Origin of the sequence: Pontibacter cellulosilyticus (genome assembly GCF_014306105.1) — a bacterium.
Classification (GTDB): Bacteria; Bacteroidota; Bacteroidia; order Cytophagales; family Hymenobacteraceae; genus Pontibacter; species Pontibacter cellulosilyticus.
In genome coordinates, this window is record NZ_JACRVF010000004.1 from 364,060 (window position 1) to 421,730 (window position 57,671).

Annotated in this window: 50 protein-coding genes (2 of these 50 only partly in view); 38 read left to right on the plus strand and 12 right to left on the minus strand. The window is 45.8% G+C overall.

What is annotated here, in order from left to right; genetic code table 11:
- The 3 genes from H8S84_RS14930 to H8S84_RS14940 all read left to right on the plus strand — a co-directional run.
- Positions 1-382: the 3' portion of a cation:proton antiporter gene (locus H8S84_RS14930; protein ID WP_187068160.1), read on the plus strand. Its footprint begins 1,682 nt before the window's first position; only the last 382 of its 2,064 coding nucleotides appear in the window; its start codon lies off the left edge, out of view; the stop codon is at positions 380-382.
- Positions 360-860, plus strand: coding sequence for a DUF4385 domain-containing protein (locus H8S84_RS14935; protein WP_187068161.1), 501 nt, complete (start codon positions 360-362; stop codon positions 858-860). The genes H8S84_RS14930 and H8S84_RS14935 overlap by 23 nt, the downstream gene beginning before the upstream one ends.
- A 76-nt stretch (positions 861-936) precedes the next feature.
- A complete protein-coding gene (locus H8S84_RS14940) occupies positions 937-1,395 on the plus strand; it encodes a hypothetical protein (protein ID WP_187068162.1) in 459 nt (152 codons plus the stop codon).
- Between the two features lie 229 nt (positions 1,396-1,624).
- Here H8S84_RS14940 and H8S84_RS14945 read toward each other — a convergent pair whose 3' ends face one another.
- Positions 1,625-2,761, minus strand: coding sequence for a hypothetical protein (locus H8S84_RS14945; RefSeq protein WP_187068163.1), 1,137 nt, complete (start codon positions 2,759-2,761; stop codon positions 1,625-1,627).
- 212 nt (positions 2,762-2,973) lie between these two features.
- On the opposite strand from H8S84_RS14945, the gene H8S84_RS14950 reads away from it, so the two are divergent.
- The 12 genes from H8S84_RS14950 to H8S84_RS15005 all read left to right on the plus strand — a co-directional run bounded on the left by H8S84_RS14950 (position 2,974) and on the right by H8S84_RS15005 (position 23,072).
- Entirely contained in the window at positions 2,974-4,476 is a 1,503-nt protein-coding gene (locus tag H8S84_RS14950) for a glycine--tRNA ligase (protein ID WP_187068164.1), read from the plus strand.
- A gap of 270 nt (positions 4,477-4,746) precedes the next feature.
- Complete coding sequence (locus H8S84_RS14955; protein WP_187068165.1) at positions 4,747-6,396, plus strand: mechanosensitive ion channel family protein; 1,650 nt, start codon at positions 4,747-4,749, stop codon at positions 6,394-6,396.
- Positions 6,397-7,159: 763 nt separating this feature from the next.
- On the plus strand, positions 7,160-9,679 hold the full coding sequence (locus H8S84_RS14960; protein ID WP_187068166.1) for an efflux RND transporter permease subunit: 2,520 nt from the start codon (positions 7,160-7,162) through the stop codon (positions 9,677-9,679).
- A complete protein-coding gene (gene ileS, locus H8S84_RS14965; RefSeq protein ID WP_187068167.1) occupies positions 9,660-13,013 on the plus strand; it encodes an isoleucine--tRNA ligase in 3,354 nt (1,117 codons plus the stop codon). Before H8S84_RS14960 ends, ileS begins: the two co-directional genes overlap by 20 nt.
- A gap of 146 nt (positions 13,014-13,159) precedes the next feature.
- Positions 13,160-13,780 carry a lipoprotein signal peptidase gene (locus H8S84_RS14970; RefSeq protein WP_187068168.1) on the plus strand — a complete coding sequence of 207 codons (621 nt, stop codon included), beginning with the start codon at positions 13,160-13,162 and terminating at the stop codon, positions 13,778-13,780.
- A gap of 138 nt (positions 13,781-13,918) precedes the next feature.
- Complete coding sequence (locus H8S84_RS14975) at positions 13,919-15,748, plus strand: ABC transporter ATP-binding protein (RefSeq protein WP_187068169.1); 1,830 nt, start codon at positions 13,919-13,921, stop codon at positions 15,746-15,748.
- A gap of 284 nt (positions 15,749-16,032) precedes the next feature.
- Positions 16,033-18,315, plus strand: coding sequence for a ribonuclease R (gene rnr / locus H8S84_RS14980; RefSeq protein ID WP_187068291.1), 2,283 nt, complete (start codon positions 16,033-16,035; stop codon positions 18,313-18,315).
- A gap of 7 nt (positions 18,316-18,322) precedes the next feature.
- Entirely contained in the window at positions 18,323-19,297 is a 975-nt protein-coding gene (locus tag H8S84_RS14985; protein WP_187068170.1) for a polyprenyl synthetase family protein, read from the plus strand.
- 111 nt (positions 19,298-19,408) lie between these two features.
- Positions 19,409-20,032, plus strand: coding sequence for a rhomboid family intramembrane serine protease (locus tag H8S84_RS14990; protein WP_187068171.1), 624 nt, complete (start codon positions 19,409-19,411; stop codon positions 20,030-20,032).
- 85 nt (positions 20,033-20,117) lie between these two features.
- Positions 20,118-20,603, plus strand: coding sequence for a fasciclin domain-containing protein (locus H8S84_RS14995; RefSeq protein ID WP_187068172.1), 486 nt, complete (start codon positions 20,118-20,120; stop codon positions 20,601-20,603).
- A 105-nt stretch (positions 20,604-20,708) separates the two neighbouring features.
- Positions 20,709-21,143, plus strand: coding sequence for a hypothetical protein (locus tag H8S84_RS15000; protein ID WP_187068173.1), 435 nt, complete (start codon positions 20,709-20,711; stop codon positions 21,141-21,143).
- Between the two features lie 150 nt (positions 21,144-21,293).
- Positions 21,294-23,072 (plus strand): SLC13 family permease, encoded by a 1,779-nt coding sequence (locus tag H8S84_RS15005; protein ID WP_187068174.1) that lies wholly within the window; start codon positions 21,294-21,296, stop codon positions 23,070-23,072.
- Positions 23,073-23,235: 163 nt separating this feature from the next.
- Here the strand turns inward: H8S84_RS15005 and H8S84_RS15010 are convergent, their stop codons facing one another.
- Positions 23,236-25,089 (minus strand): ABC transporter ATP-binding protein, encoded by a 1,854-nt coding sequence (locus H8S84_RS15010; RefSeq protein ID WP_187068175.1) that lies wholly within the window; start codon positions 25,087-25,089, stop codon positions 23,236-23,238.
- A gap of 163 nt (positions 25,090-25,252) precedes the next feature.
- Here H8S84_RS15010 and H8S84_RS15015 point away from each other — a divergent pair, with 163 nt between their 5' ends.
- The 4 genes from H8S84_RS15015 to H8S84_RS15030 are packed head-to-tail and all read left to right on the plus strand — an operon-like array spanning position 25,253 to position 27,964.
- Complete coding sequence (locus tag H8S84_RS15015; RefSeq protein ID WP_187068176.1) at positions 25,253-26,086, plus strand: energy transducer TonB; 834 nt, start codon at positions 25,253-25,255, stop codon at positions 26,084-26,086.
- Between the two features lie 5 nt (positions 26,087-26,091).
- Complete coding sequence (locus tag H8S84_RS15020; protein ID WP_187068177.1) at positions 26,092-26,943, plus strand: energy transducer TonB; 852 nt, start codon at positions 26,092-26,094, stop codon at positions 26,941-26,943.
- A gap of 19 nt (positions 26,944-26,962) precedes the next feature.
- Positions 26,963-27,481, plus strand: a complete 519-nt coding sequence (locus tag H8S84_RS15025) for a hypothetical protein (RefSeq protein WP_187068178.1) — start codon at positions 26,963-26,965, stop codon at positions 27,479-27,481.
- A gap of 21 nt (positions 27,482-27,502) precedes the next feature.
- Positions 27,503-27,964 carry a hypothetical protein gene (locus H8S84_RS15030; protein WP_187068179.1) on the plus strand — a complete coding sequence of 154 codons (462 nt, stop codon included), beginning with the start codon at positions 27,503-27,505 and terminating at the stop codon, positions 27,962-27,964.
- 654 nt (positions 27,965-28,618) lie between these two features.
- On the opposite strand, the gene H8S84_RS15035 is transcribed toward H8S84_RS15030, so the two are convergent.
- Genes H8S84_RS15035 through H8S84_RS15045 form a run of 3 tightly spaced genes read right to left on the minus strand, consistent with a single transcriptional unit; the run spans position 28,619 to position 32,374 of the window.
- Complete coding sequence (locus H8S84_RS15035; RefSeq protein WP_187068180.1) at positions 28,619-29,668, minus strand: glutathione synthetase; 1,050 nt, start codon at positions 29,666-29,668, stop codon at positions 28,619-28,621.
- A 35-nt stretch (positions 29,669-29,703) separates the two neighbouring features.
- Positions 29,704-31,545 (minus strand): flavohemoglobin expression-modulating QEGLA motif protein, encoded by a 1,842-nt coding sequence (locus H8S84_RS15040; RefSeq protein ID WP_187068181.1) that lies wholly within the window; start codon positions 31,543-31,545, stop codon positions 29,704-29,706.
- 19 nt (positions 31,546-31,564) lie between these two features.
- Positions 31,565-32,374 carry an N-formylglutamate amidohydrolase gene (locus H8S84_RS15045; RefSeq protein WP_187068182.1) on the minus strand — a complete coding sequence of 270 codons (810 nt, stop codon included), beginning with the start codon at positions 32,372-32,374 and terminating at the stop codon, positions 31,565-31,567.
- Between the two features lie 217 nt (positions 32,375-32,591).
- Here H8S84_RS15045 and H8S84_RS15050 point away from each other — a divergent pair, with 217 nt between their 5' ends.
- The 3 genes from H8S84_RS15050 to H8S84_RS15060 all read left to right on the plus strand — a co-directional run bounded on the left by H8S84_RS15050 (position 32,592) and on the right by H8S84_RS15060 (position 33,636).
- Positions 32,592-32,768, plus strand: a complete 177-nt coding sequence (locus H8S84_RS15050; RefSeq protein WP_187068183.1) for a zinc-ribbon domain-containing protein — start codon at positions 32,592-32,594, stop codon at positions 32,766-32,768.
- Between the two features lie 151 nt (positions 32,769-32,919).
- Positions 32,920-33,096, plus strand: coding sequence for a hypothetical protein (locus H8S84_RS15055; RefSeq protein WP_187068184.1), 177 nt, complete (start codon positions 32,920-32,922; stop codon positions 33,094-33,096).
- A 147-nt stretch (positions 33,097-33,243) separates the two neighbouring features.
- Positions 33,244-33,636: a hypothetical protein gene (locus H8S84_RS15060; protein WP_187068185.1), complete on the plus strand. Its 393-nt coding sequence runs from the start codon at positions 33,244-33,246 to the stop codon at positions 33,634-33,636.
- A gap of 29 nt (positions 33,637-33,665) precedes the next feature.
- On the opposite strand, the gene H8S84_RS15065 is transcribed toward H8S84_RS15060, so the two are convergent.
- Entirely contained in the window at positions 33,666-34,694 is a 1,029-nt protein-coding gene (locus H8S84_RS15065) for a S41 family peptidase (protein WP_187068186.1), read from the minus strand.
- Between the two features lie 338 nt (positions 34,695-35,032).
- Here H8S84_RS15065 and H8S84_RS15070 point away from each other — a divergent pair, with 338 nt between their 5' ends.
- Positions 35,033-35,752, plus strand: coding sequence for a head GIN domain-containing protein (locus H8S84_RS15070; RefSeq protein ID WP_187068187.1), 720 nt, complete (start codon positions 35,033-35,035; stop codon positions 35,750-35,752).
- 99 nt (positions 35,753-35,851) lie between these two features.
- Positions 35,852-36,928, plus strand: a complete 1,077-nt coding sequence (locus tag H8S84_RS15075) for a hypothetical protein (RefSeq protein ID WP_187068188.1) — start codon at positions 35,852-35,854, stop codon at positions 36,926-36,928.
- 117 nt (positions 36,929-37,045) lie between these two features.
- Here the strand turns inward: H8S84_RS15075 and H8S84_RS15080 are convergent, their stop codons facing one another.
- The 5 genes from H8S84_RS15080 to recF all read right to left on the minus strand — a co-directional run bounded on the left by H8S84_RS15080 (position 37,046) and on the right by recF (position 41,701).
- The gene (locus H8S84_RS15080) at positions 37,046-38,428 is read right to left on the minus strand and encodes a M28 family metallopeptidase (RefSeq protein ID WP_187068189.1); all 1,383 of its coding nucleotides are present in this window, start codon (positions 38,426-38,428) and stop codon (positions 37,046-37,048) included.
- Positions 38,429-38,714: 286 nt separating this feature from the next.
- The gene (locus H8S84_RS15085; RefSeq protein ID WP_187068190.1) at positions 38,715-39,269 is read right to left on the minus strand and encodes an acyl-CoA thioesterase; all 555 of its coding nucleotides are present in this window, start codon (positions 39,267-39,269) and stop codon (positions 38,715-38,717) included.
- Positions 39,270-39,326: 57 nt separating this feature from the next.
- Entirely contained in the window at positions 39,327-39,650 is a 324-nt protein-coding gene (locus H8S84_RS15090; RefSeq protein ID WP_187068191.1) for a DUF721 domain-containing protein, read from the minus strand.
- Between the two features lie 211 nt (positions 39,651-39,861).
- A complete protein-coding gene (locus tag H8S84_RS15095) occupies positions 39,862-40,509 on the minus strand; it encodes a hypothetical protein (protein ID WP_187068192.1) in 648 nt (215 codons plus the stop codon).
- Positions 40,510-40,594: 85 nt separating this feature from the next.
- Entirely contained in the window at positions 40,595-41,701 is a 1,107-nt protein-coding gene (recF, locus tag H8S84_RS15100) for a DNA replication/repair protein RecF (protein ID WP_187068193.1), read from the minus strand.
- Positions 41,702-41,829: 128 nt separating this feature from the next.
- Here recF and pdhA point away from each other — a divergent pair, with 128 nt between their 5' ends.
- From pdhA to ribH, 3 genes are all read left to right on the plus strand, one after another.
- Positions 41,830-42,876: a pyruvate dehydrogenase (acetyl-transferring) E1 component subunit alpha gene (pdhA, locus tag H8S84_RS15105; RefSeq protein WP_187068194.1), complete on the plus strand. Its 1,047-nt coding sequence runs from the start codon at positions 41,830-41,832 to the stop codon at positions 42,874-42,876.
- Between the two features lie 117 nt (positions 42,877-42,993).
- The gene (locus H8S84_RS15110; RefSeq protein ID WP_187068195.1) at positions 42,994-43,710 is read left to right on the plus strand and encodes a tetratricopeptide repeat protein; all 717 of its coding nucleotides are present in this window, start codon (positions 42,994-42,996) and stop codon (positions 43,708-43,710) included.
- A 174-nt stretch (positions 43,711-43,884) separates the two neighbouring features.
- Positions 43,885-44,361: a 6,7-dimethyl-8-ribityllumazine synthase gene (ribH, locus tag H8S84_RS15115; protein WP_187068196.1), complete on the plus strand. Its 477-nt coding sequence runs from the start codon at positions 43,885-43,887 to the stop codon at positions 44,359-44,361.
- Positions 44,362-44,450: 89 nt separating this feature from the next.
- Here ribH and H8S84_RS15120 read toward each other — a convergent pair whose 3' ends face one another.
- Positions 44,451-45,005 carry a DUF3575 domain-containing protein gene (locus H8S84_RS15120; protein ID WP_187068197.1) on the minus strand — a complete coding sequence of 185 codons (555 nt, stop codon included), beginning with the start codon at positions 45,003-45,005 and terminating at the stop codon, positions 44,451-44,453.
- A gap of 357 nt (positions 45,006-45,362) precedes the next feature.
- On the opposite strand from H8S84_RS15120, the gene H8S84_RS15125 reads away from it, so the two are divergent.
- The 11 genes from H8S84_RS15125 to recJ all read left to right on the plus strand — a co-directional run.
- Positions 45,363-45,752, plus strand: coding sequence for a TraR/DksA family transcriptional regulator (locus H8S84_RS15125; RefSeq protein WP_187068198.1), 390 nt, complete (start codon positions 45,363-45,365; stop codon positions 45,750-45,752).
- Positions 45,753-45,764: 12 nt separating this feature from the next.
- Complete coding sequence (gene scpB, locus H8S84_RS15130) at positions 45,765-46,328, plus strand: SMC-Scp complex subunit ScpB (RefSeq protein WP_187068199.1); 564 nt, start codon at positions 45,765-45,767, stop codon at positions 46,326-46,328.
- A gap of 93 nt (positions 46,329-46,421) precedes the next feature.
- Positions 46,422-48,113 carry a pseudouridine synthase gene (locus tag H8S84_RS20225; protein ID WP_187068200.1) on the plus strand — a complete coding sequence of 564 codons (1,692 nt, stop codon included), beginning with the start codon at positions 46,422-46,424 and terminating at the stop codon, positions 48,111-48,113.
- Between the two features lie 3 nt (positions 48,114-48,116).
- Positions 48,117-48,833, plus strand: a complete 717-nt coding sequence (locus H8S84_RS15140; protein WP_187068201.1) for a type III pantothenate kinase — start codon at positions 48,117-48,119, stop codon at positions 48,831-48,833.
- Complete coding sequence (locus H8S84_RS15145; RefSeq protein ID WP_187068202.1) at positions 48,826-50,118, plus strand: hypothetical protein; 1,293 nt, start codon at positions 48,826-48,828, stop codon at positions 50,116-50,118. Before H8S84_RS15140 ends, H8S84_RS15145 begins: the two co-directional genes overlap by 8 nt.
- Before the next feature lie 77 nt (positions 50,119-50,195).
- Positions 50,196-50,792 carry an LPS export ABC transporter periplasmic protein LptC gene (lptC, locus tag H8S84_RS15150; RefSeq protein ID WP_230407195.1) on the plus strand — a complete coding sequence of 199 codons (597 nt, stop codon included), beginning with the start codon at positions 50,196-50,198 and terminating at the stop codon, positions 50,790-50,792.
- Positions 50,792-50,986 (plus strand): hypothetical protein, encoded by a 195-nt coding sequence (locus tag H8S84_RS15155; protein WP_187068203.1) that lies wholly within the window; start codon positions 50,792-50,794, stop codon positions 50,984-50,986. The genes lptC and H8S84_RS15155 overlap by 1 nt, the downstream gene beginning before the upstream one ends.
- The gene (locus H8S84_RS15160; RefSeq protein WP_187068204.1) at positions 50,983-52,281 is read left to right on the plus strand and encodes a hemolysin family protein; all 1,299 of its coding nucleotides are present in this window, start codon (positions 50,983-50,985) and stop codon (positions 52,279-52,281) included. Before H8S84_RS15155 ends, H8S84_RS15160 begins: the two co-directional genes overlap by 4 nt.
- An 80-nt stretch (positions 52,282-52,361) precedes the next feature.
- Positions 52,362-54,473, plus strand: a complete 2,112-nt coding sequence (locus H8S84_RS15165; RefSeq protein WP_187068205.1) for a peptidylprolyl isomerase — start codon at positions 52,362-52,364, stop codon at positions 54,471-54,473.
- Between the two features lie 130 nt (positions 54,474-54,603).
- Positions 54,604-56,421: a tetratricopeptide repeat protein gene (locus H8S84_RS15170; protein WP_187068206.1), complete on the plus strand. Its 1,818-nt coding sequence runs from the start codon at positions 54,604-54,606 to the stop codon at positions 56,419-56,421.
- A gap of 252 nt (positions 56,422-56,673) precedes the next feature.
- A protein-coding gene (gene recJ, locus H8S84_RS15175) for a single-stranded-DNA-specific exonuclease RecJ (RefSeq protein WP_187068207.1) crosses the window boundary here: on the plus strand, positions 56,674-57,671 show its 5' portion. The gene runs 709 nt beyond the window's last position; 998 of the gene's 1,707 nt are visible here — the first part of the coding sequence; it begins with the start codon at positions 56,674-56,676; the stop codon falls past the right edge of the window.

The window sequence follows — 57,671 nt, forward strand, 5'->3', positions numbered from 1 at the left end:
AAGAGCTGTTAAGCTATTATCGAATCAGTTGGGTGCTCCATTGGTGTTCAGAGCGCGTAGAAGAACGCTGAACAAGCTTAAACAAGCAGTAAAAGCGAGCAAGCCAACCGTAGATGCTATCTACCAGCAATACACAAGCATAAACGAAATTGCCAGCATGAAAAATGAGCTGAAGAAAGATGATATGGTGGTAGTAATTTCGGCAAGGAAAAAGACAGTATCATATAACAGTAGCATGGATTATGTGCCACGGGTACTATCCAGAGAGTACAAAGACAACAGTTTCATAGTGATTTATCCAGAACAGTATTCGGTTTACCAAACAGTGCCGGTTAAGCCAATACCAGTAGCATACGAAGATGCCAATGGGAAAGGAATTTGATTATTCAATCAACTTCGATAAAACAGATTTTAGAAAACATCCGGAGTTGTACAGGGTAGGAAAAGGGGAACAGGGAGTATTACTTGTAGAGCCTTACAAATCAGAAATATTACCACACTGGCGATTTAAAAACCCTGACATAGCCCGGGAGTCTTCAGAAAAAATATATGAAATGTTCCTGAATTATCTGGAGCAGCAGGATTTTGTGGGTGCGGACATGGCACGCAAGTACCTGCAAATGGGCTATACAAGGGCAAGGCGCTACGCGAACCACAAAAGTGGGAAGAAGTACAAAGGACCTGTGCCGGACGACAAGAAAGGGCAAAGCGGGGCACATGGGAGAGAGCAACTTCCATTAGACCAAGATCCGGTAAAAGCAGCGGCAGCCGAAATTTTCTACGAAAAGTGGCAGTTAGCAAAGCAGAACGAAGACTATCAGGAACTAAAAGAAAAATTTATAGCTAAATACAGCTCGTAAAGCCGCATCTGTAAATTAAAACATAACCACTAAATAAGTTAATCACGTATCTTTGCTAAAAATAATTCTGTAGAAAATGATCAACAAAGACATCAGGTTAGGCAAAGGGCTTGGTAAGATCAAGTTTGGCCTGTCAATGGAAGAAGTAGAAGAATTGATAGGAGAGCCGGAAGAAATCGAAGAATCTGATGAAGAGGATGAGTTTGAACATGAAGCCTGGAACTACTGGGAAGACGGCTACTCATTGTACTTCGATAAAGAAGATGATTACAAATTAAGCTGCATCGAAACAGCGAACCGAGAAGTACAGCTTTGGGGAGAGCGCATTTTTGAAATGAGCAAAGACCAAATCGTCCGACTGTTTGCCGACAATGATGTAACGGATATAGAGGAGGAAGATGCAGAAACCGGTGAGACCAGGGTATCTTTCGAAAAAGAGATGATTGATTTATACTTTGACGAAGACCAACTGATAGCTGTTAACTTTGGGGTGTTTATTAACGACAACCTGGAAGTAATGTGGCCAGAAAAATAGAAGCATTAATAAGTATATACAAACAGCCCCGGCTCCTAAAAGGCCGGGGCTGTTTGCTTTTAGGAAGAAATATCAAGTATGAGTGGCTGTGGATAAAATGACTGTTGTAATAGGCATAAACAGATTTAAGCCGGATTTGGAGCAGAAGTATTAACATGTAGTAAATAAAAAGGCCCGGACAAATGCCGGGCCTTTTTGATGCAATAGCTCTATCTTAAAAAGCTGAATCTTATTTGAAGAAGAAGTTAATTAACTCTTCCTGAATAACAGGGTTGATAGCAACGGCAAGTATAACCGATATGATCAAACCGATGGTTACAGAAAGAATGTCTTTACCGATAAGGCCAAAGGTTTTGGCAAACTTAACAGAGCTATCGTGGGCACGTAAACGCATGCCTAGTTCACGGCCAGCCAGCAAACCTATGAACACCCAAGTAGTACTCATTGGGATGTTGTTCACTTCTTTAAAATAATAAAGTATAATGGCATAAACTAAGTCGATGATGGTAGCACTTCTAACGTCACGAACTTCGGATTTCTCATTAATGATATGCTGAATCTTCTCGCCACGCTTAAAGAACATAAAACCAAGGCCAAGAAAAATGAACCCTGCAAAAGCGGCAAACTCCCAAACATCTAACTGGCGGGGCAGGTAAACAGCCACGTTGGCAAGGTCCTGAGCAAGCCAGGTGTGCCATAAGAAACCACTGATTAACCATTGAGCCCAAATCCATATGGCATGTGCCTCACCTTTAACAAACTTCTTGATAACTTTTGTTAGCAGCACATAAATAATGAAAGCAGAAACGAAAGCCGCTACATAGCCCATTAAGCTTTTGCTTACCATGCTGATGATGGCACCAGAGCTTACGGTAAACACGCTAAGAAGCATAAAGGTAGTGGATACAGGTATTCTAAACCTCGTTAGAAGCAGTAGAACAATAGGAGCGGCTAACTGTAGGTAAACAAAGCTATCAGGAGTCTGATCGAAACCTTTAGAGGAAAGACGTTGATAGGTTACGTCGCCGTCAAAAGCATACCAGCTGTAGAAAACTGTGCCCAGAAAGATAGCACCCATAAACAGCCACTGCCAGTACCATTTCTTGTCTTCGTTAGATACGATGAAAGTACCAATAGTCTGTATACTATCGTTGGCGATAGCAGAGTATCCTGCAAAAGCAAAGCCTACCCACATCGCTATAGATGCATAAGGGTAAACGATACCAGCCAGAATAAGTGAAAAGGCGATGAAATAAAGAAATTTCTTCTCCTTCTCAATATAAATGTCAATAATGCTGTAACGTTTCCTGAACTTATAAGGCTGTACAGGTACTACAGGCTTTTTTGACTTTTTAATTTTAGCCATTTTTAAAAATTGGGTGAGAAACTTAAAAAACTGTGCAAGTTACCTCAAAAAGTAAAAACCGAACCCAAAGCCAATGTTAAGAAATTGTTAACACAAATAAGTTAGAATTTAACGGGTGTAAAAAAGTTGTGAGCAGCGTATAAAAGTCTCTTATTTAAAATCTAACACTTACATACTGGCATAATCAAACTCTAATAAGCTATCTTTGCAGCATGGCAACACAAGAAAAAGCAACTGTAGAAAACGCACAGTTAAAAGATATTATCTCCCACGCAAAGGAGTATGGTTTCGTGTTCTCATCCAGCGACATCTACGACGGCCTGCAGGCTGTGTATGATTACGGGCAGATGGGTGTGGAGCTGAAGAACAACATTAAAAACCTGTGGTGGAAATGCATGACCCAGCTGAACCAGAATGTTGTTGGTTTGGATGCGGCCATTTTTATGCACCCATTGGTTTGGAAGGCATCAGGGCACGTCGACAGCTTTAACGACCCGATGATCGACAACAAGGACTCTAAGAAGCGCTATCGTGCCGATGTGCTGATCGAAGATAAAGCCGCACAGTACGAAGCAGAAGGCAAAGTAGAAGAAGCCGGCGCCCTTCTTGCCGAAATGGGCAAGCTGCTGGAAGACGAAAACCTGAACGGTGTACGCGACCTGATCATCAGCGAAGGCATCAAATGCCCTATTTCCGGAACAGCTAACTGGACAGAAGTACGCCAGTTTAACCTGATGTTCTCTACGCAGGTGGGTTCTGTGGCCGAAGAGTCTCAAACAATTTACCTGCGCCCGGAAACAGCACAAGGTATTTTCGTAAACTTCCTGAACGTGCAGAAGACAGGCCGCATGAAAGTGCCTTTCGGTATCGCACAGATCGGTAAAGCCTTCCGTAACGAGATCGTGGCGCGCCAGTTCATCTTCAGAATGCGTGAGTTTGAGCAGATGGAGATGCAATTCTTTGTACGCCCTGGCACCGAGATGGAGTGGTATGAGCAGTGGAAAGAAGCTCGTAAGGCATGGCATTTAGCTATTGGTATTCCTGCAGAAAGCCTGCGCTATCACGACCACGAAAAGCTGGCCCACTATGCCAACGCCGCTGTGGATATCGAGTACCGTTTCCCGTTCGGCTTTAAAGAAGTAGAGGGTATCCACTCTCGTACTGACTTTGACCTGACACAGCACCAGGAGCTTAGTCGCAAGAAAATGCAGTACTTCGACAACGACCTGAACGAGGATGGCAAACCTTACGGTAACTTCATTCCTTATGTAATCGAGACATCAGCCGGTGCAGATCGCTTGTTCCTGATGACGCTTTGCAATGCTTATACTGAAGAGGAGATTGTGGAAGGAGATAGCACCAAGTCACGTACTTTCCTGAAGTTCCATCCAGCGCTGGCTCCGGTTAAGGCAGCTATACTTCCGTTAACGAAAAAAGACGGTTTGCCAGAAAAAGCAACGGAAATTTATGATGCGCTGAAGTATGATTTCAACATGATCTACGAAGAGCGCGACAGCATCGGTAAACGCTATACCCGCCAGGATTTGATTGGTACCCCATTCTGTATTGCTGTAGACCACCAGACATTGGAGGATAACACTGTTACTGTTCGTGACCGCGACAGCCGTGAGCAAATACGTATGCCTATTGCAGATCTAAAGAACTACATTGAGAAAGCTGTAAGCTTCAAGAGTATTTTTGAAAAGCTAGCTTAAGTATAACCAAGATTAAGTTAAGAGGCAGCATGGGAAACCATGCTGCCTCTTTCATTTACAGCTCAGAAGTATAACAGCCAAAGACTCAATTTGTGTTAAAAAAGGAGCACTAATGTGCAAATTTGTTTTTTATATTCCTGTGGACAAGGAGCAGCTATAACAACAGTAGCTTTTGTACATTAATTTGTCCTAATCTCAGAGATTAAAGGAGTTAGTTGATAGTAAAAATTAATTTTTTGTAGATTAAAGGATTCAATTACATCCCACACAATGCGAATTATTAAAATCCTGCTGTGTCTGCTAGGCCTGCTTTGTTTTAGCGAGGCTCAAGCTCAATCTAACCCAGAGGTGGTAAATGAGCTAGGAGCACCGGTAGTGCTCGAGCGCGATACCCTCTTTTATATCTACAACCCGGTAGGCTCTTTTAGCAAAGAGGAGCGTGCCGCAGCTGTTAGCAAAAGGATTGCCGAGCTCACAGAAGAACGCTTCTTTAGCGAGGACTCAGTTCAGGTTATCGATCATGTATTATCCACTGAAGTTACTTACCTGGACAGGATACTAGTAAGCGTTACCGATGCCGATGCTGCCTTTGCCGAAAAGCCCCGGGAAGAAATTGCAGAAGTCTATGCAGCTACTATAAGAGCAGCTGTAGTAGAGTCAGCAAAGCAGAATAGCCTGCGCACCATTCTTTTGGAGGTAGGTATGGCCATCCTAGTGCTAATAGTATTTTACTTTCTGTTGAAGTATGTAAACAGGCTGTTCCAGTACCTTTTCCAGAAGGTGGAGGAGCAGCAGGGTAAGCGTTTGAAAGGCCTTAAAGTAAAAAACTATGAGATGCTAACGCCCGAAAGGGAGGCAGCAGTTATACTGGCGGTTGTAAAGTTTATTAAGGTTATTACGGTTTTCATACTTTTCTATATCCTACTGCCGGTGCTGTTCAGCATCTTCCCCTGGACGCAAGGGTATGCTGAAACCCTGATGCTCTACATCATTAGCCCTCTTCGCAAGATAGGCATGGGGGTGATCAATTACATACCTAATCTCCTCACTATTCTGGTTATTGTGGTTGTTACGCACTATGTTGTAAAGTTTCTGCGCTTTATGGCCGGCGAGGTAGAGGAGGGTAAACTAGAGATACCGGGGTTCTATAAAGACTGGGCTAAACCAACTTACAATATTGTCCGCTTCCTGCTTTACGCCTTCATGTTTGTGGTTATCTGGCCATACTTACCGGGATCTGATTCTGCAATTTTCCAGGGGGTTTCTGTTTTCCTGGGTATACTTTTCTCATTGGGCTCCTCGTCTGCAATAGCCAACATGGTAGCAGGACTAGTGCTTACCTACATGCGTTCATTTAAAATCGGGGATCGCATTAAGATAGGGGAGATAACAGGAGATGTGATGGAGAAGACACTACTGGTTACGCGGGTGCGCACGATCAAGAATGAGGACATAACCATTCCGAATGCCATGATCCTAAACAGCCATACCACCAATTTTACAACATGCAGTGAACAGAGTGAGAAAGGGCTGGTGCTGCATACTACGGTTACTATTGGGTATGATGTGCCGTGGCCAAAAGTACATCAGGCATTGATTGATGCCGCCCTGGCTTGCCCTGATGTTGAAAAAGCACCGTCGCCGTTCGTGCTACAAACTAGCCTGGACGATTTTTACGTGAGTTATCAACTGAATGCCTATACTTTCACGGCAGGCAAAATGGCGATGATCTATTCCAACATTCACCAGAACATTCAAGATAAGTTTAACGAAGCAGGCATTGAGATCCTGTCGCCGCACTACCGGGGACAGCGCGACGGGAATATGGTAACTATTCCAGCACATTACTTACCTCATGATTACCAAGCACCATCGTTTCGTGTGGAACAGGTACAGCAGCCGGTTACATCACCCAATTAATTTGTCAATAAGTGTATAGCTTATGTAAAATATACTTAATGCTATACTTTATACTTTTCTGTGTATTGATGTGCATAGTTTGTACCATATTCACACAATAGAAAGTATAAAGGCATAATTGAAAATAATTATACACACTAGCAAAACTTACTATTGCATTAAGCGTCGGCGTATTTTATTCTTTTTCCTTAACACGATGTTCAAAGCTAATGTGCTGCGCTAAGTATGAATGAGGTGTTATAGTTTACTAAACCTGCAGCTGTTGAAAGTTAGACTTGAAATTGCCTTCAGATCTCTTTTAAAAAGGGATTTGCTTTTTGCTTGTCAACATTTCATTACCTGATTGTTTTGTTCATTAACTAAAACAAAAGCGGGATCAGCAAAGTGGGTAAACTGAAGCTAGCAAGCCAATCGTATACTTTAGTGAATCAATTAATTTTCAGGAATGGCTAATTCAAAATCTAATAATAGTAACAGCTTAAAAGATAACAACCCGTGCTGGAAAGGATATGAACCAGTAGGTATGAAAAAGAAAGACGGAAAAGAAGTACCTAACTGCGTTCCTAAGAACAAATCATCCAGCTCAAGTTCATCGAAAAAGAAAAGCTAACAAGTATAAAAGATACAATAGAAGCAACTCCAGTAAAGGAGTTGCTTTTTTGTTTAGGGCTGCGTTAAAATCTACTGTGCTTTAGCTACCTTTATACTTTGAAAACCACATGAGTGCGCAAAATTGCCTACCTTTGCCGAATTGTAGCATACCATGTGGAATAAGATTGCCATTTTTATAATTAAAAACAGGTTAAGGCTGGTAATTGTCTTAGCCATGCTTACTGCGTTTATGGCCTATCACGCTAAAAACGCAGAAATGTCTTACGATTTTGCCAATGTCGTGTCGCAGGACGACGTGGACATGCAGTACTTCCAGCGCTTTAAGCAAACCTTCGGCGAGGATGGCAACATTCTGGTGGTGGGTATGCAGGATAACAAAGTATACAGGCTTCAGAACTTTAAGGAGCTAAAGGCTTTGTCGGAGCAGCTGGCGCAGGTAGAAGGGGTAAAGGCAGTCATTTCTTTGCCGAACCTGGTGCAGGTGGTAAAAGACACGGCAGAACGTAAGTTTGCAACCTCTCCAATCTTTGGCACCTTCCCACAAACGCAACCGCAACTCGATAGCCTGCTGCAGGTGGTGCGCAACCAGAGCTTCTACGATGGGCAGATCATCAACGATAAAACTGGGGCAACGCTTCTGGCTGTTACCGTAGATCCGAAATTTCTGAACTCGGCACGCCGCGTGGAGGTGATGGATAACGTAATGGAGCACACGGAGGCGTTTACTAAAAAGACAGGTATAAAACTCCACTACGCCGGTTTGCCTTTTGTACGAGCCGTGATGACCACGAAAGTGGCAGGTGAGATGAAAATGTTTTTGTTGCTGGCTCTGCTGGTTACGGGCTTTACACTTTTTGTTTCCTTCCGATCTTTCTATGCAGTGTTGTTCCCGCTACTGATGATTAGTATTGTGGTGGTGTGGGTGCTGGGAACGCTTTCGTTGCTAGACTATAAGATATCGCTGCTGACAGGGCTTATACCTGCCATACTTGTTGTGATAGGTATTCCAAACTCAACCTATCTGCTTACCCGTTACCACTACGACTACCGCAAACACGGAAATAAGATACTGGCGCTTTCGAGGGTGATCAGCAAGATTGGAGTTGTTAACCTAGTAACAAATACAACCACAGCCATTGGCTTTGTGGTGTTCACGTTTACGCACGTAGCCATACTTTATGAGTTTGGTGTGGTAGCCGGCATCAACATCTTTGTTACGTTCATCATCAGCATTGTGCTTATACCGGTGGTGTTCTCCTATTTGCCGCCGCCAAGTCCCAAGCAGTTGAAGCACCTCGATGCAAGGCCGCTTAATAAGCTGCTGGAGTTTATTGATTTCATTGTACACGAAAAGCGTTATCTGGTATACTTCTTTACTACGCTGGCACTGGTACTGTCTTTATGGGGTATCTATAAAGTAAAAACGGTGTCGTACATGGTAGACGACCTGCCGGAAGAAAGCAGCGTAAATGCCGACCTTGGCTTTTTCGAAAACCACTTTAACGGGGTAATGCCACTGGAGATCATCGTGGATACTGGCGTGAAGCAAGGGGTAATGCGTTTACCAAACCTGGGCAAGCTAAACCAACTGGAGAACTTCCTACGCACGCAGCCTATACTTTCAGCGCCTATCTCGGTAGTGGGTCTGGTAAAAACAGCCACGCAGGCATTTTACGGCGGCAACCCGAGTTCTTACCGTTTGCCAGACAACACGGAGCGCAACTTCATCTTCAGTTACCTGGCAAAGCAGGGCGAGGGGGCAAACCAACGCCTGCTCCGTTCTTTCGTAGACAGCACGGGACAACAGGCGCGTATCTCGCTTAAAGTTGCTGACGCCGGTTCCAGAGAACTCGATACGCTGATCATCAACAAAATTAAACCGGAGCTGCGTGAGATCTACGGAGGTGAGGGCGTAACGGTAGAAGAGGCAGGCAACACCATGACCTTTACCCGCGACGACTCCGGCGCTAAGACAACAGTTAGCCTTACAGGTACTACGCTGCTTTTCATTAAGGGCAACGAGTATCTTATCAACAACCTGCGCAGCAGTCTTATACTTGCTTTTGTGTTGGTAACTATTGTAATCGCACTGTTGTTTAAATCAGCAAGGGTGGTGATTATATCGCTGATACCGAACATGATACCGCTCTTGATTGCCGGTGGATTGATGGGGTTTTTCAACATACCGCTAAAGCCAAGCACAGCGCTTATCTTTAGCATCGCCCTTGGTATCGCCATCGATGATTCTATTCACTTTCTGGCAAAGTATAGAAGCGAGTTATTGACGAACGGCTTTAATGTGAGCAGGGCCATTACCACCAGTTTAACAGAGGCCGGCACAAGTATGATTTATACTTCGGTGATCCTGTTCTTTGGCTTTGTAATCTTTGCCTTCTCAGAGTTTGGCGGAACAAAGGCACTGGGTGTGCTGATGTCGGTAAGTTTACTGATTGCATTATTCACAAACCTGATTATATTGCCAACTTTGCTGATGAGCTTCGACAGCGGCAAGTATGAGCGCGACCCATATGCCCTTATAGAGCACTATGACGAATACTACCTGGAGCATGAGGACGAGGAGTTGGACCTGAATCAGCTGAAGTTAAAAATAGAAGAAGAAATTCTGGAAGAAGATAAAAAACCTGTAAACGGTGAAGTACAACGAGTATAAAAATCTGAACTACGCCAAAGTCGGCGAAGACGTACTGGAGTTCTGGAAAAGGAACAACATCTTTGAAAGATCGGTAGCTACCCGTGAGGGCAACACACCGTTCGTGTTTTACGAAGGACCGCCTTCTGCAAACGGTACGCCGGGTATTCACCACGTGATGGCCCGCGCCGTGAAAGATATTTTCTGCCGCTACAAAACCTTAAAAGGGTTTCACGTGAACCGTAAAGGTGGATGGGACACGCACGGCTTGCCAGTAGAGCTGCAGGTAGAGAAGGAGCTTGGTATCACGAAAGAGGATATAGGCAAAAAAATTACAGTAGAGGAGTATAACCAGCGCTGCCGCGAAACGGTAATGCGTTTCAAAAATCAGTGGGATACGCTTACCGAGCAGATGGGCTACTGGGTAGATTTGAACAACCCATACATCACCTTCGAAAGAGAGTACATCGAATCTTGCTGGGCACTGCTGAAGAAGCTATACGACAAAGGTTATCTGTACAAAGGCTATACAATCCAGCCATACTCGCCGGCGGCAGGCACAGGCTTAAGTTCGCACGAACTTAACCAGCCAGGCTGCTACAAAATGGTAAAGGACACGACCATTGTAGCACAGTTTGCTGTGAAGCGCATTACCCGTAATATGTTCCTGTTTGAGCGTGAGGATGAGCAAGTATATATTTTAGCCTGGACAACTACTCCTTGGACATTACCGGGCAATACTGCCTTGGCAGTAGGCAAGAACATCAAGTATGTAAAGGTACAGACCTATAACCAGTACACGTACGAGCCGATCTCAGTTATACTTGCCAAAGACCTAGTAAGCCGCTACTTTAATCCGAAGGCAGCTGATATTGAACTGGCAGATTATAACTCCGGCGATAAGCTGATCCCTTACAAAATAGTAGAGGAGTTTGATGGCTCTGATCTGGCAGGGGTAGAATATCACCAACTGATGCCATACGTGCAGCCTGATAAGCCGGCTTTCCGCGTGATCATCGGTGACTATGTGACCACAGAGGACGGTACCGGTATCGTGCACATATCGCCAACTTTCGGTGCCGATGACTTTAGGGTAGCTGCTCAAAATGATATTCCTGCGCTGCTGATCACAGATGAGAATGGCAAGCAGGTACCTATTGTTGACCGCCAGGGCCGTTTTGTACGTGAGATCACTGACTTTGCCGGCATGTACGTGAAGAACTATGCCAAGGAGGACGAGTCGTCTCCGGAATATAGACCAACGGACGTAAAGATCGCCATCAAGCTTAAAGAAGAAGGTAAAGCATTTAAAGTAGAGAAATACGAGCACACCTATCCGCATTGCTGGAGAACGGATATGCCAGTTTTATACTATCCGCTGGATAGCTGGTTTATCAAAACAACTGCAGTTAAGGACAGGCTGATTGAACTAAACAAGACCATCAACTGGAAACCTGAATCTACAGGTATAGGCCGTTTTGGTAACTGGCTGGAGAACCTAGTAGATTGGAACCTGTCGCGTTCACGCTACTGGGGCACGCCGCTACCTATCTGGAGAACAGAAGATGGCGAAGAAGAGATCTGCATTGGTTCTGTAGTAGAACTTACTTCAGAGATAGACAGAGCAGTGAAAGCAGGTGTGATGGAGCAGTTTATTGAGGTACCGGACCTGCACCGCCCTTACGTGGATAACATCGTGCTGGTAAGCAAGTCGGGTAAGCCAATGTACAGAGAGACAGACCTTATCGACGTTTGGTTTGACTCTGGTGCGATGCCTTATGCACAATGGCACTACCCATTCGAGAACAAGGAGATTTTTGAGCAGAACTTCCCGGCCGACTTTATTGCCGAAGGTGTAGACCAGACGCGTGGTTGGTTCTTTACGCTGCATGCTCTGGCTGTAATGCTGGAGGATAGTGTGGCTTTCAAAAACGTAATTGCAAATGGTCTGGTACTAGACAAGGACGGCAACAAGATGAGCAAGCGCCTTGGCAATGCTATCGATCCGTTTGAGATGATCGGTACTTACGGGCCGGATGCTGTGCGCTGGTACATGATTGCCAATGCGCCGCCTTGGGATAACCTGAAGTTCAACCCGGAAGGTGTGGTTGAGACGCAGCGTCGTTTCTTCGGTACTTTGCAGAATACATACTCGTTCTTCGCGCTATACGCTAACCTGGACAACTTTACTTACCAGGAAGAGGATGTTCCAATGTTGCATCGCACTGAGTCAGATCGTTGGATCATTTCGAAACTGAACACGCTGGTTGGTATAGTTGACGCTAACTACGAAGACTACGACCCAACCCGTGCTGCACGTGCCATCCAAGACTTTGTGGTGGACGACCTGAGTAACTGGTATGTGCGCCTGAACCGTAAGCGCTTCTGGAAGGGCGAGTACAACATAGATAAGATTGCCGCTTACCAGACACTTTATACTTGCCTTGAAACCATCGCTAAGATTGCGTCGCCAATTGCGCCGTTCTACATGGAGCAGCTGTACCGAGACCTGAACAGCGTTAGCAACAAGCATAAAGAAGAGTCAGTGCACCTGGCATACTATCCGGAGGTAGAGAAAGCTGATATTGACAAGGATCTGGAAGAGCGTATGGATCTGGCGCAGACGATCTCATCTTTGGTGCACTCACTGCGTAAAAAGCAGATGATCAAAGTTCGCCAGCCGTTGCAGCGTATACTTATTCCGGTGCTTAACGATAAGATGAAGCACCAGATAGCAGCCGTTGCCGACCTGATCATGAGCGAGGTAAACGTGAAGACGATCGAGTACATCGACGACACATCAGGCATCCTAGTGAAGAAAATCAAGCCTAACTTTAAAAAGCTAGGCCAGGTATTCGGACCAAAGATGAAACTGGTAGCCACCGCAGTACAGCAAATGAACCAGAACGACATCGCACATTTAGAGCGTGAGGGAGGTTTTGAGATCATGCTTTCTGACGATGAGACAGCCGTGTTGACGCCTGATGATGTAGAGATTTCTTCGGAGGATATTCCGGGTTGGTTGGTTGCCAGCGAAGGCAGATTAACTGTGGCACTGGATATCACCATAACCGAAGAACTGAAGCAGGAAGGTATTGCCCGTGATCTGGTAAACCGTATCCAGAATCTGCGTAAAGACAGCAACCTGGAGGTGCAGGACAAGATACATATCTTTATGCAGCGTGCTGCCGAGGAGGTGAACCAGGCGGTGGTTAATTACAGCGCCTACATCTGTGCCGAAACGCAGGCCCTGACGCTGGATATTGTGGAGGAATTGCCAAACTCAACTATACTTGATATTGATGATTATACTGTGCTGATCAACATCCAGACAGACGTCAAATCAGCAGTTTAATGAAGGAAGCACCGGAAAGTCATTAGCTTTCCGGTGCTTTTATACTTTAGGAAAGTAAAAAATAAGCAGCTTTCAAAGCTAAAACTGAAATCGTGATGCCGGAAACGCACTACATGCTTCATGAAGAAGCTGCCAAAGAAACAAATATGAAATACTGGAAATACTACATGGCGGCGCTTGTCGTGATCATCATTGACCAGGCTGTGAAGCTGATTGTGCATTACAACATGGAAATGGGATTGCCCGGCGAAATTCACCTGATTGGCGATTGGCTGAAGCTGCACTACACTCTTAATCCGGGTATGGCCTTTGGCGTGGAGTTAGGCTCTGAGTATGGTAAGCTTATACTTACGCTGTTCCGCCTAGTGGCCATGTTTGGTATTGGGTATTACCTTTACTACCTGGTTAAGCACAAAGCACCAAAAGGGTTAATCTGGTGTATTGCACTTATACTTGGCGGCGCTATCGGTAACTTAATTGACAGTACCTTTTATGGCGTTTGGTTCGACAACGCTCCTTATGGTTCATCAACTCCCTGGTTTCATGGGCAGGTAATCGATATGTTCTACGTCGACATATGGGAAGGTATAGTACCGCATTGGATCCCTTTGCTTGGAGGTAAACCTATGTCGCTGTGGCCAATTTTTAATGTAGCCGACTCTGCCATATTCATCGGTGTACTACTGATCCTGTTTAACCAGAAGCGTTTCTTTGGTGAGCATGAGGAGCCAGAGCACAAAACGGTAGAGCAGGAGCAAGGAATGTAATTATAAGAGTAAGGTATAAAAAAGGGGCTGTTCCATATGGAGCAGCCCCTTTTTTTATAAATGAATAATGAATGTGCATGCATAGTTGATATAACCTAAAAATCCCTATTTTTACCTATAGCCTAAAAGTAACTACACTTGCCAGTACCAACTCCCATACTTCAAATACAGGATTTAGAAACAACATTCTCCACACGCCACGGCATTGTCAAAGCTGTGGACAATATTTCTTTTGAGATACATGCCGGCGAGACAGTGGCTATTGTAGGAGAGTCTGGATCGGGTAAATCGGTTACGGCACTTTCGGTGATGCGGCTGATAAATACACCTCCGGGGAGGATAGCAGGAGGGATAGCTATATTTCGGTCGGAGAAGTTTGGAGAGGTAGATCTGTTTCAGCTACCAGAGAAGCAGATGCAACAGATACGCGGCAACGAAATAAGTATGATATTTCAGGAGCCAATGTCGTCGCTTAACCCGGTTTATACTTGTGGAATACAGGTGGCGGAGGTTTTGCTGCTGCACACTAATCTCACCGAAAAAGTTGCCAAGGAACACACTATTGCACTTTTTGAGAAGGCAAAGCTCCCGCGGCCTGCTAAAATTTTCGATGCTTATCCACATGAAATCTCGGGTGGTCAGAAGCAGCGTGTGATGATTGCCATGGCCATGGCCTGTGAACCAAGTATACTTATCGCCGACGAACCAACCACTGCCCTGGATGTAACAGTACAGGCACGTATGCTGCAGTTGATTGACGAAATGCGTGTGAAAGAGAACACTGCCGTACTCTTCATTACCCATGACCTAGGCGTAGTGGCCGAGATAGCTGACCGTATACTTGTGATGTACAAAGGTAAGCTGGTAGAGCAGGGCAAAGTGATGGATATCTTTACCAATCCGCAACACCCCTATACCAAAGGCTTGCTTGCCTGCCGTCCTACGTTGTCTGCCAAACCACAGGGTATACTTCCAACAGTATCGGATTTTCTGCAGGAGGATGAATACGGCAACATTACTGAACGAAAAAAAGAGGTATACGCACCCTCTCTGGCAGATGTGGTGAATGAATACGTTGGCACTGTAGCAAACATCAAATACCAACAGGAAAGCAAGCAGAAGCCACCGCTGCTGCAGGTGGAAAACCTGAAAGTATACTTCCCGATAAAGAAAGGCCTTTTTGGCCGCACCACCGACTATGTAAAGGCTGTGGATGGTGTCAGTTTTAAAGTAAAGCCTGGCGAGACAATCGGTTTAGTGGGCGAATCTGGTTGTGGAAAAACCACTTTGGGCCGTACGCTGCTAAGGCTGATAGAGCCCACAGAAGGGCGCATAATTTTCAATGGCCATGACATAGCCCAGCTTAGCTCCGAGGAACTCCGCAAAAGCCGCCGCGATTTTCAGATGATCTTCCAGGACCCCTATGCTTCGCTTAACCCGATGCATACAGTTGGTGAGGCCATTATGGAGCCGATGCATGTGCATAAACTATACGCTAACGACAAAGAACGCAAAGCCAAAGCAATGGAACTGCTTGAAAAGGTGGGGCTTATGCCGGAGCACTTTCAGCGTTATCCACATGAATTTTCGGGTGGCCAGCGGCAGCGCATCTGCATTGCCCGTGCCTTAGCCTTGCAACCAAAGTGCATCATCTGCGACGAATCCGTTTCCGCCCTCGATGTGTCAGTGCAGGCGCAGGTGCTTAACCTTCTTAACAAGTTAAAGCAGGAATTTCATATCACCTATATATTCATCACCCACGATCTGTCTGTAGCCAAGTATATGTCTGATCGAATCCTGGTGATGAACAAAGGTAGGATTGTAGAAAGTGGAACACCGGAGCAGCTTTACCGCCACCCGCAGCAGGAGTACACCCGCACCCTCATCAATGCTATTCCGAAAGGCGAGCCGGAGGATATTTTGAAAGCTCAGGAAAGACGGGTAGCGATGCGAAACGGGGTGTTGTAGTTTTTCGGCAGTGTAGGTTAAAATCACTTTAGCTCAACTCAATCATCTCCGAAGTACAAGAAAGGTAACTTTCTTCCTTTGCAGTACAGCTACCAGATGCTAACCTGTATATAATCCTCCAAAACCCATCATATATAGGAAAATCTATATAAATTGAGGTCAATTAATAGCAACCTTTAGCCAAAGCGCCTTATATGGCGTATAGTAGTTTTAAACTATTTAAGTTAAAGATTGTAAATGGAAGCGGCAGCTGGTTTGGCTGCCCCCATATTGACGAAGAATACATGAAAGGTAAAAGCACCAGTAAAAGAGGCGGCAGAGACAAAGAGGGCCGCAGCGAAAGAGACAGCTCCCGCAGAGGAGAAGGATCTTCAAAGAGAGGTTCATCATCAAATAGCGAATCATCATCACGACGTGATTCATCATCCAGAAGAGACAAAAACCGCGATAGAGAGCGCAGATCAGCTAAAACCATTGTGTTGGAGTCTTTCTCCAATAACCCTGATGTAGCCTTTACAATGCGCCAGATCTACCGCAGACTAGGGGTTGTAGATAAAAAGGGACGTGAGACGGTTACAGATTGCCTGAAAGCACTTACTCGCGAAAACAAGCTGTTGCTGATCGATGGCGATAAGTACCAACTAAACCTGCGCGTGAACATCATCACAGGGCGCGTAGACCTTGCCAATAACAAGTATGCCTACATTGTGTCGGAAGATACAGACGAGGATGTACGCGTGTTCAGAGAGCACCTGAAGTATGCCATGGACGGTGACTTGGTAAAAGTAGAAGTGCTGCCAACCATGCAAAGCGGACGTGCCGAAGGTATAGTGGTAGAAGTTCTGGAGCGCTCGCGCACCGAGTTGGTGGGCATTATGCAGTTGTCTAAAAACTTCGGCTTTGTAGTGCCTGACTTCAAGAAGTTATACTTCGACATATTTGTAGGAGAGCGTGGACTGAACGGTGCCGAAGACGGTGACAAAGTGCTGGTGAAGATTGTGGAGTGGCCAAAAGATCCGGGTAAGAATCCGACAGGGGAAGTGATTCGTGTGTTTGGTCCGGCAGGTGAGCACGAGGCAGAGATTCACTCTATTATGGCTGAGTTTGGCTTGCCGTTCGAGTTTCCGGAGTCTGTAGAAGAAGAAGCAGACAAGATATCTGAAAAGATAAACGCTGCTGAGATTGCCAAGCGCCGCGACTTTAGAGACGTTACTACTTTTACCATTGACCCGGTAGACGCCAAAGACTTTGACGATGCCCTGTCGATACAAAAGCTGGAGAACGGCAACTGGGAAATAGGGGTACACATTGCCGACGTAACGCATTATGTGCATACCAAAAGCCTGCTGGAGAAAGAAGCTTTCCACAGAGCCACTTCCGTGTATCTTGTGGATAGAACCATTCCAATGTTGCCTGAACGCCTTTCTAACGGCCTTTGCTCACTCAGGCCAAACGAAGAAAAGCTAACTTTCTCGGCTGTGTTTGAACTGGACGATAACGGTAAACTCTACAACGAGTGGTTTGGGCGCACCGTAATTTATTCTGATAGAAGATTTGCCTACGAAGAGGCTCAGGAGCGCATCGAAACTGGTGAAGGCGACTTTGCAGAAGAGATAAACATCCTGAACAGCATCGCTAAAAAGCTGCAGGCAAAACGCTTCCAGAACGGAGCCATCAGCTTTGAGACAGTAGAGGTGAAGTTTAAGTTAGATGAAAATGGAAAGCCGCTTTCAGTTTATGTGAAGGAGCGTAAAGATGCCCATAAACTGATAGAGGAGTTCATGCTTTTGGCTAACAAAAAAGTAGCCGAATATGTGTATAACCTGGGCAAAGGCAAGCGCCGCCCTACTATGGTTTACCGTACCCACGGTGCCCCGGACCCGGACAAGCTAAGCACCTTCTCGCTGTTTGCCCGCAAGTTCGGCTATAAAGTAGACCCGGAAGGCGACATCTCGAAAGAACTAAACAACCTGACAGAGGAAGTAGAAGGCAAGCCGGAGCAAAGCGTGTTGCAGAATCTGGCCATCAGAACAATGGCGAAGGCAAAGTATAGCACCGAGCCGGAAGGTCACTTTGGTCTGGCCTTTGCGCATTACTCACACTTTACCTCACCAATCCGCCGTTATCCTGATATGATGGCGCATCGCCTGCTGCAGCACTACCTCGATGGTGGACAGTCTACAGAGAAGGAAGAGTATGAGCAGCGTTGCCAGCACTCATCTGAAATGGAAAAACGTGCAGCCGATGCCGAACGCGCCTCTATCAAGTATAAGCAGGTAGAGTTTATGAAGGATACTATTGGCAACGAATATAAAGGAATAGTGTCAGGTGTGACAGAATGGGGTATATTTGTGGAGATCGAAGAGAACAAATGCGAAGGCATGGTGCGTCTGTCTGACCTGAACGACGATTACTATGAACTGGACGCAAACAACTACCGCATCATTGGCCGACAGACGAAGCGCATTATTTCGTTTGGCGACGAGGTGCTGGTAGAGGTGAAAAGCGCCAACCTCGCTGACCGTACCATCGATCTTGAACTGGTAAAAACATTAAAAACACATTAAACACCCTGTGGATATTAACATCCTTTCAGAAAAGATACATTATACTTTATCCACGTTGCGCTACGGCGAAAACCCGTCAGAGCTATATGAACCTATCCGGTACATTATGGCGCTGGGGGGCAAGCGCATCCGTCCGTTGCTGGTGCTTTTAGCAGCCAAAATGTACGATAGCGATATCGAGAAGGCACTTTTGCCTGCTGCGGCAGTAGAGGTTTTCCACAACTTTACGCTGATGCACGACGACATTATGGACAAAGCCCCTCTGCGCCGTGGACAGCAAACCGTGCACGAAAAATGGAACGCCAACACGGCCATACTTAGCGGAGACGTAATGTTGGTGCGGGCCTACGAGTTGCTGTTACACGTGGAGCAGGATAAGCTGGCAAAAGTTCTCAGGCTGTTTAGTAATACCGCCGCTGAAGTTTGCGAAGGCCAGCAACTGGACATGAATTTCGAGAACCGCACGCAGGTAAGTATACAGGAGTACATCCAAATGATCACGCTGAAAACAGCGGTGCTGCTGGGTTTTAGCCTGGAGTTGGGTGCTGTACTTCAGGGTGCACCTGATGAAGACGCCGAGCACTTGAGGCTGTTTGGTAACAATGTTGGAATTGCCTTCCAGTTGCGCGACGACTTGTTGGATGTGTATGGCGATAAAGACAAATTTGGCAAGCAGGTAGGCGGTGATATCCTTTCCGATAAGAAAACATTCCTGATGCTGACGGCGCTGGAACAGGCAGATGAACAGCAGCGGCAAATCATTATTAACTGGCGCGATAAAACCGACGAATGTATCGCTTCAGATAAGGTACAGGCCATTACTGCAGTATACGATCAACTGCACATCCGTCACCAAACGGAACAGCAAATTGATTTATACTTCCAAAAGGCGCTGCACCATTTAGATGCCATTGCCTTGCCCGAAGAGAATAAAGCTACTCTGCGCGGCCTGGCCATGCAGCTAATGGAGCGGGAGCATTAATTAACCGGAGATTAAAGGGAGTAAAGTTGATTTTAAGGATCTTAAATCATGCTTAATCAATTGTAGTTCCTCTTCATTCATAATTATTAATTCGTAATTTATAATTCGCCCATGAGCGTTACCATTATACTTATCATCATCACGGTTGGCATTTCGCTTTATGCGTGGCAGAATGAGAGCCTGATGCACAAGTGGATTTTTCAGCCTTACGCTGTGCAGCGCGATAACTCGTGGTACCGCTTTATTACCTCCGGCTTTCTCCATGCCGATTTCACGCACCTGTTCTTTAACATGTTCACCTTCTACTTTTTTGGAGGCGCCGTAGAGTATACTTTTGAGGCACTTTTCGGACCTACAACGGGTATACTGGTGTACCTGCTGGTTTACTTGGGAGGCATTATTGTTTCAGATATTCCTACGTTCTTTAAGCATCGCAACGACTCGCCATACCGCGCATTAGGAGCATCAGGCGGAGTGGCTTCTGTGGTATTCTCCAGCATCCTTTTTTATCCAACACAGGATATTTGCCTGTATGCTGTACTTTGTATTCCCGGTTTTATACTTGGCATACTTTACCTGATGTACTCATACTTTTCTGGTAAGAAGATGGGAGATAACATAAACCACGATGCGCACTTTTACGGAGCGGTTTACGGGTTTATACTTAGTCTGGTGTTGGTGCCGCAATCGCTGCCAAACTTCTTCTCCGAAATTGCCGGGTGGCGTATGTTTTAGAGGGCGTCAGCAAAAATACATCTCTTGTTATATGGCTGTTGGCTAACAGGTTGCGTATAAGGGCTAGAAACAAGCTCTAGTACCCGTGAAAGCCAAACCCTATAAAATCGCCCTTAAGTTTTTTGCTATTATAGCTGTACTTCATCTGTCTGCGCTGCAGGTGCTGGCCCAACAGTCGGCAGTTGTACCACAGGAGCGGGCATCTATGCTGCAGTATATTGTAGAAACAAAGCCAGCCTTAGGTGATCTAATCGCGAAGGCAGGACTGGCGCCGACGTTATCTGGCGATGCTGTTTATACATTCTTGGTGCCGTCTAATGGGGAGATCAGTAAACTTCAAAACGAACCGGCGCAACGCATTAGAACAGTCTTATCTGGCCATATATTAAAAGGAAAATACCTGGAAAGCGACCTTAAGGATGGTGCTACTATTGAGACACTAGCCGGAACCAAACTGACCGTTTGCCGCAAGAAGGATTATACCTTAGTAAACGGTGTCCGAATAGAGGCTGCGAATACCGAAGTTAAGAACGGAGTTATCCATAATCTTTCCGGAGCTGTTAAAATATAACACCTGATATAGCTGTAAATCCTGTAATAAACACCGGTAAGTAGAATTTGTACTTCTTAAAGTGAAAGGCATAAGTGATATACTTGCGTATACCTTAGGGCGCCTATGTCAAACATACAAGAACATGCCAACCTTAAATCTCCAATAGCTGTTGCCAAAACAGACTGTTACGAACTGCTGTACCGCGAAGATTTCAACAGAATTTATTTTAAGATCATCGGCTTTTGGAAAAACGCCGGAGTTGTGCCTGATATAACAAAAGATCTTGATAAAGCCTTAGAACTAACTGCTGCCGGATTTAGCCTCTTAGCAGATATGTCTGGTATGGTTACCCATCCACAGGAACTTAATGAGTTGCATACACAGCTACAGAAAAGACTCTTAACTGCTGGGCTTGCATATGGTGCATACATCGAGTCAACAGACAAGATTGCCAATTTTCAACTTGAGCAAACCATTCAAACCAGCCAAATCAACCTAAAGCCTTTTAAGTCTCATCTGGAGGCAGAAGAATGGCTTAGAAACATAACTGCCTTATAGTTTTTGTAAAATAGCTCAAAAAAGTATAGCTTTTCTGTAGAACAGCCGTATGCCTGCATAATAAATTACTGTATGCATCATGCAGCTTATTTCTTAACCTAAGCATTGTACGGCTTTTCTGCCCCATAACAATTGCCTGATACTGCACCTATGACCTATGAAATTGCCATAGTGTTGGGTATTATCACGTTTGCAGTTATACTCTTCGTAACTGAGCGTCTGTCTATTGATACGGTAGCCATACTTACCATGGTGCTGTTTATGATAACGGGCATTCTTACGCCTACTGAAGGCTTGGCTGGCTTTAGCAATCCTGCCACACTAACTGTGGCAGCCATGTTTGTGATCAGCTCATCCATTTTTAAGTCCGGTGCTTTAAGTAGCGTTGGCGTTGGTCTTACCCGCATTGGGCGCAAAAACTATCTTCTCTGCCTCCTCTCTGTCATGCTGATAGCAGGCAGCCTGTCGGCCTTTATTAACGACACGGCTGTTGTGGCTCTTCTTATGCCAGTTGTTATTCAGGTGAGCTATGATATTAAGGTAAGCCCTGCCAAATTACTTATTCCCTTATCATTTGGTGCCCTGCTGGGCGGTGTATGCACCCTTATTGGGACTTCTACTAATATACTGGTTAGCGGTATTGCCGAAACACAGGGCGAGGCGCCCCTGCAGATGTTTGAGTTCACAAAGGCCGGTCTGTGCTTTCTAGTGGTTGGTGTAGCTTACATGTTTTTGATAGGCCGGCACTTGTTACCAAGTAGGGTAGTAGCCAAAGACCTTTCAGAAACATTTAACTTAGGCGATTATGTAACTGAGATCGTGATTTTGCCGGAGTCGCCGGCGGTAGGTATATCTATCGAGAAAGCTAAGATGGTGAGGGACCTGGATATTGAGGTAATGCAGGTAACAAGGGATAAGGAAAAGATTCAGGTGTTCCCGTCGCTTATACTTCATGCCAACGACATACTTAAAGTGCGCTGTAATGTAGATGAGCTAAAGTTGCTGAAGGAAGAGAAAGGCATCCTGCTCAAATCGGAACGAAAGTTTAAAGACCGCGACCTGCGCCTGAACGACAGTAAATTCTACGAAGCTGTTGTTCCGCCCAATTCTTACCTGGAGGGTAAATCTTTGAAGCAGCTTGACTTCAGGACCTATAACCACGGAGCCTCCGTGTTAGCTATCCGCCACAGGAACGAGATTTTACACGAGAAGCTAACGCATGTAAAGCTATCTGCCGGAGATGTGCTTTTAATTGCTGCCAACGAGTTTCAGGCAAATAAATTACGCCAGAACGATGATCTGCTGCTTATCTCGCAAACAGAGCATAGCCACTACAATTACAGCAAAATCATACCGGTGCTGATCATAAGTATACTTGTGGTTGCCACGGCAGCAACGGGTGTAACATCTATCGTGTTAAGTGCCCTCACCGGAGTTGTTTTGCTGATCCTCTTTAAGTGTATCCGGATAGATGAAGTATACAAAGCCATAGATTGGAAAGTGATCTTTATGCTGGCTGGTGTGCTATCGATGGGTGCCGCGCTTGAGAAAACGGGGGCAGCAAAATTGTTGGCCGATTATTTAATTTTTGGAGTGGGGGAGTATGGGCCGCACGCGCTGCTGTCTGTTATTTTCTTTATCACCTTTATGGCCACAAACTTTATGTCTAACAACGCTACTGCTGCTTTGCTGGCACCTATTGCCATTGTTACCGCGCACGAGTTAGGCCTTAATGCCAGGCCCTTTATTATGGCTGTCGCCTATGCGGCCTCGCTTAGCTTTATGACTCCCATGGGCTACCAGACCAACACCATGATCTACGGCCCGGGCAATTACCGCTTCTCCGATTACTTAAAAGTAGGAACACCGCTCAACATTCTTTTCTGGGCGCTGGCCTCACTTATAATACCGTTTTTCTTCCCGTTTTAAACTATGTTCCACGTGAATAATGAGTGAATGAGTGATTGAGCGAATACTTAATGTCATCTCGAACACAGTGAGAAATCTAAATAGAATTCAAAAGAGATCTCTCACTGTGTTCGAGATGACAGCCTGATACTATTCACATAATCACTCATCCACTCATTCCAAATTACAGATATCCTCTAGCCTGCAGGTTAAACAGCTCGGCATACTTGCCGTTTTGTGCCAACAGCTCTTCATGTGAGCCTAGTTCTTTTAGCTGCCCCTGTTCCAGGAAAAGAATTCTGTCGGCCATGCGTACTGTAGAAAAGCGGTGGGAGATGAGCACAGCGGTTTTACCTGCTATCAGTTCAGAAAACCGCACGAATACCTCGTGTTCGGCACGGGCATCCAGGGCAGAGGTGGGCTCATCAAGTATGAGCAACTGAGCATCGCGCATATAAGCACGGGCCAGGGCTACCTTCTGCCACTCACCACCCGATAGCTCCACACCTTTGTTAAAACGCTTGCCCAACACTTGGTCATACTTGTCGGGAAGGCGCTGAATTACAGGGTCGGCCAGGCTTTTGTAGGCAGAGTTCTGGATGCGATCATGGTCTTGTATATTGCTGATCTGGCCGATGGCAATGTTATCTGAGGCCGTCATCTGGAAACGCACATAGTCCTGGAAGATGATGCCTACCTGGTGGCGCAGATCGTTCAGGTCATACTCGCGTAGGTCTACCCCATCTAAAAGTATGCGGCCTTCGGTAGGTTCGTAAAGCCTTGCCAGCAATTTAACCAAGGTAGTTTTGCCGGCACCATTCTCGCCTACCAAAGCCAGTTTCTCGCCAGCCCTTAAGTGGAATGACAAGTGCCGTACGGCCCATTTCTCACTGTTGTGGTACTTAAACCCGACATCCTCGAACGTAAAACCCTGCTGGATTGGCCGTGGCACCTGCAAGGGGTTAACAGGAGGGGTAATCTGCGGCTTCAGTTCCAGAAAGTCGAACAGGTCCTGCAAGTATAAAGCACTTTCTGCTATTTGGGAGAAACGAGTCATGATGCCTTGCAGCAGCCCCCGCATGCTGCTAAAAGAGCCCGCCAGGAAAGTGAGCGTACCCACTGTAATGGCCCCAGCCACTGTTTGTGCAAGTATAAACACATAAGCCCCATAATAAGCCAGCGTACCTATGGCAGAAAGCATGCTTCCCCATACCGCGCGCCGTACAATCAGGCTTCGGTTAAGGCTGTAGTAGCGATCGGAGAGTTGCTTAAAACGGCTGGCTAAGAAACCAGACAGGTTAAAGGTTTTGATCTCTTTGGCAGTTTCGTCGGAGGCGCCTATGTATCGCAGGTAGTCCAGCTCACGGCGCTCCGGCGTCCAGGAGCGGGAGAGAGAGTAGGTACGTTCATTAAAATGCGTTTCGCCCAGAAACGAAGGAATTACAGCCACTAAAAGTATAAGTATAAGCCAGGGGTTAAAAGCTATCAAACCTACCGCCAGAAAGCCAATAGTAACAATATCCTGCACCTGCGACAGCACCTGAGACATCAGCACCACCCGTGTTACCGTCTGCCGCCGTGCCCGCTCCAGCTTATCGTAAAAAGTAGCGTCTTCAAACTGCGCTAAGTCTAGCCTCGCGGCATGCTCTATCAGGGCTATAGAAGTTTTGTTGGAGAACAGGTCACCCAGCAGGCTATCGAGTAGTGTAATGCCGCGGTTAATGATATCTGAAAGTACAGCCAGCCCCAACTCCAGTGCTACCAGTATCCATAAATAAGAGAGGTCGCGTTCGCCTACCACATCTATTAGCCTGATAACCTCATCTATAATCAGTTTGCCTACATACAACATAGCCAGCGGCAACGAGGCTTTAACCAGTCGCAACAGCAGGTTGCCGATGGTCATTCTTTTGCTCGTTTCCCAGATCAGCTTAAAGAACTTAGGCAGGTTCTTCAATGCTCCCACCTGTTCTTTAAAACTCTTTTTGTCGCTCGTTGCTGTAGTTTCCGATCTTGCTCCTTTACGCTCTTTACTCATACTTATAATTAAACGCCGCTGCAGCTGCTTTGGCTATACCTATACCGCCAAGTATGGATTATGTTTTATTTCAGGTGAAACCGTGAAACGCATAACACAGGTTTTATAAAAAATAGTAAATTAGCCTGCTAAAACACACGCAATTATAAGAAAACAACTTACAATGAGATTACTTTTTACGCTTGCTGTAACAATGCTTTTGTCGATTGTAGCACCAGGTAACGTGATGGCGCAAGTAAAACACGTGATGTACTATGACAAAGACATGGTGCAGGTGAACAGCAAAGAAGAGGCACATTTTGTAGAGCTGATAGAGCGCGAAACTGATAAAGATTTAAACGGCACCATCAGCTTATACAAAGCCTCTGCCGACTCCGCAACATTGATTAAAAAAGGGTATTATAACGCTGTGTTTCACCCACGGAAGGTGCAAGGGCAGCTGATTACATACTATCCGAACGGAAAAAGAAAAGGCGTGCAGACGTACGAGGACGGTATTTTACATGGCCTTGATATAGAATGGCATGAAAACGACAGCTTAAGGCAAAGCATTGGCTACGAAAAAGGCAAGTATAACGGGGAGCTTAAGACATACTATAAAAGCGGAAAGCTGAAGCGGGAAGAGCTATACAAGAATGGGGAGCAGCAATATGGCAAATGCTACGCCGAGGATGGATCTGAAGTAGCCTTTGTTCCATATCGGGAGATGCCTGTGTTCAGGGGTGGTGAACGAGCCATGCTGCAATACCTGGGGCAAAATATCCGTTATCCTGCCTCCAGCCAGCGCAACAGAGAAAGCGGTGTGGTGGTGATAAATTTTACAGTGAATAAACACGGTGGTATAAACAACCCACGGGTAATCAGGAGCATAAGCAGAGATCTGGACAAAGAAGCTTTGCGCGTGGTAAGCGGAATGTCCGGCTGGACGCCAGGCACTTTTGAGGGAGAAAAGGTAGATGTGCTTTACACGCTGCCAGTTAGGTTCACGATCAGGTAACAGATATGGCAACTGCTTTGAATATACTTGGCAGGTTAACGGCTGTGCTGCTGCTCTTTTGCGTTTCAGTGTCTGCCTTTGCTCAAGGCCAAAGTATAAAGTACCTGAGCAAAAGTAAAAAGAGAGAGGTGCCGGTTGCTGAGGCACATTATTTTGAAGTAGAGGAAAAGAACGGCACAACAGGGGGCACCCGAACATGCTTTTTGCTGGCAGACAGTTCTAAGGTAAGCCTGTTTACTTTCAGTAACCTGAAAGGGGGAGTATACGGGCAGGGCGTACTGGATGGCCCATGCTATGAGTGGCACGAGAACGGGAAGCTTAAAACAGAAGCAACTTATGTAAAAGATGAGTTGCAGGGTGAGTACAAAAGCTGGTACGAGAGTGGTGCATTACACTACACCAAACACTACAGAAACTATAAACTGGAGGATACACTAACAGCATATTACGAATCTGGTAAATTGCGCCGGATAGAAGTGTATGCCGATAACAGGCTGGTTTCAGGAAAGCTTTACGATGAGTCTGGAAACGAATTAAAGTTCTTTCCGATGGAACAGATGCCCAGGTTTCCGGGAGGAGAGCAGCGGTTAATGAAGCTGATCTCGCGTGATCTTAAATATCCTGAATCTGCCAAGAAAAGAGAAGTTGGAGGAGTGGTGATCGTTTCATTTGTGGTTCAGGAAGATGGTTTGGTTGGAGATGTAGAAGTTGTTGCAAGCGTAGACCCGGAACTGGATGCAGAGGCAGTACGGGTTATCAGGACCTTACCCAATTGGGAACCGGGCTTAGTGGAGGGTAAACCAACAGCGCTGTCGTTTACTTTACCGCTGCGATTTGTAGCGAATAAAAAATGGTAAAATTTTATCTTACTATACTATGACTATGAAAAAACACGTGTTTGCCTTTCTTTTCTGCTGCAGCCTAGCCTATGCTTCTGTAGCTCAAACCACCGTGCCCCAGGCCGATGTAGCTACTGTAGAGGCCATCGTAAATGCAGGATTAAAAATTATCTCGGGCCCAAAAGACCAGCCGCGCGACATGGAGAAGTTCAAGGCGCTGTTTCTGCCGAATGCGCAGCTGGGAGGAGTATTCTTTAAAGGCGACAGCAGTTTTGTGCGCATTACCACAGTAGAAAACTTTGCAGATAAGAACGGGCCAGCCTATGCTAAAATGGGCTTCTATGAAAACCAGATCAGCCTGAAAGTAGAACAGTTCGGCAACATTGCAACCGCCTTTCAGGCCTACGAAACACGCTACGGCAAAGACGGCAAAGTAGAAGACCGCGGCATCAACACATACCAGTTGGTGTATGACAAAGGCCGCTGGTGGATAGCCAGTTTACTGTTCACGCCTGAAAACCAGAAAAACCAGCTTCCTAAAAAGTATCTGAAATAGTCAGTTTGCAGTAGACGAAGTATGACCAGGTATTTACTGTACTTCCTGACGGGATTTGCACATGCCCTTGTAATATTAATTTACAGAGGCTACATGGGCATAGAGCCTACAATTTATTCTAATATAGCCTTGGTTAGCGGTATGGTGCTTTTCGGTATCGTATCGTGGCTGAAAATGTACCTGGAGCGGATCGGCGCTATCATGGCTTTGCTTTGTGTGCTTGCCATAGTACCCTGGACCATAGATGCTGGCCGTAAAGTGCTGGCATATGATGCTTTTCTCAGTGGTGTGTTGCTGATAGTGCAGGGTGTGCTGCTTTTCTTTTTGCTGGCCACATTTGCTACAAGTATGCGCTACGTGCTAAGCAGGGGCTCCTGGTTAACGGGCACCTCTACACCCGGACCTGTGGGCAAGATAATTTTCTCAGCCATTCCCATTGCTATCATTGTAACATGGCTGCTGATCATGGGTAAGGTGCAGTAATCCTGAAGTATAACCTATACAAAGCAGCAGCGCCCGGCCAAAGGTCGGGCGCTGCTGCTATATGTCTAACTTAAAATTTTGAGAGGTATACCCCTCTATATTAATGAGAAAAGCCCTGCCGAAAACGACGGGGCTTTTTCTCACCTTAAAACAAACTAAACTAATCTAAACTTTAACTAACCTTATCTTTAGTAATCTAACCTCTTATCTATGTCTGCGGCCGGTTTTTTATACTTTAGCCGGCTATCTTGGCAGAGCGAAAAGTCTGGTTTCGGAAAAAATGTTATCTAATACTTGCAAGTATAAAAACTTGTTTATATATTAGCTTTCCGCAATACCGTCCCTCTCAATTCGGGTGCAAAATTAGTAGTTTGTTTTCTTCTTCCAAAGAAAGCCTGAAAAATATTTTAATATTTTTTCGGATCCCCTCTTTCTGAATGCTTAAGTGATTGATAATCAGGTGATGGGTGTAAAAAAAATTTCATAAATTTTTTTGCAGATTCCCTCCCTCAAGTATAAAAACAGGCATTTAACATAGGACTTATGTGCGACACCATGTGTTACCAAATGCCAAAGTCACTAAAATAAAAAAGCTAAGCCCGATACATTGTATCTAAAGGCTTAGCTTTTTCAGTAAAATACGATTTTTTGCTGCTAAATCATCGCTACAGTTTTGTTATCGATCTGCATGCCGTAAGTTTTTTTGTAGTGCACTTTTCGCTCAAGCGCAGCAATTACAGGCTCAGAGAAATCCACGCCTTCCAGTTCGCTTGCTGTAGGCAGAGCCCCAGGACTAAAAACATTTATCTCCATCAGCTTATCACCTACAATATCCAGCCCAACTAAAAACATACCGTCCTGTATCAGTTTTGGTTTTACAAGCTCTACAAGGTCCAGCATGCGCTGGTCTACTTTGGCAGCTACCGCTGAGCCACCTGCATGTATATTGCTCCGGATATCGTCTGGGCTGTTTACACGGCGTATGGCGCAGTATTTTCCTTTATGCTGTAATGCCTCGCCGTTCATCACAAACAAGCGTACGTCGCCTTCGGTGGCCTCTGGCAGGTATTCCTGTGCAATAACATAACCATCGCGGCTGATGGCTTCTACGATCTGGTTCAGGTTGGTAGCGTCTTTTTTCTTTACCATAAATACACCCGAACCACCTGAGCCCTGTAAAGGCTTTAAAATGATGTTGTTCTTTTGGTCGTTAAAGAACTGCTTTATTTCTTCTTTATCGCGGGTGATAAGTGTGCGCGGCCTAACTGCCTCCGGAAAGTGCTGGAAATACATTTTGTTTACCGCATCGGATAGCGAAGTTGGGTCGTTGAGCACGATAACACCGTGGCGCATGGCCAGTTGCCCGAAAATAATACCGGCATTCTGCGCCCACGAGCGGCCTTCCGGCTCCGACGAAGGGTCATTTCGCAACATTAGCACATCCAGCTCACGGGCCGTTACTTTAACTCTTTGGGCCTTGTCGCTGTGTATGTAATCGATGTATGTGGATGGAGATTTATACTTGTGGTTTTGATCTGCGCACAAGGCATTGGCTCCCATGTAGCCATCGGGGTAATAAGCCAGGTCGCCAACGCCCATCAGGTATACGGTGTGTCCGGCATTGTGCAGGCGCTGTGCTAAAAATATGGTGGTATAGTTTGCCTTTTCAGTTTCTATGTTGTTTACTACAAATCCTACTGTCATGTGGGTGTCTTTTGATTATTGATGTGGCCGGAAGATCACAGTAAGTTAAATACTGAAATACCGGTTTTTAGTTGTTCCAGCTTCGGTTTTATACTTTCATCTTGCAGGTAACGGGGTTTTAAAGGTACAGGCCGCAGCACTTTGCGGTAAATGAGCTCCTGCACTATAGGTATGTAGTCCTGCCGGATTTTACCGATAAGGAGTGGCTCCAACTCATGCCCCTGCTTCAGGTAATCCAGCAGGTGTACCAGGCCTCTTAAGTATACGGCATCCTTTGTTAAACCTCCGCCACGGTGCACGCGCATGGTCACATCCCAGGCAGTTTCCTCAGTAAAGTTATACTTGTCTTTTAGCCGCCAGAAGTTCTCAACAAAAGAGCTGCCTTTGGTTAAGTGGTGCACAGCCACCACACGTGCTGCCAGTAAGCGCATGCGGTCTTGATCCAGGCCACCTACCAGCCACTCGCTAAGCACAGCCAGCCCTTCCTGCAGTTCTTCGTAGCCAGGGCTGCCTACATACAGCTGGTGCAATGGCTGCGCCTTGCCGTTGTAGTAGGTAAGTATGTGTGTGCCCACTTCATGCTGTATTAATGCTTCTGCTCTGCTGCGTGGTATCTTGGCATCTGTGCCCACGTTCAGCCTTCCCTTCGATACGATCAGCCCCACAATATCGTCCCGCACATCCACACCGGAGTCTACACCTTCGTATTGGCTCCTCAGGAAGGCTATTTCCTGTTCGGCCAGGGCGGCAAATTCAGGTACAGGTATAAGCTCCGCATCAGAGTCGCGGGTTGGTTCGGGAATGGCTGCCAATATTCCCTCTGCCACTTTAAGCAACTGGGCATCTACGCCACCATAAAGCTGCATACTGCTATACAGGAAATCTGGTTTATTACGATCAGAAAGCATGGTGATCATTTTATCCAGCTCATGGCGCTTGTCGCGGAAAAGGTAAGCCAGTGTAGGGTCGTCTACTTTTTCGATCGGGATATTGTACAGGTCACGCTTTAGCTTGTCTGTGTCTACGGGCATTAGCCTGTAGTGGAAGGTGGGTGTTTTATCATACTTGCTTTTCCTGAACTCCTCCCAGGCCTCGTTGTTATTTACCGGCGTTACCAGCAGCAAAAACCTAAACTGATCGCTTATACTTGTCAGCTGTTTGTCAATGCGCCACACCACCCGTTTTACAGCATGCCTGCCCAGCGCCTGGAAATGGAGAGGCTTATGTGTGCTTTGCACCTGCACAAAATCGAAAACGGTTTTCTTGATAGCGTCCGCGATTTTTTGCCGCAGGGTGCGCTGCAGAAGCGGGTACACTTTATCAGTGCCAGTTCTTAAATAAACCGGTTTCAGCTCAACCCCAAGTATAAGTATGGCATGCTTTTTCAGCTCCTCTTCCTGCATCAGGCATAGCGGTTCCTGCAGCAGCTTTTCGTTAGAGGCAGTTTCTACGGTTGTAGATGTGCCACTGACCTTTATACTTGCCAGCTCCTCTTTCAGCACTTTGAGGGTGGCCGGAAGCTGCTTCTCAGGACCAAGTATCTTGAACAAAGGAGCCTGAGAATCCTGTGAAGCCAACAGTTCTATGATCATGAATGCGCCAAATTCATCGGCCATTGCCTTGGCTATACTTTGTACAAGTGGGCGCAGCTCATCTGTACTTTCTTGGCTCGAGATGATATAAGAGGCTGTGGCCTTAACAAAATCAGCGGTAGCGTGGTCTGGCTTTTCTACTGGATGCCGGAACAGTATGAGGAAAGGCAGCGGCCTGTCTATGTATACCAGGCCTCCGTCGGGCAGGCGACGGTGCACCTGCTTGCCGCGCTGCAGGCTTTTGGTTGTTCTCCTTATAAAGCTGTCGGTTATACTTTCTATCATACCTTTCTCTGCTTCTGCGCTACAGTACCCTGCAAACCTGGTGCATGGCTGCCAAAACAGGCTTTGTTGTTTCTTCCAGGGCTTTCTTTATCTCCTGTATCTGTGTGTGGTCAGGTTGTCCGGTCCATTCATCCATAAAGAATTTCTTAAACTCGATGCTCATCACACAGGCGCTGTCGCCGAAGTTGTCGTGTATCCAGCGCATAAAATGGCCGCCTTCAAACTTCACATTCTCGCGCACATCCAGGTGGCGGCCATGGTAGTTATAGTTCTGAAGCGATTGCGTAAAGGCATCTACCACAGGAGCCCACTTCTGACGGTCCATGTTGCCTGTGCCTATGTTTACCTCAGGGTTTTGCTGTGGATCGGCTGCGGGGCCGTTGGCGCCTTCGCGTTTGTGGTTGTAGCTATGCAGGTCGTACACCACAAAGCAGCCATGCCGCTGCTGCATCTCTTTCAGGAGCTGCTTTACATCGGCATAAAACCTGTCATAGTGTGCCAGCGATTCCTCAGCAAACTCATGCGCAAGTTCGTCTTTCCACACGTTCAGTCCCCAGGCATCTTCTGGTTTGCGGTAAATGGCTTTGTTACGAGGGCGGTTCAGGTCCAGTTCAAACCGGGAGTTGTGCCCGATAATCTGGTTATCCGTTATCTCCACCCACTGGTCTGTAAAGGGGTCTTCTTCGCGCAGGCGCTCTTCGGCAGCAAGCGCAAACAGGTTGCTTATGTTGTGGCGCACCTCGTGCCCACTGTGTATGGCGGTGGCAACTAAAGGGCTGTCGCCGCGCTTAATGGTATAATATGTCGAGTCTACTTTTGTGCGTATCATAGCTTTATGTTTGCTTAAGTTTTACCCTTTTAGCTGCCGATAGGTTATTGAGAGAGGTAGAGTAGGGAAGCAAGCAGGCCAGCAGCTATCGTTTTCAGCATGTGCAACTGATGGCACAGGTAAGAATTAACCTCTTAAAGGAAAGATCAATACTATTGATTTCTGGATAACTTATTTACATTTACAAAAACAGAACACGTTGACAGACCCTGATAAAATGAAAATATGCCCGACCTGTGGAGCCACAGTGCCACAGGAAGCAAAGCAGTGCCCGGAGTGTGGTTCGGAATTACCAGTAGAGAACAAGGAATGGTATAAAAACCTGACGCCTACCGAGGTGTTTCTGCTTATATTGGGTAGCATCATGCTGATGATAGCCGTGGTGGCGCTTTGATGTAAAATTTGGTGGCGAAACATTGAAATAAAAGCCTAGTATTTGCACCTTCGAGAATAAAGTATAATTTTAATAATTACATCTGCAACTCAAGGAGAAGAATGAGGGTATAGTGGAGCTAATACAAGCCTTTAAATCAAAATAAGCCGGTATGACAAAAAGTATATTCCCTGCAATTGCTGTTTTCCTTACTGCTATATGCATGCACCTGTTACGCGATAAGCATGTTGAGGTGAATGTTGTGCTCTCGCTTGCGCTGTTATATGCAGTAGGTATGGTGGCAGGCGCAATTCTGAATACCCTCAAAGAAGACCCACTCTCTCTCTGATACTTCCAGAAAACTACATTATCCCTCAATTTTAGACCTGCCTTGCTTACCCAAGAGCATGATTATTATACTTTGTTACTGTTCTACTTAAGGTGGGAATAGTTAATTTGCAGCACTTTTGGCAAAAGCAAAGTATAAACAAAACAAATGAACATCCTGCTACAACCGGTTTTCTTGCTAAGCGTGGTGCTGTTCTGTCTTAATCAGGGGCTTGAACAACTGCAGCTGTACATCTGGCCCTTACACACCCACCTCGACGATTTGCTTTGTCTGCCTGTTGTACTCACGCTTATACTTGCCGCTGAGCGAGTATACTTTCGAAATCCATACTTTGTGCTGCCCAGAACTTATACGATAAGCACTGCACTGCTTTTTAGCCTGGTGTTTGAGCTGCTGCTGCCTGTGTTACATGCTAAGTATACTTCTGATATTTGGGATGTGGCAGCTTACGGAGTAGGGGCAGCGATTTTTGAATTTTGGATAAATGAACCTGCTGCACAAGTAAAGCCAAAAAACGAAACGGCAGGCACCAGCTTGTAGCACCTGCCGCATGAGCATATAAGACAGCCTTATTTCTTAAGCCACTTCAGCGCTTCTTTTACTGTAGCATCCGCTTTGATATTCTCGAAGTTAGCAGAACCGTTAACAGCAACATCTGGTTGTATCTTGCCTTTGTATACTTTTTTGTTCCGGTCAGCATAGTAGGCAGTAGAAACGTTCAGCACAAAATCATCGGTGAGTTGTAGCCAGGCGTTGGAAGTAGTGAGGCCCATACTTGGTTTACCGAAGAAGCGCGTGCTTTGCCGGCCTTTAAACATTACGGCCAGCGTTTCACCGGAACTAGCTGTATGCGGACCAATCAGTACTGCCACTTTTACTTTCTTCTTTACCTCGCAGTTCTTTGTCAGGTCAGTTGGTTTCCAGTCGTCGTAAGCAAAGTTAGCATTGATCATACGCCAGGTGCTGGTTTGTTTATTGTCTGCATCCATAGCGCCGCCCACCATGCCATCGCCTACCAGCGGGCCTATTCCTGTTGCCATTGGGTACATATTGCCACCGGTGTTCACACGCAAGTCCACAATCCAGCCATCTAGGTTGCCGGGGTTTAGCTCACAAAGTTTCTGGCGTACTTTCTCGGCAAATGCTGGTATCTTATCCTGTGGCATGTTCATCTGCGGTATCAGAATGTAGCCATACTTTCCGTCAAGTACCTCGCTGCGTAATTTAAATTCCCCTTTCATTACACGCTCTGTTAGTTGCTTCGACTGCTCGTCCTGCGGCAGGAGTGCCATAGGGTCCAGAATACTGACCTGCATGTTTTTGTAGTAAATAACGCTGTGCTGATCGTTTAGGGAGGCGAAGACAGAGGCAAACACCGGCTTCAGTTCCTTAACTGTTTTAGCGTTGGCAGTTTGGTGATGGAGGTCCTGGCGCAGCTTTTGCCAATCCACCTGGTGTTTGTAGAGCGACTGCTGGCTCATAACAGTCAGTACAGTATCCAGGTAAAAGCGAAGACTGTCTTTAATAACGGGCTTTTGGGCAAAGCCAGAGCCAATAGCTGTAAAGAATGCTAAGAGCAGTAACGGTAATTTTTTCATAGTTGTAAGGTTGTAGATCTAATATCGGTGCTGCAAAGTTAATACTTTAACAATCAGGAAGTAAGCCAGGAGGGGTAGCAAGCGCTATAAATTAGATGAAAAGGAGTTTAATTATGACTAAAAGGCTGTTTGCCTGTACATACAAGTTGTGTTAGAAGTTAATAGGTTAATTCACCTTAAAGTATGGCAACACGCCTGCTGTTGCAGAAGATACTGCATCATTATGCCACAGCTTTAAATAATTTTTTAACCCTCAAGCAACCTTTCCTCTAAACATGCATCTTTAGTTCGAAAGCAGTCAGGAAAGACTTGCAGAACAAAACGATAATCATACAACTATGAAGATGCAGAAATTTTACACGACTTCCCTTAGCTTAGTAATGGTGCTTATGTTGGTAACTATGCCGCTAATGGCACAGCAACTGAAAGGTAACGGCAACATCCAAACTCAAGACAGAAATGTATCTGGTTTTACCGGCATAGATGTAAGCGGTGGCTTTTATGTTGAAATTACACAAGGTAGCAACGAAAGCCTGAAGCTAGAGGCCGACGAAAACCTGCTCAGCAACATAAAAACAGAAGTTAGAAACGGTGTGTTGCACATTTACAACGATAAAAGCCTCTCTAACTCAAAAGGAATGAAAGCTTACATAACAGTAAAAGAACTAAACAAGGTTGATATAAGCGGCGGCGTTAAAGTAGTAGGCAACTCGACTTTTAAAACCAATACCATGAAACTGGACATGAGCGGAGGTTCTAAAGTAGTGCTGGCAATAGAGGCAAAGGAGTTAAGAGCTGATATGAGCGGCGCCAGCAAAGTAGAACTTAAAGGCAAGGCTGATAACCTGGTAATGGAAATGTCGGGTGCATCTAGTGTAGATGCTGCTGACTTTCAGGCAAAAGATGTAAAGATAGGAGCCAGCGGTGCCAGCAAGGTAAAAGTACACGCTGATAAAACCCTGCACATTGATGCTTCTGGTGCTTCGTCGGTATACTATAAAGGCTCGCCAAGTATAACTTCCGAGACATCGGCGGCGGCCAGAATTTCAAGATTGTAAAAGAGAATACAACCACATATCCTGAAAAAAGCAGCTCTATTTTAGGGCTGCTTTTTTGTTCGTATCATTGGTGAACGGTAAGGAAAAGTATAGCTTTAAATGAAAAAACTCCTTTCGATACTTCTTATACTTATTTGTCTGGATTCTTTTGGCCAGGGCAGCCAGGCTTTTGAGTTTAACAGGATCTACTCCTATGCTCTGCAGGAGGATGTGCAGAAAATACTCTCTGTTTTGGACACAATACCTGACCAGTCGCTTACGGAGGAGCAAAAAGACATCAAAGGAAGGTACCTGCAGCGCTTTAGGAACCAGAACGAGTCAATGGACTGCAATACCGATGATCCTATGCTCAGGAGCCTGCTGAAGCTGTACCAAATATATTGGAGGAATGCCCTGCTAGATAAGCAGCAGCTAAAAAAGTATGATGAACAGCTAAAAGACAGTATTGCTACTTTCTTAATTGCCCACAACTACAAATCCGACACATTAACGCGTCCGGAAATAGCCGCCAGCTTTGGGCAGCACCTAAAACGTTACCTGGCTAATAGTGGGTACTTTTCTGCAACCGGTAAAACCGGCAATCTGTTCGACCTGTTCGTTTGGTCCAAAGAAGATACGGTGACTTATAACGTTAAGCTACCCGAGACAGAAGTAAAAACCACAGTCGTCTTTTTAGAGAACCCTGTTACCATGGGGTGGGAAGAATATGCCACCTTTGGCAAGTATTACCCGGGAGGTTGGGCTACTAAGGAGCAATTGTACAGCGTAGACAAAGCCTACGACAAGAACAGCGAGAACTTTAAGGTTAGCTACCTTGCACACGAAGCACAGCACTTTGCAGATTACAAGACCTACCCGAATTTAACCGGCGTAGATCTGGAGTACAGGGCAAAGCTAACCGAGTTAATTTTAGCAGAAGAAACGCTCCATAAACTATTAACGACTTTTATCAGTAATGCCAGCAGCGAGGGCAGGAACTCCCATGCATTTGCTAACTATGCTGTAATACGGGATCTCTCCAAAGCTATCTATAAACAAGACTTTGTTTCTGATGTACAGCAATGGAAACAGGTTGAGCCGGATAAGATCAGGAAGAAAAGTAAAAGACTGTTAAAGCAGCACTCGAAATCACTAAAGAAAGCAGGCGCAGACACCGTAACAGAGTTTATCTTTTAGCTGCAGCACATAAGAGACTAAGTACAAAAGAACAGAGGCCGATGCAAGTATAGCATCGGCCTCTGTTCTTAAGAGCTGCTAATATTAAAGGCAACTCAAAATCTAAAATACTAAGTGTTATCGAACTGGTACAGGCAGCACAGGTAAGCTGGCATGGCCCTCCTTATCTACAGACTGCACTGCAAAGAAATAGTTGTCTTTGGAGTATGGCAGGGTAGCTTTTGTGTCTGTTACATAAAACTTCTTTTCCCAGTTAGACTCGTGTGTTGGGCGCATTAGTACATAATATCCGGCTGGCTTTTGTCCTTTGCTTGGTGCTTCCCACTTCAGGTCAGTTTTGTTGGTAAGGTTAGAGGTAATAACGCCTACTTTCTGAGGAGCAGCAGGTGCCCAGGCTAAGCTAGCCATGGTTGCCAGGTTAACACCAGCATTTTTGCGCAGGTACTCATAATCCATGTATTCTGGTAAATCGCCGTATTGCTTGTCGCCTTCTTTGCGCACATCCTGGTGCTGGTGATCAAAGTCTTCGTTCATTTCGCTCATACGCACAGCAGTAAATCCCTGGCGGTTGAAAGGGGTGTGGTCGCCTCCACGCAAGAAGCGGTCGGAGCGGTGCACCAATACTACATCTAGTTGGTCTACATACTTTTCACCAACCATTTCCATGTATCGGGCCAGGTTGCGGCTTGGGCTATCGTTTTCGGCACCCAAGGTTTTGCGCAGGCGGGCCTGCTCTTCGGTTTCGTTGGCCGGTGTACCCTCGCTGAATATGCGCACCTTTGTGTTGTCGTGAATTCCTGTTTCAGCAGAATATGAGTTGCCTACAATATCGTTGTTCTGCATGGCTACCAGATTCCAGCCTTCTTTTTTTGCACGCTCTGCAAGGTGCGTAGAGCCGTACAGCCCTTGTTCTTCACCCTGGAAAGCAACAAACATCAGTGTAGCCGGAAACTTTTTAGAGGCCATGATACGAGCCATCTCCATCACAATGGCAACGCCAGAGGCATCGTCGTTTGCACCTGGGGCTTTGCTTTTGGCATCCATAACATCAGTGGCTCTGGAATCTAGGTGGCCGCCTACTATGATCACACGGTCATCATTTGGGTCGGTGCCTTTAAGTATAGCCATAACGTTAGCCATCTCCACATCGGCCGGTATACGGCGTCCGTCTGCTTTCACTACAAACTTGTCCATTTCCACGGTCATGCGGCCACCAGAGGCTTGGGCATACTTCTCAAATTCAGACTTTACCCACTCACGGGCTGCACCAATTCCTTCTTTTTTGCTGGTGGTTGTACTTAAAGTATGGCGTGTGCCGAAACTTACCATTTTACGCACCAGGTCTTCTAGGTTTTTAGCAGATATCTGGTTTACCATCTGCTTTATTTCATCGTCCTGTTTTACAACTTCCTGGGCTATACTTTGAGTAGGGTTAATAATGTATGATCCTGCCAGCACAGCCACCGCTAGCAGTCGGGTTAGGTTAGTTTTAAAGGTCATGTTTGTTTTTGGTATTAGTGATAATTGATAAAGATAAGCAAGAATCTGCAAAAATCATTGTTTTGACAGTGTTAGGAACATGACAATTGTTTCCGTTATCAAATTGGTTTACCGGGCCCAACCGTCCCTAACCCCTCAGAGCAACACTCGCTAGTTTCTAATTCTCGTTCTCATTAGTCCAAGGCGGGGAACATTGCTGCTGCCAAAATCACAAGCACTGTTGCAAATGCTTGGCCTCTCAAGCAACAAGATTTTTTGAAACGTTCTATCCATCCTAAATCCTGATTTAAAAATCCAGCTTGCACCTTTCGTCCTGCAGCAGGTATAGCTCTTCATCCACGCTAAGTATGCTTTTGGTGTTAAAGAACTCCATCTGGTAGCGTTTCGAGAACTCCTTTCGCTTTATAGCTTCCAGAAAGCGGCGGGCATCGTCTCTCGACTCAAGTATAAGCCCCGGCACCTTTGTTGGTTTCTCGTCCTCGTCTTTTGCTACCATAGTAAAGTAGGAGGTGTTGGTGTGTTTGATGATGCCGGTTTTTACATTTTCGGCCTCTACCTTTATACCTACCATTAAAGAAGTATTGCCTACATAGTTTACCGATGCCTTTAGTGATACCAATTCCCCAACCTCTACAGGCTGCAGAAAATTAACACCATCTACAGATACTGTAACACAATAGTTGCCGGCATGCTTGGCAGAGCAGGCATAGGCTACCTTGTCCATTAGTGATAGTAAAATGCCGCCATGTATCTTGCCACCGAAGTTGGCATAGCTCGGGATCATGAGCTCGGTAAGGGTGGTTTGGGAATAAGATACTGTTCTAAAAGCTGGTATGGTCATGGTTAAAGTATGGCAAGTTTTAATGCCTATACTTTAACAGCGGCTTAGCAGTTGCGCTTACAGAAAAACCACGTCCTTCACCACCTCGCTGCCAGCCTCTATGTTCAGCAGCTCTATCACCTTGCTTTTAGACATGTTCAGTTCGTGCTTGAGCGGGGCAGAAGTAAGGCGTACAAACAACTTTCCGTCTTTAAAGTATAGCTGCTGCGTTTTCATGGCGATGGGTTTGCCCATGATCTTCTCCCAGTTCTGCACCAGTTGCACTTCTCCCAGCTTACCGTCCAATCTGTAGGCTTTCATCAGCGCTTTCAGGCTGTCTCCAATCGGCTGGATGTCCGCTTTTCGTCTGTCAATCTCTTCTTTCTTCTTGTAGTAGCGCACGGTGTAGGGAATTATGAATTAGTAATGCTGAATTATGAATGGGTGATCTGCTTGGTCTACCAATATAAATTCTGCTGCTCTTTTAAGTTTGCAAATATTGAAGAGCGTGGGCAAAGTTAGGAGATAAAGAACGCTTAATGTTCAAATCTATAAATTTCTGAGGTATTTATGTAGATGAGATTAATAATTACTAGGAGGAAAACCTAGTGTTCTACTTCACTACTTTTACAATATACTCTTCCTTGCTGTCTATTTTCTCCGTGTTTAAGCCTCCTCTCGAGATAGCAGGTATAGCCAGAAAGACATCTTTATTTGTGTCATTCAAGTCGAATGTGTAGGAGATTTGTGAGCGATTAGCGTACTGTTGCGGCTTTAAACAATTGTAGAAGTCAGTGTTTTCAGCAATCCTCAGTGAGTATACTCCTGTAGAAAGTAGAACGAGACCTATTTTAAAGCGGTAGCCAGATTGATTGCACCCATATGAGGCAATAATAAAAGTCGTGCGCTCATAGTTTTTTGTTTCCGCTTTAACTTGGTTTGATGAGACTACTTTGCAGAAGCCATCGGCAGGTTGGGAGTAAACCTGATATAAAGCTGAATAAGACAGTTCAACAGGAAGAGAAACAGAGTCAACTAATGCCGTTTGTTTTGACTTTGAGTCAAACAGGAACTTATTATTCAGATTGGTCTCAATCCAGATCGTATCACCTAAATTATAACTTTTCTGGAAAGGAGTTAAGCTTAACGTTTCTTTGTAAATATTTGCTGGTTCAGGATCGGGAGGATAATCATCGCCACATTGGAAACCCATTGCTAAGCATATAACAACTGCAACTAATAAGTATCTGTATTTCTTCATGATGCATTGCATTTAAAGTCGCAGGTTAAAACTTATACTTTAACGCAGTACTAGTAATTCAGGCTCATATTAATATAACAAATGTTTAAGAAATCAACTTCACCACTCCATCCTTTACCTCAAATCTACGGATACTTTCCGAAAGGCCTTCGAGTATTTTATCCGTCCTATCTAAATGGGTGTCAGTTAAAAATATCTGGCCGAAAGTATGGGCGGCTACCATTTGCATGAGCTTGGTAATGCGCTTTTCGTCTAATCGGTCAAATATGTCATCGAGCAGGAGCAAGGGCTTGTGGTGATGGCGCTGGTCCATTACCTCGAAGTGTGCCAGCTTTAAGGCGATAACATAGCTTTTCTGTTGCCCCTGCGAGCCGAAGTTTTTCACTGGGTTGCCATCCATCAGAAACACGAAATCGTCTTTATGCGGGCCTACGGTAGTGCGCTGCAGAGCTAAGTCTTTGCGCTCGGCCTGGTGCATCAGGTAAGCATAATCGGCACCCAACAGCTGGCTTTTGTAGGTAAGGGTAACCGTTTCGGAGCTGTCGGAGATGTGGCGGTAATGCTTCTGGAAAACAGGCACAAACTCCTCTAAAAACTTCTCGCGCTCCTGCGTCAGCTGCTCGGCAAAAGGTATAAGTTGCTCGTTTAGGATGTGAAGGTAATCTCGGTCTAAGTAGTTGCGTTCGGCAAACTGCTTTAGCAGCGAGTTGCGCTGTTTGAGTATATAGTTATATTGTATCAGCTGCTCCAGGTAAGTATGGTTAAGTTGCGAAATAAGGCTGTCGAAGTACTTGCGGCGTTCTTCGCTGCCTTCGCGTATCAGATCGGTATCGTAAGGCGAGATAAGCACCACCGGAAACTGACCGATGTGGTCGCTTATCTTCTCATACACCACCTTGTTGTGCGTTACTGTCTTTTTCTGGCCCTGCTTCATGCTCACCTGCACGGTGTGCTTGGCACCCTCAATCTCAAAGCGGCCTTTCACCATAAAAAAATCCTCGCCCTGCTTTATGCTTTGTACTTCGGTGCCCGGAAAGGCGCTTTTGGTCATGGAGAGGTAATGGATGGCGTCGAGCAGATTTGTTTTGCCGCTTCCGTTGTCGCCGATAAAGCAGTTAATATGCTCCGTAAAGGCAAGCGAGGCCTCTTCGTAGTTCTTGAAGTACAGCAAACTGAGATTTTCGAGGAGCATTTTTTCTACTTTGAATTCTTTTTCCTTAATTTCGCAAGCTAAACCCGTTATGGGCCTGATTGCCCGCTGTTTCAGGTGCTTTTCCGCCTGAACATGCAACGGATAAAACCCAGATTAGATTTTTACCCATGGCTGCTACGAAAGATAAGGCAAAAGCGAAGTCGGCGAAAGCAAAGGTACAGGCTGAGCCAAAGTTTTCAAAAGAAACATACATGTGGTGGTATGAGAACATGAAACTCATCCGCCGCTTCGAAGAGAAAACGGGTCAGTTATATGGCCAGCAAAAGATAAAAGGTTTCTGCCACCTGTACATTGGCCAGGAGGCTTGTGTGGCTGGTGCCGTAACTGCGCTTACAAAAGACGATAAGTGGATTACTGCTTACCGCGACCATGCACACCCACTTGCCTTAGGTACAGATCCGGGTGCTGTAATGGCCGAAATGTTTGCCAAAGCTACCGGTTGCTCTAAGGGTAAAGGTGGCTCTATGCACATGTTCGACAAGAACGTGAACTTTGTAGGTGGCCATGGTATCGTAGGTGGTCAGGTGCCACTTGGTGCTGGGTTGGCGTTTGCCGAAAAGTATAACAACACAGGCAACTTGTGTATTTGCTACATGGGCGACGGTGCGGTGCGCCAAGGTGCATTCCATGAGGCTCTGAACATGGCCATGAGCTGGAAACTGCCTGTTATCTTCGTAATCGAGAACAACGGGTATGCAATGGGTACATCAGTATCGCGTACTTCTAACGTGCAGGACCTGTACAAACTGGGTTCTGCTTACGATATGCCTTCTTTCCCGGTAGATGCCATGAGCGTGGAGAATGTACACACTGCTGTAGCCGAGGCTGCAGAGCGTGCGCGTGCCGGCGAGGGACCAACTCTACTGGAGTTCAGAACTTACCGCTACAAAGGCCACTCTATGTCTGACCCGGCTAAGTACAGAACAAAAGAAGAGCTGGAAGACTACAAAGGCCGCGACTCTATAGAGGCAGTGGCAGCTACAATTCTTAAAAATGGCTGGGCTACACAAGAAGAGCTGGACGAGATTGACGAGAAGATGAAGCAGCGTGTGGCAGAAGCTGTTAAGTTTGCAGAAGAGTCTCCTTACCCGGATCCGTCGGAGCTTTACACGGATATCTACGTGGAGGAAGACTATCCATATATCATGGACTAAAACGCTTTTAATTAAAAATTAGGAATTAAAAATTATAAATCTGGTGTTTGAGTATTATAATTGTGGTTTCTAATAACTTATAATTTCTAATTTTGAATTTCTAATCTATCAATACTAATGGCAAAAGAAACAGTTAAGAAGCACAGCGAGTTTGAGGAGCTGGTAGAAAATCCGGATGCGTTGGCAGAGCGCCTGACAACAGGTTCTGAGGATTTTGTGAAGAGAAATAAAACAAAGCTACTCGTAGTGTTTGCCACTATTGCTGCAGTTGTTGTGGCTGGTTTCTTATACTACAATTACAAGTCTACCCGTAGCACAGAAGCTCAGAACGCGATGTTCCAAGCGGTGTATTATTTTGAGCAGGACTCTCTGGGCAAAGCTCTTAACGGCGACGGACAGTACCTTGGCTTGTTAGCTATTGCTAGTCAGTATGATGGAACAGATGCCGGTAATCTGGCTAACTTTTACGCTGGCGTGGCATTGCTTAAAGAAGGTAAGTTTGCAGAGGCGCAGGAGTACCTGGAAGATTTCGAGTCAGATGACTACCTGTTGCAGGCGCGCGCTTACAGCTTAGTAGGAGATGCCATGCTGGAGCAGGGCAATAACAAAGAAGCTGCCGACATGTATATGAAGGCCGCTAACTACAATGCAAATCAGTACTTCTCTCCGCAGTACCTGATGAAAGCTGGTATTGCTTTCGAAGCAGATAACAATTTTACAGCAGCTGCAGAGGCTTACGATAAAATCATCACTGACTTTGTTGCTTCTAACGAAGTTTCGGAGGCCAAAAAGTATAAAGCCCGTGCTGAGGCACTGGCTGGTGGCAAAAACTAAAGTATACTTTGGCTGATGCCTATGAACAGAAAGCGCTTTTGCTAAACAGCAGGAGCGCTTTTTTGTTGGTATCTTGCCATACCGGAAGTATAAAAGCAAACTAAGTAATGTGCAGGCGTTATACTTCGTAATACACCAATAACTAACAACCCTTAACGAGCAACGAAATAAGAAATGGCTACATCTTTAAAGAACCTGAACGAATACAAAAAAGACAATTTTAAAGATATCTCAGATAAAACCGTTGGCATAGTAGTGGCTGAGTGGCACGATGATATAACGAGCGTGCTTTGCCAGGGAGCTGTAGAAACGCTTCTGAAGCATGGGGCAAAAAAAGAAAACATCTTTATCAACTCAGTGCCGGGTAGCTTTGAACTTACTCTTGGCGCACAGTTTCTGGCGCTGCAGGAAGAAATTGATGCCGTGATCTGCATTGGCGTTGTAATAAAAGGCGATACCAAGCACGATGACTACATTAACAATGCAGTAGCCAACGGACTTACCAATGTGGCTTTGAAATTTAATAAACCTGTTGCTTTTGGCCTGGTTACCACTAATAACCTGGAGCAGGCATTAGACAGGGCAGGAGGCAAACATGGCAATAAAGGTGTAGAAGCGGCTGCAGCTGTTATTGGTATGCTGAGCTTTTAACTTAGTAGAAACAAATAAATAGAATAAAACAGGAAGAGGCAGCCTTATTGGGCCGCCTCTTCCTGTTTAAAATATGTTGCTTCGCTTTACTAGAACTTAATACCGAAAGCTATACCTGTACGGATTCCAAAGCCACCAAATGCGCCGGTATCGAAAGCATCTTCTTCACCGCTTTCTACTTTGATGCTTCCAGCGTTGTAATTAGGTCCAAAGAAGGTATCTAAAACAAAGCGGTCAGCAAAAACCCACTGGCTTCCTACCAGCATACCGCCACCAAAGGTCTTAAAAGTTGCTTTATCCGTATGGTCACTGTGACCTTCGTACTCAGCAGTCATGTTAAATGATTGGTAGCGCATAAATGGTGCAATGTAAAATCCTTGAGGAGCTTCTTTAGATTTGGAAAGGTACTTTCTGAATTCTGGAGTAATGCCATAGCCGCTGAATTTTGTATCCTCGATGCTGAAACCTGTGTAGAATACGCCAAGCTGCATACTCTTGTCTGCGGCTATGGTGCGCTCATAAAACACAGATCCTGTACGAACGATCGGGCTGATTACATTGATTTTAAAGATGTTGCTCTGAGCCTGTGCAGTACTCATAGAGATGGCAATTGCTGCCACAACGAACAGTAAAATTCGTTTCATAACTAATGAAAATAAAAAGTGGAAGATGTTAATATACAGCAACAAATATATATTTTATTAGATACTTAGCGAGAGAATTCAAAAAAATATTTTATATGTTATAACATCTTTTGCACGAATATTGATGTACTATAGCGTAAAAGTATCTGGAGTAAGGAGTTATTAAATTTTGATAACCCATAGTATATTCAAATCTTTAATCTTATTTTTGCACGAATTTTAGTGAAGATGCTAATAAACAGACTCTTGTACTAAAGTGAATACAATAGCTTAGCCGCGTTGAAGCGGCTGTGAGGTATAAGTTGGAATTAATAACCCAGATATTGAGTTAAAGATATACAGTTCAAAAAAAGCAAAATGAACACAAACGAAGAAAAGCAGCGCTATTCGCGTGAGGAGTTAGCAGAATTCGAGTCAATCATTGAAGAGAAGCTGACTAACGCCCGCAAAGAAGTGGCCTTTATAAAAGAAACCCTTAGCCGCCGCAACGATTCAGGTACAGATAACACAGCGTCTCCTACGAAAGTGTTGGAAGATGGTGCTGATACTGCTGAGAAGGAAAGCTTGAACCAGTTGGCATCCCGCCAGATGAAGTTTATCCAGCAGTTGGAAAATGCCCTGATACGTATTAAAAACGGCACGTACGGTGTTTGTATAGTAACAGGCAAACTTATCCCGAAAGAGAGACTGCGTGCAGTACCGCATACACAGCACTCTATTGAGGCTAAATTACAGCGTAACGACTAGTACTTTTACAATTTGAATATCCTGCAAAACCATATTCAGGCCCTGGTATTCTGTGCCCAGTCCCCGATAAGTATCGAAGAAATTCAGCGTTGCTTACAGGAGGCGTTAGGTATGGAAGAAGTTTTGGTAAGCGATGTGCTGGAAGCCGTAGAGGCGATCAACGAGCAGCTTAACGAAGCCAACTTTGCCTTCCAGATCTACGCGATTGGAGGAGGCTATCAGTTTCTGACTAAACCGGAGTACCAGGAAACGGTAAGTACTTACCTAAAGCATAAGTCAAAGAAAAAGTTGTCAGCGTCTTCTCTGGAGACGCTGGCAATTATTGCCTATAAACAACCGATCACGAGATCGGCGTTGGAGCAAATTCGCGGCGTTGGCTGCGACTATGCTGTTCATAAGCTGCTTGAAAAAGAGCTGATCGAGATAAAAGGCAAAGCCGATACCATTGGGCGCCCTGTACTTTACGGCACTTCCCAGAAATTTATGGATTACTTCGGCATCAACCACATCAAAGACCTTCCGCAATTAAAAGACTTCGCCACCGAAGAAAACATGATTGGCGAAACAGCCGATTAGGCTGCACCCTTAATGAACTATAAATAGAGATTTTCTATTATACTGCACATAACAAGGATACAGTAGCGATACTGCATCGATAACAATAATACCATGGCAAGAGAAAACGAAAGACCTGCCCGCGATAATGCCGGCAGAGGAGAAGGTTTTGGCAGAAGAGGTTCTGACAGACCAAATAACGACCGCGAAGGGAAAAAAATCTTTAACAGGAGAGATAAAAACGACAGATCCGATGACGGTGGGGAGCGTGGCGAACGCCGCAGCTTTAACTCCGACAGAAGAGATAACGATAGAAGCGAAAACCGCAGAGGCGGTGAGCGCAAATCTTTTGGCGACAGAAGAGAAGGCGGTGAAAGAGGAGAGCGTCGCTCGTTTGGGAATGATAGGAGAGAGGGCGGCGAAAGACGTTCTTTCAACTCAGACAGACCAAGAAGAGAAGATGGTGAGCGCCGTAGCTTTGGCAACGACAGAAGAGAAGGCGGAGAGCGCAAATCTTTTGGCGGAGGCAGACGCGAAGGTGGCGAGAACCGTGAAAGACGCCCGTCTGAAGGAAACCGTGTAAAACGCTACGATCGTGAAAACGAAGGTGGCGAGCGCAGATCTTTTAACGCTGACAGGCCGGACAGAAGAGACGACCGCAGGGGGGATAGAAGAGAAGGTGGAGAGCGTCGTTCTTTTAACAGCGATCGCCCACGCCGCGAAGACGGGGAAAAAAGATCGTTTGGTAACGATAGACGCGAAGGTGGTGACAGAGGCGAACGCCGCTCTTATAGCGACAGAAGAGAAGGAGGCGAACGCAGAAGCTTTAACGCCGATAGGCCAAGAAGAGAAGATGGCGAGCGTCGTTCTTTCAGCAATGATCGTCCGCGTCGTGATGCAGGTGAGAGCCGCAGCTTTGGTGGCGAGAGAAAGCCGTTTAAGGCAGACCGCGAAAGCAGATTAGGTAAGCAGGCAGCTAGCCGTAACCGCTTCAGCGACCGCAAAGAAGGCGGAGAGCAGGAAGCACCGGATTATAACCTGAACCGTTACAAAGACAACCCGCGCATCAAGAAAACAAATCGCAAAGAAGACGAGGACGGCACTATTCGCCTGAACCGTTTTATTGCCAATGCAGGTGTTTGTTCGCGCCGTGAGGCAGACAGCCTAATTGAGGCCGGCGAGATAAAAGTGAACGGGGAGGTGATTACGGAGATGGGTTACAAAGTACAGCCTTCTGACAACGTGCAGTATGGCAAAAAAATCCTGAACCGTGAGAAGCTGGTATACGTGCTGCTAAACAAGCCGAAAGACTTTATCACGACTACAGAAGACCCAGAAGGCCGTAAGACCGTGATGGACCTTGTAGCGAGTGCCTCTAAAGAGCGTATCTTCCCGGTTGGCCGCCTCGACCGCAACACAACAGGATTGCTGTTGTTCACGAACGATGGCGAACTGGCCCAAAAGCTTACGCACCCATCAAACAACATCAAGAAGATCTACCAGGTAGAGCTGGATAAACCTGTCACCAAAGCAGACTTCCAGAAGATTGTAGAGGGCGTAGAGCTGGAGGATGGCAAAGCTGAGGTGGATGATGTAGCCTTGCTAGGTGACTCTAATAAGTTTTTAGGTCTTGAAATCCATATTGGCCGCAACCGCATTGTGCGCCGCATTTTTGAGCACCTTGGTTACGAGGTAGTAAGCCTGGACCGAGTTCAGTATGCCAGCCTAACCAAGAAAGACGTACCGCGCGGAGAGTGGCGATTCTTAACTGAGAAAGAAGTTATCAGACTTAAATTCTTTATGTAAGACATGCGCAGCGCCGCTATAGACATAGGAAACACTGGCAGCAAGTATGGCATCTTTGAAAACGATGCGCTGGTAAAGCAGGGATATTTTGAGGGGCAGGAATTGCCACAGGAGCTGCTAAACCAAACATTTGATAATGCCATTGTTGCCTCTGTAGCGGCAGATGCACAAAGTATAGCAGCAGGGCTGTCTGTAACGGGAAGCGTAATAGAGCTTTCTGCACAGACAGCCCTGCCTGTTTTTAACAAGTATAAAACGCCACAAACGCTGGGAGCAGACAGAATTGCTGCAGCAGTGGGAGCCAACTACCTGTTTCCGGGGCATAATTGCCTGGTGTTTGATGCCGGCACCTGCATTACCCACGACTTCATTGATAAGGATGGCAACTACCTGGGAGGTGGCATATCGCCGGGCCTGAGTATGAAATTTAAGGCATTGCATACTTTTACAAAACGCCTGCCGTTAGTAGAGCGGACTCAAAATGACTATCCGCTGACAGGGCAAACAACTCAAGAGTCAATTTTAAGCGGTGTGCTGGCTGGAAGTGTAGCTGAGCTTAATGGCTTCATGCAAGCTTATTCAGAAAAAGCAAAAGACCTGACGGTTATACTTTGTGGAGGAGACGCAGGATTTTTTGAAAGTAAATTAAAAGGACGCATCTTTGTAATTCCTGAGTTAGTTTTAATCGGGCTTCACAGAATATTAGCACATAATGTATAAATCACTACGAGTACTTGTTGGCTTTGCCGTACTATGCTTGGCACATGCCGCACAGGCACAAAACATTGGCAACACACCGTACTCCCGCTATGGCTTAGGGGAATATAACTATAACTTGGGCAACGTGCGCAACGCAGGTATGGCGGGTGTGGGACTAAGCGCAGGTAATAGTTTTCAAGCCAATACCTCAAACCCGGCCTTGCTGTACTATAACAGCATCACTGTTTTTGATATAGGAGTAGCTGGTCAAGTTAAAACTATCAAAAATGCCACTGAGAAGCAGACAGACGCAAATGCAAACCTCTACAACCTGACGCTGGCTGTGCCAGTTTCGAAGAGATGGAGCTCGGCTATCGGGTTAAGGCCATATACTGTGGTAAACTACGAGGCCAGAACTACATCAGAAATAGAGAATAAACCTACTGCCATAGTAGAGCAGCAATATATGGGAGAAGGTGGCCTGTCAGAAGCCTACTTTGCACACGGTGTAAGAATCGCAGACGGCTTTACGATTGGCGGTAGCGCGTCGTATATTTTCGGGGCTATCACAAAAGAGGCATCTTCTGCAGTAAGAGATGAGTCTTTAAATGCCATATCTAATGAAAAGGTGGTTTACAGCGAGCGTATACGTTACGACAATTTCCTATTCAGGGCGGGAGCAAACTATCGAAAAAAAGTAACCGATACTTACTATCTAAGTGCCGGCTCTGTTTATACTTTCGGAACCGATCTAGAAGCAAAGCGCAGGTCCTCTTTTGAGCGCCGAACCCTATCTGATAACGTGCTAGACAACAATATACTGCCTGACAGTTCAGAGGGTAGCGTAAATCTGCCATCAAGCTTTAGGGCTGGTGTAACCTTAGACAACGGAAAGAACCTAACTTTAGGAGCTGATTTCTATACACAGAAGTGGTCGGAGTTCAGGAACTTTGACGGAGACAGCGAACTTGGTAACAGCTACAGAGTGGCCGTAGGCGCAGAGTTTACGCCAGATGCCAACTCTATCGATAATTTCTTTGAGCGTATCACGTACCGCGGTGGCTTATACTACGGCGACTCTCCATACATCAGCAAAGGCGAGACGATTAAAGACAAAGGTGTAACAGCCGGATTTACCATGCCGCTTGGCCGCTCAAGCATATATGATCTTTATCAGCTAAACGGGGCTATTGGTTACGGAAGCCGCGGCACAACAGACAATGGTCTTATCAAAGAGAACTATTTTCAGTTTAGCGTTGGTTTTACTGTAAACAGCAGGTGGTTTATTAAGCGCCGCATAGAGTAACCTTTGCTATAAAGTATAAATGAAAGGCCGTTCTAGAAGCGGCCTTTTTTGCGATATAGCTATAAGGATGAATGCTTATGAACCAGAAAGCATATAATTTATTAAATTCACAAAAACTGAAGAGAAAGTATAAAATGCGCAAAGCATGGATGTTTGGGTTACTAGCATTGATCACAAGTATGGCCTTTGGCTGTAAAGATGAACTGCAGGACCCGGATAAAGCAATAAAGTATACCGGACCCTTGATCGAGAACAAGGATGTTACCACCCTGTACTCCGATTCGGCTAAGCTGCTGGTAAAGCTGCAGGCCCCAGTGCAGCAGGAGTTCGAGAACGGTGACGGTGTTTTTCCGAAAGGCCTTTATGTAGAGTTTTACGAAAAGCCCGGGCAGATGACATCTACGCTTAAAGCAAACTATGCGAAACAGGACAGAAACAAAGACCTTTACCTGGCCAAAGGCAATGTAGTGGTAGACAACCTGCAAAAACGGGAAAAGCTGGAGACAGAAGAGCTATACTGGGATAAAAGCAAGCAAGAGATCTTTACAGACAAGTTCGTTAAAATTACCACTGCCGAAGAGGTAATAACCGGAAAGGGCCTTAGGGCAAATCAGGATTTTTCGCGCTACTCCATAACCAAAGTGACAGGTACCTTTAGCTTAAAAGAAGAGTAATGAACCCAAAGCTGTTAAATACCATTTTACTGTCGCTGTCTTTTGTGGCCATGGTTATCGGTGTGCATAGAAGTATAGAAGAGGGCGATATAGCAGGCAACTACTGGATTTTTATGATCGTGCTGGTGTTATACATGCTGTACCGCTACAGGCGCAATAAAAGCGAAGACGCCGAAAAGAACGATAAAAGATGATAGACCCCAGTCAGATTATTTTGCTGCTAGTCGCTTTGGTTTTCTCCGCCTTTTTTTCTGGTATAGAGATGGCCTTTGTGGCAGCCAACAAAATACAGATTGAGCTCAGCGATAAGAACGGTGTGCTGTCGGGGCGCATACTGTGGCATCTGTTGCAGCGCCCTTCCAGGTTCCTGGGCACGGCGTTAATTGGGAATACGTTGGCGCTGGTGCTTTATGGCTTTGCAATTGCAGGCATCCTGAACACCCTGCTTACAACCTATTTGCCCGAGCCGTTTCAGTTTAATCTGCTTATACTGGTTATTCAGATCATTATAGCCTCTGTGGTAGTGCTGCTTACTGCAGAGTTTCTGCCGCGCAGCTTGGCTGCCATAAATCCAAACCGCTTGCTTCAGGTGCTGGCTATACCTATACTGTTGCTTTACTATCTGCTGTACCCTGTGGTGTACCTTATCGTGAGCATGAGCAAGTGGGTGGCTGAGAAGTTGTTTAGGATAGAATTTTCTGAAGAGAAGCCAGTATTTGGGTTTACAGACCTGAATGCCTATATCAAGAACCACCTGTACAACCCCGAGCAGGAGAACGCACCGGAGGTGGACCCACAGATCTTCCATAACGCGCTGGAGTTTAAAACCGTGAAAGTACGCGAGTGCATGGTGCCCCGCACCGAGATAGAGGCAGTAGAGATAACCGATACAATAGAAACACTGCGTCAGGCTTTTGTGCAGACAGGCCATTCCAAGATTTTGGTGTACGAAGACACGATTGATAACATAGTAGGCTACTGCCACCAGTTGGACATGTTTAAGCGGCCTCATAGCATTTCAGAGATCGTGTCGCAGGTAAGTATGGTGCCGGAAAGTATGATGGCCAGCGAACTGTTTGTAAAGTTCGTTTCAGAGCACCGCAGTGTGGCCGTGGTGATAGATGAGTTTGGCGGTACATCGGGCATTGTAACAGTGGAGGACGTGATAGAGGAGATCTTCGGAGAGATAGAAGATGAGTTTGACATCAATGACGAACTGCTGGAGCAGGTGATAGAAGAGGAGGGAATTTACCTGCTTAGCGCACGGCACGAGATAGACTACCTGAACGAGAAGTATGAGTTAAAGCTGCCTGAAGGTGACTATGAAACTCTTGGAGGTCTTATTTTTTCTGTTTTCGGTGAAATTCCGACACCCGGCGACGAAATAGAAGTGCCGCCTTTCCACATCACAGTCCTTTCCATGGACGATAACCGGATCAACGCTGTGAAGCTCATTAAAAAATCAGATTATCAGGCAGATGTAGAATAATAGCCCTGACTGCATAAATTTTTTGAATTTTAAGACGATTAACCTTATTTTGCACAATCCTTTTATAAGTTTAATAAAGAATGGCATTAATTAACAAGATTAGAGAGAAGTCTGGATGGGCTGTAGGCGCCATTGCCATAGGGCTTGGTATATTTGTAGTAGGCGGTGACCTGCTAGGACCAAACTCAAGACTAATGGGTAACGATGCAACTGTTATAGGCGAAATTGCCGGCGAAGAAATTGCATACGATGAGTTTGATGCAGCATTACAGCAGCTTAAAGCCAATTATGAGAATCAGGTAGGTCGTGCGGCCACAGAAGGTGAGTTGGCGATGCTGCGTGAGCAGGCCTGGAACCAGCTGATCTTTAAAATTGCCTTAGAAAAAGAATATGAGCGTTTAGGCATTGAGGTGACCGAGGACGAACTGTTTGACATGGTGCAGGGAAATAACATTCACCCGGCTGTGCAGCAGGCTTTCGTAAACCCTCAGACAGGCTTGTTCGACCAGAGCCAGGTAGTGCAGTATCTGCAGAACCTGGACCAGATGGGACCGGAGGCGCGTCCGATGTGGGCAAACTTTGAGCAAGGCATTGTTTCTGACCGTATCGCTACAAAGTATAACAACCTGCTTGCTAAGTCGGTGTACGTAACTACTGCCGAGGCTAAGAGCTTCTACAAAGCACAGAATGCAACAGCAAACCTTAACGTACTGTTTGTGCCTTACGCTACTATAGCCGACTCAACAGTAGAAGTATCAGACAGCAAGCTGAATGACTACTACGAGCGTAACAAAGAGCTTTACAAAGTAGAAGACGGCCGCTCGATAGAGTATGTGGTTGTAGATGTAAACGCATCTAAAGAAGACAGCACATACTACCAGGAAGAGGTATCTACATTGTCAAAGCAGTTTGCAAGCGCAACCAACGATTCTGCTTTTGTTTACACAAACTCAGACCAGCCTTTCGACGGTTCTTACAAAACTCCTGGCGACCTGCCTGAGGAACTGCGTAAGCAACTGCCACTACAGGAAGGGAAAGTATATGGTCCTTTCAACAACAACGGCACCATGGCACTTTACAAAGTAATGGATGCCAGAGAAGGTACTGAGAGCGCTATCAGAGCCAGCCACATTCTTATCAGGCCAGAAAGCGATACACCAGAGGCAAAGGCCGCTGCAAAAGCAAAAGCACAGGATGTGTACAACCAGATCAAAGGCGGTGCAGATTTCGCTCAGATGGCTGCTCAGCATGGAACTGACGGTACGGCATCTGTTGGCGGTGACTTAGGATGGTTTGCAGAAGGCCGTATGGTAGGCCCGTTTGATAAAGCAGTGTTTGGCCATTCAGGAACAGGATTGCTTCCTAACCTGGTTGAGACAGAGTATGGCTACCATATAGTTAAAGTAACAGAGCCAAAAACAAAGCAGCAGTATAAAGTTGCCGCGGTGCAGCGTTCTGTAGAGCCAAGCGAAACAACACGCGATGCTGCCTATGCAGTAGCTGACGAGCTTTCTGGTATAAGCGGTAGCACAGAAGAGTTCAGAGAGAATGTTGCCAAGAACAAGTCTCTTGTAAAAGAAGAAGCTAAAGAATTAGGCAAGAACCAGATACTGGTTAACAACCTGAACAACGCACGTGAACTAGTTCGCTGGACATATGCGAATGATACAGAGATAGGCGACGTTTCTCCTGTGTTTGAGATCGAAGACAAGTTTGTGGTGGCTACACTTACAGGCAAGCGCGAAAAAGGATATGCTAAAGTAGAGGATATCAAAGAAGAGCTTACTGCAGCTGTTCGCAACGAGGTGAAGGCAGAGCAGATCATGGAGAAGCTGAAAGGTAAAAAAGGCACACTAGACCAGATTGCTGCCAGCTACGGACCTAACGCTATGGTAAAAACTGCTGAGAACGTAACCATGGCTTCTACTGCGATACCTGGATTTGGTGTAGAGCCTACAGCTATTGGTAAGGCATTTGGCCTGAAGCAGGGTTCGCGCTCAACTCCAATCGAAGGCCAGAACGGTGTTATGATCGTTGAGCTACTAAGCCTGAACGCTGCCCCAGAAATCAACGACTTCGCCAATGTGAAAGAGCAGATACGCAGTGCCCGCACAGGCAGCGTACAGAGCAGAGCTTTCGAAGCTATCAAAGAAAAAGCTGAGATAAAGGATAACCGCGTTAAGTTCTTCTAGTTTAGCGCAAAGTATAAAATCAGGAAAAGCCACTCCCAAAGAGTGGCTTTTTTTGTGTCATACCCGTAACTTCAATTTATCAGACGCACTGCCATATCAACTGCCGGATAATTAACGTTTTAAGTATACTATGCCAGCTACACTACTACGGATCATACTTAGCACACTTCTGCTGCTCTTTATCACGCTTACAGCCTCAGCCCAGAGCCAGGAACTGCAGCTGGCAAGAGAGTATTATGGCAAAGGCGATTATGCAAAGGCGGAGGAGCTGTACAGCAAGCTGATAGAGCAGCAAAGGCTTTTCCAGGTTGTGTACCCGGATTACCTGAAGGTACTGGTGGCGCAGCGCGACTACAAAGAGGCAGAAAAGCTGGTAAAGAAAACCATCAAGCGCTTCCCAAGCATATTAAACTATCAGGTAGACCTGGGTAAAGTATACCAGGCCGCCGGCGATAAGGCAGATGCCGAAAAACATTTTGACAAACTTATCGAGCAGTTAAAGCCAGAGGAGGTAATTGCCGTTGCAAGCGCCTTTATGCAGAACGACCTGTTTGATTATGCTGAAAAAACATACTTGAAAGGCAGAGCCATCAGTGGAAATCCATTGGAATACAATAGGCCGCTTATTGCGCTGTATGCTTACCGACAGAAGAACGACAGGCTAATTCCGGAGATACTGAACCTGTTGCAAGCTAACGAGAGTGAGTTGGGGTATGTGCAGAACATGCTTCAGAACAGCATACGCGAAGAAAAGAACCTGGACGAACTGGAGAAAGAGCTTATACTACGTGTGCAGCAAAACCCCGATAAACTGGCTTATAATGAACTACTGATCTGGCTGTATATACAGCGCAAAGACTTTTACAGCGCCCTAATGCAAGCCAGGGCCGTAGACAAACGCACGCGCAGCGGAGGCACAAGGGTAATGGAGCTTGGGGCGATCAGTTTGAAAAACAACGACTACCAGGGCGCTATTGAGGCATACGAATACATTGTGAATGAATACCCGGAAGGGCCATACTACCTGATTGCTCGCCAGCGCTTGATCAATGCCCGCGAAGAGCAGGTGCAGAATACATTTCCGGTAGATAAAGATAAGATCAGGGCACTGATAACAGATTACCAGGCGTTGCTAAGTGAGGTTGGCCGCACAGCCCAGACGGTGGAGGTGCTGCAGCACATGGCAGAATTATACGCTTTTTACTTAGACGATAGGGAAAAGGCAATTGCTTTGCTGCAGGAGGCCATAGACATGCCACGTGCTAACCCCGACTTTGTAGCCAACAGCAAATTAACTTTAGGCGATATCTATTTGCTGAAGGGAGAACCGTGGGAAAGTACACTGCTTTACTCGCAGGTAGAGAAGTCACATAAAGAAACACCGATAGGGCATGAGGCCAAGCTGCGCAACGCGAGGCTGAACTACTACAAAGGTGATTTTGATCTGGCACAGGCGCATCTTGATATCCTAAAGCTGGCCACCAGCCGCGAAATTGCCAACGATGCCATGGACCTGAGCCTGCTTATCACAGACAACACCGGCTTAGATACCTCCACAGTAGCCATGGAGGAATATGCGGCAATAGACTTGCTGGTGTTCCAGAACAAGCTGCCGGAGGCAATAACCGCCTTAGATGCCATGCTGAAAAAGTACCAGGGCCACAGCCTAACCGACGAAATATACTTTCAGAAGGCAAACATTCATGAGCGGATGGGAGCTTTTGATAAAGCGCTGGAAAACCTGAATAAGATCGTTAGTAATCCGCAGAATGATATCCTAAGCGATGACGCCTTGTTTAGGATGGCCTATATTTACGAAGAGAGCCTGAAAGACAAGGAAAAGGCACAGCAGCTGTACAACGATTTTCTGGTGAAGCACCAGGGCAGCATTTATATGGCAGAGGCTCGCAAACGCTTCCGGAAGCTGCGCGGCGATAGTATAAACTAGGCTGCTGCTCTAAAAAAAGATGACAAGTACAAGAATGAAGAGGATGAAGAAGCCATACATCACCAGGTCCAGCGAATAATTTTTATACTTTTCGAAAATCTCTCTGAATCGTTTCACGGAATATCCTGTTCTACTTCTGATACAAAGATATAATTTTTGAGGGTAAGCTAAGCGGAAGCGGGTAAGCATCGCCGACAGTACCTTTAAAATAGCTACCTTTGCGACAAGTTAAATGTAGTGTAGCAGAAGCATATGGAGAAAAGGTGGGTATATATACCAGAGGCGCCAGCCGATGTAGTGGAAAGTCTTACGCAAAGCCTAAAGATTAGCCCCACGCTTGCCGCCATACTTTGCCAGCGCGGTATCTGTACCTACGAAGAAGCCAAGCATTTTTTCCGCCCAAGCCTTACAGACCTCCACGACCCGTTCCTGATGAAGGACATGAACCGGGCAGTTGACCGCCTGAACGATGCCCTGCACCGGAATGAAAAGATAATGGTGTACGGCGACTACGATGTGGACGGCACTACATCAGTGGCACTAATGTATGGCTTCCTGCGCAACTATACTTCCAACATAGACTTCTACATCCCGGACAGGTATAAAGAAGGATACGGCGTTTCTTTTCAAGGTATAGACTATGCTTCAGAAAATGGATTTAAGCTCATCATCAGCCTGGACTGCGGTATAAAATCTGCTGATAAAGTGGCTTACGCTGCTGAACGTGGCATCGATTTTATCATCTGCGATCACCACCTGCCTGACGAGGACATACCCAAAGCCGTTGCCGTACTCGATCCGAAGCAGATTGATTGCCCATACCCATACAAAGAGCTTTCGGGATGCGGAGTTGGCTTTAAGCTGCTACAGGCTTTTTGTTTTCAGAATGATATAGACCAGGAGGAGGCTTATAAGCTACTGGATCTACTGGTGGTAAGTATAGCCTCTGATATTGTGCCCATCACTGGCGAAAACCGAATACTTGCCTATTTTGGTCTGCGCCACCTGAACGGTCCTCAGCCGATGCGCCCTGGTTTGGATGCTTTAAAAGAGTTGGCTGGTATAACCAGTGAGATGGATATCACAAGCATTGTGTTCGGGTTTGCACCGCGCATTAATGCAGCCGGACGAATGGGAGACGCTAAGAACTCGGTGCGGATGCTGTTGGCTCAGACAAAAGAAGAGGCCTTTAAAATGGCTGATATCATCAATGAGTCAAACAAAGAGCGGCGCGATAAGGACAGCAACAT

What these genes read in the sequence shown, in the direction of transcription:
- H8S84_RS14935 (WP_187068161.1), top strand. Translation starts at nt 360, where the DNA reads ATGCCAATGGGAAAGGAATTTGATTATTCAATCAACTTCGATAAAACA.
- H8S84_RS14940 (WP_187068162.1), top strand. Translation starts at nt 937, where the DNA reads ATGATCAACAAAGACATCAGGTTAGGCAAAGGGCTTGGTAAGATCAAG.
- H8S84_RS14945 (WP_187068163.1), bottom strand. Translation starts at nt 2,761, where the DNA reads ATGGCTAAAATTAAAAAGTCAAAAAAGCCTGTAGTACCTGTACAGCCT.
- H8S84_RS14950 (WP_187068164.1), top strand. Translation starts at nt 2,974, where the DNA reads ATGGCAACACAAGAAAAAGCAACTGTAGAAAACGCACAGTTAAAAGAT.
- H8S84_RS14955 (WP_187068165.1), top strand. Translation starts at nt 4,747, where the DNA reads ATGCGAATTATTAAAATCCTGCTGTGTCTGCTAGGCCTGCTTTGTTTT.
- H8S84_RS14960 (WP_187068166.1), top strand. Translation starts at nt 7,160, where the DNA reads ATGTGGAATAAGATTGCCATTTTTATAATTAAAAACAGGTTAAGGCTG.
- H8S84_RS14970 (WP_187068168.1), top strand. Translation starts at nt 13,160, where the DNA reads ATGAAATACTGGAAATACTACATGGCGGCGCTTGTCGTGATCATCATT.
- rnr (WP_187068291.1), top strand. Translation starts at nt 16,033, where the DNA reads ATGAAAGGTAAAAGCACCAGTAAAAGAGGCGGCAGAGACAAAGAGGGC.
- H8S84_RS14990 (WP_187068171.1), top strand. Translation starts at nt 19,409, where the DNA reads ATGAGCGTTACCATTATACTTATCATCATCACGGTTGGCATTTCGCTT.
- H8S84_RS15000 (WP_187068173.1), top strand. Translation starts at nt 20,709, where the DNA reads ATGTCAAACATACAAGAACATGCCAACCTTAAATCTCCAATAGCTGTT.
- H8S84_RS15005 (WP_187068174.1), top strand. Translation starts at nt 21,294, where the DNA reads ATGACCTATGAAATTGCCATAGTGTTGGGTATTATCACGTTTGCAGTT.
- H8S84_RS15010 (WP_187068175.1), bottom strand. Translation starts at nt 25,089, where the DNA reads ATGAGTAAAGAGCGTAAAGGAGCAAGATCGGAAACTACAGCAACGAGC.
- H8S84_RS15015 (WP_187068176.1), top strand. Translation starts at nt 25,253, where the DNA reads ATGAGATTACTTTTTACGCTTGCTGTAACAATGCTTTTGTCGATTGTA.
- H8S84_RS15020 (WP_187068177.1), top strand. Translation starts at nt 26,092, where the DNA reads ATGGCAACTGCTTTGAATATACTTGGCAGGTTAACGGCTGTGCTGCTG.
- H8S84_RS15025 (WP_187068178.1), top strand. Translation starts at nt 26,963, where the DNA reads ATGACTATGAAAAAACACGTGTTTGCCTTTCTTTTCTGCTGCAGCCTA.
- H8S84_RS15030 (WP_187068179.1), top strand. Translation starts at nt 27,503, where the DNA reads ATGACCAGGTATTTACTGTACTTCCTGACGGGATTTGCACATGCCCTT.
- H8S84_RS15035 (WP_187068180.1), bottom strand. Translation starts at nt 29,668, where the DNA reads ATGACAGTAGGATTTGTAGTAAACAACATAGAAACTGAAAAGGCAAAC.
- H8S84_RS15040 (WP_187068181.1), bottom strand. Translation starts at nt 31,545, where the DNA reads ATGATAGAAAGTATAACCGACAGCTTTATAAGGAGAACAACCAAAAGC.
- H8S84_RS15045 (WP_187068182.1), bottom strand. Translation starts at nt 32,374, where the DNA reads ATGATACGCACAAAAGTAGACTCGACATATTATACCATTAAGCGCGGC.
- H8S84_RS15050 (WP_187068183.1), top strand. Translation starts at nt 32,592, where the DNA reads ATGAAAATATGCCCGACCTGTGGAGCCACAGTGCCACAGGAAGCAAAG.
- H8S84_RS15055 (WP_187068184.1), top strand. Translation starts at nt 32,920, where the DNA reads ATGACAAAAAGTATATTCCCTGCAATTGCTGTTTTCCTTACTGCTATA.
- H8S84_RS15060 (WP_187068185.1), top strand. Translation starts at nt 33,244, where the DNA reads ATGAACATCCTGCTACAACCGGTTTTCTTGCTAAGCGTGGTGCTGTTC.
- H8S84_RS15065 (WP_187068186.1), bottom strand. Translation starts at nt 34,694, where the DNA reads ATGAAAAAATTACCGTTACTGCTCTTAGCATTCTTTACAGCTATTGGC.
- H8S84_RS15070 (WP_187068187.1), top strand. Translation starts at nt 35,033, where the DNA reads ATGAAGATGCAGAAATTTTACACGACTTCCCTTAGCTTAGTAATGGTG.
- H8S84_RS15075 (WP_187068188.1), top strand. Translation starts at nt 35,852, where the DNA reads ATGAAAAAACTCCTTTCGATACTTCTTATACTTATTTGTCTGGATTCT.
- H8S84_RS15080 (WP_187068189.1), bottom strand. Translation starts at nt 38,428, where the DNA reads ATGACCTTTAAAACTAACCTAACCCGACTGCTAGCGGTGGCTGTGCTG.
- H8S84_RS15085 (WP_187068190.1), bottom strand. Translation starts at nt 39,269, where the DNA reads ATGACCATACCAGCTTTTAGAACAGTATCTTATTCCCAAACCACCCTT.
- H8S84_RS15095 (WP_187068192.1), bottom strand. Translation starts at nt 40,509, where the DNA reads ATGAAGAAATACAGATACTTATTAGTTGCAGTTGTTATATGCTTAGCA.
- recF (WP_187068193.1), bottom strand. Translation starts at nt 41,701, where the DNA reads ATGCTCCTCGAAAATCTCAGTTTGCTGTACTTCAAGAACTACGAAGAG.
- pdhA (WP_187068194.1), top strand. Translation starts at nt 41,830, where the DNA reads ATGGCTGCTACGAAAGATAAGGCAAAAGCGAAGTCGGCGAAAGCAAAG.
- H8S84_RS15110 (WP_187068195.1), top strand. Translation starts at nt 42,994, where the DNA reads ATGGCAAAAGAAACAGTTAAGAAGCACAGCGAGTTTGAGGAGCTGGTA.
- ribH (WP_187068196.1), top strand. Translation starts at nt 43,885, where the DNA reads ATGGCTACATCTTTAAAGAACCTGAACGAATACAAAAAAGACAATTTT.
- H8S84_RS15120 (WP_187068197.1), bottom strand. Translation starts at nt 45,005, where the DNA reads ATGAAACGAATTTTACTGTTCGTTGTGGCAGCAATTGCCATCTCTATG.
- H8S84_RS15125 (WP_187068198.1), top strand. Translation starts at nt 45,363, where the DNA reads ATGAACACAAACGAAGAAAAGCAGCGCTATTCGCGTGAGGAGTTAGCA.
- H8S84_RS20225 (WP_187068200.1), top strand. Translation starts at nt 46,422, where the DNA reads ATGGCAAGAGAAAACGAAAGACCTGCCCGCGATAATGCCGGCAGAGGA.
- H8S84_RS15140 (WP_187068201.1), top strand. Translation starts at nt 48,117, where the DNA reads ATGCGCAGCGCCGCTATAGACATAGGAAACACTGGCAGCAAGTATGGC.
- H8S84_RS15145 (WP_187068202.1), top strand. Translation starts at nt 48,826, where the DNA reads ATGTATAAATCACTACGAGTACTTGTTGGCTTTGCCGTACTATGCTTG.
- lptC (WP_230407195.1), top strand. Translation starts at nt 50,196, where the DNA reads ATGAACCAGAAAGCATATAATTTATTAAATTCACAAAAACTGAAGAGA.
- H8S84_RS15155 (WP_187068203.1), top strand. Translation starts at nt 50,792, where the DNA reads ATGAACCCAAAGCTGTTAAATACCATTTTACTGTCGCTGTCTTTTGTG.
- H8S84_RS15160 (WP_187068204.1), top strand. Translation starts at nt 50,983, where the DNA reads ATGATAGACCCCAGTCAGATTATTTTGCTGCTAGTCGCTTTGGTTTTC.
- H8S84_RS15165 (WP_187068205.1), top strand. Translation starts at nt 52,362, where the DNA reads ATGGCATTAATTAACAAGATTAGAGAGAAGTCTGGATGGGCTGTAGGC.
- H8S84_RS15170 (WP_187068206.1), top strand. Translation starts at nt 54,604, where the DNA reads ATGCCAGCTACACTACTACGGATCATACTTAGCACACTTCTGCTGCTC.